We start from the raw sequence: 56,861 nt of genomic DNA, 5'->3' as shown, positions 1-56,861 counted from the left end.
AGGGACTCCAGGAGCGGGGACAGCCGGTGCCACTGGGCGTGCCTGCGGTACTCGGCGGCCGTCGCCAACTGCTCCTGGAGCACGGTCGGCGGGCCGCTGACCACCGGCACCTCGGTGGCGGCGATCTTCGCCAGCACCTCGCCGCGCGCGGTGCGCGCCTCGGCGAGCGTACGGTCGGCCCGGCTGAGGATGTCCCGCAGCTTCACCAACCGCTGTTCCGCGTCCTGACGGACCGTCAGCACGGCGTCGATCTCCCGCCGGACGTCCTCCAGCGCGCGTGCCTCACGGTCGTACACCGTGGTGTCCGGACGGCCGCCGCCGGGCGCCGAACTGCCCTGCGTGGGCACCCAGTACGCCAGCGGGTCCGACACCACCTCCTCGCGCAGCCGCGTCAGGGTGTGCGTGATGCGCTCCAGGTCGTCGCCCGCCGGGTGCTCGCCCGGGCGGACACCCACCGAGTGCGCGAGGCGCCGGGTGCGCTGGAGCTCGGCGGCCAGTAAATCGATCCGCGCGGGCAGCGCCGACCACACCGCGTCGGCGGCGACGACCATGTCCAGCGACGACGCGTACAGCTCGTTCATCCGGTCGACGAGCGCGGTGAGCGAGAAGCTCTGGCTGAGCCGGCCGGAGCCCTGCGGGGCGGGGACGCCGGCCAGCGCCGACCCGGCGACCGTCACCGACTCGCCGCGCAGCAGTTCCGTCAGCTCGGCCAGGTCCTCACGGCTGGACCAGCGGCGCCGCGAACGGATCTCCCGCGCCGAGCGCAGCGCGTCCGTGTACGCGTCGAAGTACGCCCACAGCAGGGTGATCGACGCCTCGGCGCCCGCCCAGCGCTCCTTGGTGACGCCGGTCAGGTCCGCGCCTTCGAGGAGCCGGCGGCCCGCGTGGTCCTGGAGGGCGAGGAGCGAGGTCTCGATCGCCTCGTGCTCCGCGCCGAGCCGCGCCAGCGCACGGTCGACCTCGTCCCGGTCCATCACCGGCCCGGGGGGTCCCGTGACGCCCATCGATCACCTCTCGTCGCTGTGTCCGACTGTCCGCCGTGTCGGTCTGCCGGGTCCGTCTGCCGTGTGTCTGTCCGTCGGTCGCTTCCTGCCGGTGTTTCCGTCAGCTCGTGCGCAGATACTGCGCGGGCGTGGGCGGTTTCGAGGTCGCCGCGTCGCTTCCCAGTGTGGCCGACAGCCACTTGTCGTACGACGCCTGCCAGCCGTTCGCCCGGTACTCGACCAGGATGCGGTTGACCCGGCGCACCAGATCGTCGGCGTCCTTGTTCATCGCCACCCCGTAGTACTCGGTCGTGAACGGGTCGCCCTTGAGTTCCACCGTGGGGTCCTGGGCGGCCTGGCTCGCCGCGAGCGCGCCGTCGGTGACGACCGCGTCGACCTCGCCGAGCTGGAGCCGCACCAGGCAGTCCAGTTGATTGGGCACGACGGTGTCCAGGTCGACGCTCTTCGGTATCCGGCCCGCGTCGCGGTCCTCGGTGAGCTGGGTGTTGGCGGTCGAACTGGCGGCCGTGCACACCTTCTTGCCGCCGAGCGTGTCGTCGTAGCCTTCTACGGGCGAGGACTTGGGGGCGAGGAGCTGCTGTCCGGTCGTGAAGTAGGGCGCGGAGAACGCCACGTCGGAGAGGCGGCCGCAGGTGATCGTCATGGTGCGGACGACCATGTCGACCCGGCCCTCCTGGAGGGCGGGTATGCGCTGGTTGGTCGGGATGGCCTTGAACTGGACCGCGTCGGGGTCGCCGAGGATGTCCTGGGCGATCCGGCGGGCCAGGTCGATGTCGAAACCCTCCAGCTCCGCCCGGGTGTTGTTGGGGTCGCGGTAGCCCCAGCGGTAGCTGTTCTGGTCGACGCCGACGATCAGCTTGCGCTTCTCCCCCTGCCGGGCCTTGATCGCGGCGATCGTCGGACCGTCCGCGGCGGACGGGGACAGGGTCTGCTTCTCCGGGGCCTCGCACGTGTCGTCGGCCGCCTGCGCGCCCGCGGCGGCGCCCGGCCCGCCGAGGCCGTCCGCCGCGCCGTCCCCGTGCGACTGAGTGAGCGGCAGCAGCAGGACGAAGGCCAGCGCGAGGGCGCAGATCGCCGCCATCGCCCCGACGCCGCCCCAGCCCTTCAGACCGGCCCGCACCCGTCGCGCACGCATCCTCACGCCCCCTCTCACCGGTACTCCGACAGCCTGCGGCCGATGCCGAGGACCGCGCCCGCCGCGCCCAGCACGGCGAGGACGGCCGCGCCGGCCGTCAGACCGGTCATCGCGTCCAGACCGTCCCCGGCCGCCTGCCGGAACTCGGTCTGCTCATGGGCGAGCGCCTTCTCCAGATTCGACTCGACACTGTCGAAGCACTCGCCGGTCGCGCCCTTGCCGCCGATCACCAGGGCCAGCGCCTGCTCGTAGTTGCCGTTGTCGTCCTGCGCGCGGGCGGCGGTGTGGCGCTTCTTCCACTCCGCCATGTTGCTCTCGGCCGAGGTGACCGGCTGCTCGCCCGCCCGGTCGTCGGCGAGCCGGGCCGCCTGCGCGAGGCCCTTGCCGAGGGTGGCGATGTCGGAGGAGAAGTCGTGGTCGTACCGGTCGACCGTCACCTCCTTGCCGTCGGCCGTCACCTTCGTCGTCTCGGCGCCGCGCGCCACCAGGGTGAGGTTCTCGTTGCCGCGGGCCTTGAGGGAGGCGATCCGGGCGTCGTGCAGGACGTTCAGCGAGCGGACGCCGTGGTCGTAGGAGTCGTTCAGCCCCGCGCGGGCCACGCTGTGGCCGATCACCAGCCAGAGCAGGACGACGGTGGTGGCGGCCGTGGCCGCGACCAGACCGTGGTTCAGCAGGCGGTTGGTGCGTCGATAGGTGCGGTGCTGGGCCCAGGCCAGCGCGGCCAGCGCCAGGACGCCCAGCGCGATCGCCGCCCACGGGTAGGGCGTGGCGTCCGCGTAGTCGTCCTCCAGGCGCTGGTTCTCCTTCTTGTAGAGGTCCTCCGCGGCCGGGAGCATCTCGTCCTGCATCTTCTCGTTGGCGTAGCGCAAATAGGCGCCGCCGACCGGGAAGCCCTGCCGGTTGTACGTCCGCGCGCGCTCCACCAGGCCCTTGTACTCGGGCAGCAGGGTGTTCAGTTTCGTGATCGCGGCGGCGGAGGGGGAGCCCGGGTCGGCGTTGTTGGCCGCGGTGATCAGCTTCGCGGCGGCCTCGTCGATGTCCTCCTCGTAGCGCCGCCGGGACTCCGCGGTCTCCTGGCCCCCCGCCAGGAAGCCGCTGGAGGCCGCGGTGTTGGCGTCCGCGAGGGAGCGGTAGATGTCGGCGGCGGCGGTGCTCAGCGGCTGGCTCTTGTGCAGCACGTCGTCGGCGGCCGCCTCACGGTCGGCGGTCTGCCAGGCGGTGACCGCGCCGAACGCGACCACGAGGAGGGCGAGCAGGGCGCCGATGATCCGCAGACGGCCCGGTTCGGTGGTCGCCGCGGCGCGCGCCCGGTCCACGCCCTCGGCGAAGGCCGTACGGCGCGTGGGCGGTGGTGCGGTGCTCGATGCCGGCTGTGCCACGCTGTTGACCTCCCCCATGGTCATGTCCCGCCGCAAGTATCGCTGGTGGGAGTGACAATGCGAACCCCGGTCGCCCGGATCTTGATCGGATCGCAGCGACCCCCGCCCATGAAAACGCGATGGGCGTGTGTTCGGTTCCTTCCGGGGGCGGTTGTCCGTCCAGACGAGGACGCCGGACACGGGCGCCGGACGCGGACGCCGTCGTGCCTGGTCGGGTGCCGGGGACGGCCCGGCACCCCGGCGGGCGCCGCGTCCGGAGGGGCTACTCCGCGTCGAAACGGGCGCGCGTCCTGCGCTGGGCCTCCGCTCCCGCCGCCAGCCGGTCCAGACCCAGCAGCGCCGCGCCGAGCACCGGGCGGGCCCGCACCACCCGCACCACGGCCTTGGGCGCCCGCTCCGCCAGCAGGGCCCGTATCCCGTCGTCCAGCAGCGGGTGACCGGCCGTCAGGACCCCGCCGCCCAGCAGGACCGGGGTCTCCTCGGCCAGCAGATCGAGCCGGGTCAGGGCGACCAGGGACATCGTGGCCACCTCCCGCGCCAGCCGGTCCACGAGCGCGACCGCCACACCGTCGCCCGCCGCGGCCGTCGCGAAGAGCACCGGCGTCAGCTCGTGCCGGCGCGCGTCCGGGATCAGGCCCAGGTGCAGGGCCTCGATCAGCGCGTACATGGTGGGCAGCCCGAAGTGGCCCGGCAGCGCCCCGGCCAGCGCGGTCGCCTCGCCCCGGCCGTCCTCCGCGCGCGCGGCGTGCCACAGCGCCTCCTCGGCCAGCCCCCAGCCGCCGCCCCAGTCCCCGGACAGCCGCCCCAGGGCCGGGAAGCGGGCGGTACGGCCGTCGGGGCGCATCCCCACGCAGTTGATGCCGGCGCCGCACACCACGGCCACGCCCCGGGGTTCGGCGACCCCGGCCCGCAGGATCGCGAAGGTGTCGTTGCGGACCTCCACGGAGGCGCCCCACGCGCGCGCGTGCAGCGCCGCCGCGAGCCGCTCCTCCTCCACCGGCAGGTCGGCGTTGGCCAGACACGCCGACACATGCGCCACCGAGCTGACCCCGGCGGCCGTGTACGCGCGCGTGACGGCGTCCGCGAGGGCGTCCACCGCCGCCTCCACCCCGTCCGCCGGGGGCCGGAAGCCGCCGCCGCGGACCGTGGCGAGCACCTCCCCGTCCGCCGCCACGACGGCCACGTCGGTCTTGCTGTTGCCCGCGTCGATCGCGAGGACACTCGCCGTCAGGCCCACGCGAGATGCTCCCTGTTGTGTGCGATCAGCCGGTCGGTGAGCCGATCGGCGAGCGCGTACTGACCGACCAGCGGATGGGACAGCAGGGCGCGGAACACCCGGTCGCGGCCACCGCGCAGCGCCGCCTCCAGCGCCAGGTCCTCGTACGCCGTCACCTGGGCGATCAGACCCGCGTACAGCGGGTCCACGGGGGCCGCCGTCGGCAGCGGGGCGGCACCCTTGGAACCCACCGCCGCCTGCACCTCGATCACCGCGTCGTCGGGCAGGAAGGGCAGCGTGCCCGCGTTGCGCGTGTTCACCACCTGGTACGGGCTGCCCGCACCGGTGAGCAGCGCCGCCGCCAGGTCCACGGCCGCCTCCGAGTAGAAGGCCCCGCCGCGCTGTGCCAGCAGCTCCGGCTTCTCGGCCAGGTCCGGGTCGCCGTACATCTCCAGCAGCCGCCGTTCCATCGCGGCCACCTCGGCGGCCCGCGACGGCTTGGTGCGCAGCTCCTCGACGACCTCGTCATGGGCGTAGAAGTAGCGCAGGTAGTACGACGGGACCACGCCGAGCCGGTCCAGGACGGCGCGCGGCAGCCGCAGGTCGGCGGCGACGGCGTCGCCGTGTCCGGCCAGCAGGCGCGGCAGGACGTCCTCGCCCTCGGGTCCGTCGAGCCGTACCGCGGTCTCCCAGGTCAGGTGGTTGAGGCCCACGTGGTCCAGGTGGACGGCCGACGGGGCGACCCCGAGCAGGGCGGCGAACTTCCGCTGGAAGCCGATCGCCACATTGCACAGGCCGACCGCGCGGTGGCCCTCCTGGAGGAGGGCGCGGGTGACGATGCCGACCGGGTTGGTGAAGTCGATGATCCAGGCCCGCGGGTTGGCCCTGCGGACCCGCTCGGCGATGTCCAGGACCACCGGGACGGTGCGCAGCGCCTTGGCGAGACCGCCGGCGCCCGTGGTCTCCTGGCCGACGCAGCCGCACTCCAGGGGCCAGGTCTCGTCCTGCTCGCGCGCGGCCTGGCCGCCGACGCGCAACTGGAGCAGCACGGCGTCGGCGCCGTCCACCGCCGCGTCCAGGTCGGACGTCGTCACGATCCGGCCGGGGTGGCCCTGCCGGGCGAAGATGCGCCGGGCCAGACCGCCGACCAGGCCGAGGCGTTCGGCCGACGGGTCCATCAGCACCAGCTCCGTGACGGGCAGGGTGTCCCGCAACCGCGCGAAGCCGTCGATCAGTTCGGGTGTGTAGGTCGATCCGCCGCCGACCACGGTGAGTTTCACAGGAGGTTCAACCCTTCACTCCGGTCAGGGTGACGCCCTCGACGAACGCCTTCTGCGCGAAGAAGAACACGAGGATCACCGGGGCCATGACCAGCACGGTGGCGGCCATGGTGAGGTTCCAGTCGGTGTGGTGGGCGCCCTTGAAGGACTCCAGGCCGTAGGACAGGGTCCACGCGGCCGGGTTCTCCGAGGCGTAGATCTGCGGGCCGAAGTAGTCGTTCCAGGCGTAGAAGAACTGGAAGAGCGCGACGGCGGCGACACCGGGCTTCGCCATCGGCAGCACCACCTTCAGCAGGGTCCGCAGCTCGCCGCAGCCGTCCACCTTCGCCGCGTCCAGGTACTCGTTCGGGATGGTCGTCAGGAACTGCCGCAGCAGGAAGATCGAGAACGCGTCGCCGAACGCCATCGGGACGATCAGCGGCCACAGCGTGCCCGACAGGTCCAACTGCTTCGCCCAGAACAGGTACATCGGGATGACGACCACCTGCGGAGGCAGCATCATCATCGAGATCACCAGCATGAGCGTCAGATTCCGGCCCCGGAAGCGGAACTTGGCCAGCGCGTACGCCACCGGGATCGACGAGACGACCGTAAGGACTGTTCCCAGTCCCGCGTAGAGCAGCGTGTTCTTCCACCAGGTGACGAAGCCCGGGGTGTCGAAGACCTTCCGGTAGTTGGCCCATTCCCAGGTGTGCGGGATCAGGTCCCGGCTGAGCGCCTGGGAGTCGCTCATCAGGGACGTCAGGAACACGAACACGAAGGGGAGGGTGAAGAAGAGGGCGGCCGCCACGCCCAGGGAGTGGACCGCGATCCACTCCAGGAGCGTCCTGCGGCGGGCCGCCGCGATGCCGGCGTGCTGCGCCATGTCAGTCACCTGCCTGGATGAGACCGCCCCGGCGCCGCATCAGCAGCGCGGTGAACGCCATCGACAGGGCGAACAGGACCAGGGCGACGACACAGGCGGAGCCGTAGTCGAAGCGCTGGAAGCCGAGGTTGTAGACGAGCTGGGGGAGGGTGAGCGTGGAACGGTCGGGGTAGCCGGGCTCGAACATGGTGCCCGCGCCCTGGATCACCCCGGAGGCGACCTTCCCGGCCACCAGGGGCTGTGTGTAGTACTGCATCGCCTGGATGACACCGGTGACGACGGCGAACATGATGATCGGCGAAATGTTGGGAAGGGTGACGAACCGGAACCGCTGCCAGGCCGACGCCCCGTCCAGCTCCGCCGCCTCGTACTGCTCGCGCGGTACGTCGAGCAGCGAGGCCATGAAGATCACCATCAGGTCGCCGACGCCCCACAGCGCCAGCAGGGTCAGGGCCGGCTTGGACCAGGTGGGGTCGTTGAACCAGCCCGGCGCCGGCAGGCCGGCCCGCTCCAGGATCGAGTTGACCGGGCCCGTACCGGGGTTGAGGAGGAACGCGAAGGCCATGGTGGCCGCCACGGGCGGGGCCAGATAGGGCAGGTAGAAGAGGGTGCGGAAGACCCCCGTCGCTGTCTTGATCTTCGTGATGAGCAGACCGATCCCGAGTCCGAACAGGACCCGCAGACCCACCATGATCACCACCAGCCACAGGGTGTTGCGCAGGGCCGGCCAGAACAGGGGGTAGGACTCGAAGACGTACGCCCAGTTCTTCGTCCCGCTCCACTCCGGCGGCCGGAAGCCGTCGTAGCGCATGAACGAGAAGTAGACCGTGGACAGCATCGGGTAGGCGAAGAAGACCGTGAAGCCGATCAGCCACGGCGACAGGAAGGCCGTGGTGCGAAGCGCCGCCCTGCGGCGCTTCGCCCTCAGGGCGGGGGAGGCCGTCGTGCTCATCGCTACTTCGCCTGCGCGATGTCCGTGTCGATCTGCGCGGCCGCCTTCTTCAGGCCCGCCGTCAGGTCGGTGACCTTGCCGCTCTCGTAGTCGTAGCCGAGCTGCTGGATCGTGGTCAGGTAGACACCGCCGTTGACCGAGGCCGGGGAGGTGGTGGAGTTCGGGTTCGCGGCGATGTCGAGGAAGGTCTTGAACCGCGGGTCGTACGTCAGGTCCGGGGACTTCAGGGCGGCCAGCGTCGAGGGCACGTTGTGGATGGCGTTGGAGAAGGCGACGACCGCGTCCGTGTCGGTGGTCATGTACTTCACCAGTTCCCAGGCCGCGTTCTGCTTCTGGCTGGTGGCGGCGATCCCGGCGATGGTGCCGGTGATGTACCCCTTGCCGTACTGGTCCGCCTGGTCGTCCGGGACGGGCAGCGGGGCGACCCCGATCTCGAAGTCCGGCTTTGCGTCCAGGGCCATGCCGAGGCGCCACTCGCCGTCGAGCTGCATCGCCACCTGGCCGGTGTGGAAGGGGTGCTTGGGGCCCCACTCGTCGCCGAGGCCGGAACGGTACTTCTCCAGCCTCTTGAAGCCGCCGAGTCCGTCCACCAGCTTCTTCTGGAGGGTGAAGGCCGCCGGGACCGCCGGGTCGGTGGCGATCGTGGACTTGCCCGCCTTGTCGAAGTACGTCGGCGAGAACTGGCCCAGGTAGTGCTCGGTGGTGGTCTCCCAGCCGTGGTAGTTCGGCATGAAGCCGAGCTGCTCGTAGCTGTCGCCCTGGGGGATCGTCAGCTTCTTGGCGTCGGCCTCGAACTCGGACCAGGTCTTGGGCGGGCCGCTGATGCCGGCCTTCTCGAACGCCGTCTTGTTGTAGTAGAGGCCGTAGGCGTCGCCCAGCAGCGGGACGGCGCAGCGGTCGCCCTCGAACTGGGTGTACTCGTTCATCGCCTTCGGGAAGGTGGTGTCCGGGTCGACGCCCGCCTTCTCGAAGAAGGGGTTGAGGTCGACCAGGGCGCCGGAGGAGCAGAACTTCCCGACGTTGTTGGTGGTGAAGGAGGAGATCACGTCCGGCGCCTTGGTGCCGCCCGCCCGCAGTGCCTGGTTGATCTTGTCGTCGGTCATGTTGCCGACGACGGTCACATGGATGTTGGGGTGCGCCTTCTCGAAGCCGTCGACCAGTGCCTGCACGGCCTTGACCTCGCCGGGCGCGCTCCACGCGTGCCAGAAGGTGAGGGTCGTCTCCTTGGACGCGTCGTCGTCCGCGCCGCCGGCGGAATGGCCGGTACAGGCGGTGGTGCTCAGGAGGAGGGCGGTGGACGCGGCGAGGGCGAAAGCCGCTTTTCGGACCGCTGAGGGTATGCGTGTGGGCATGACGGAGCCTCCCAGAGGTGGGGCGGGACGGGTGTGGTGAAGGGAAGGGGCCTTGCGGGGTGCTTGCGGGGTGCTTGCGGGTGCGTCAGCGCGAGGTGTCGAAGACCTCGTCGCGGGTGGCCGCCAGCGCGCTCTCCAGCGCGCCGCGCAGGACGGGGTGTTCGGTGACGTCGCCCAGGACCAGCTTGGGCCGGGACGCGGCGAGGTCCGCGAGTTCGGCCTCGACGAGCGCGCGGAGCGTCTCGCCGCCGGCCGTCAGGGCGGTGCCGCTGAGGACGACGAGTTCGGGGTCGAGCACGGAGACCAGCGAGGCGAGACCGGTGGCCAGCCGGGTCGCGTACGTCTCCAGAAGCAGCCGGTGCAGGACGGTGTCCTCGGCGGCGGCCCGTTCGAGGAGGGTGGCGGCGGCTTCGGTGTAGGGCCCGGAGGGGACGTCGTTCATCCCGATCTCGCGGGCCAGCCGGGGCAGCGCCTGGGAGCCGGCCAGCTCCTGGAAGCCGCCACTGTTGGCTTTCCTCACCTGCCGGACCAGCGGTGCGCCGGGAACCGGAAGGAAACCTACTTCTCCCGCGCCGCCGGTCCAGCCGCGGTGCAGCCGGCCGCCGAGCACGAGGGCGGCGCCGAGACCGCCCTCGTTCCACAGCAGGACGAAGTCCTCGTGGCCGCGGGCCGCGCCGAGCCGTTGTTCGGCGACGGCGACGAGGTTGACGTCGTTCTCGTACTCCACCGGCATCGGCAGTGCCGCCGCGAGGTCGTCGAGCAGTGCGGGCGCGTGCCAGCCGGGGAGGTGGGAGGCGTAGCGCAGCCGGCCGGTGGTGGGGTCGAAGGCGCCCGGGGTGGCGACGACGAGCCGGCGCACGTCGTCGCGGGTGAGGCCGGCGGCCTTGACCGCGCCGTCGAGCGCGTCGGTGACCTGCCGTACGACGGCCCCCGCGGCCTTTCTGGCGGGCGTGGCCACCTCGTAGGTGCCGACGGTCCGGCCGGTGAGGTCGGCGACGGCGGCGAGGACGCGCTCGGGGGTGACGTCGAGTCCGGCGGCGTATCCGGCGGCCGGGTTGACCCCGTAGAGCTGGGCGTTGGGTCCGGGGCGGCCCTCGGTGGTGCCGGTGGCCAGGACCAGGCCCGCCGCCTCCAGCCGGGCGAGGAGCTGGGAGGCGGTCGGCTTGGACAGGCCGGTGAGCTTGCCGATGCGGGTGCGGGACAGTGGGCCGTGCGCGAGCAGGAGGTCGAGGGCGGTGCGGTCGTTCATGGCGCGCAGGACGCGCGGGGTGCCCGGCGTACCGGCGGTTCCTGCCATGGGTCGACACCTGCCTCTCTGAACGGCACAGCCTGTCAGTGACGCGGGAGGCGAGTCCACTTCGGGTTCACCCTCGGCCACTGTTAGGAAAGTTTCCTATCGGCTGTCAGGGAAGGTAAGCCCGACGCGAAGGGGCCGTCAAGGGCCGGCCGGACGGAGAGGGCCGGAAAACGAAAAACCCGCCCTCCGCGCCGGGAGGCGCGGGGGCGGGGCGGCAGGCCGGTCGGCTGTCCGGCTGTCCGGCTGTTCTGCGGGCTACTTCACCACGACGGAGTCGCCGACGGCCGACTTGGCGGCCGTGGTGGAGGTGCCGGCGAAGACGAAGCGGTAGGCGCCGCTCTTCGTCGCCTTCGTGGTGGTGGACAGGGCGCCGCCGGTGCCGGTGGTGACCGTCTTCACCGCCTTGTAGGTGCTGGTGCCCTTGGCCTTGAACTGGAGGGTCACCTTCTGGCCCCGGTAGCCGGTGTAGGTGCCGGAACCCCAGTTGGCGCGGGTCAGCTTGCCCTTGACCGTGAGCGTCTTTCCGGCGCGCGCGGGCTCCGGGGAGGCGTTGACGGTCAGCTTGGCGGCGCGCTGGACCTTCGCGGTGCCGAGCCCGCCCCACAGCGAGAAGCCGTACTCGACGCTGATGTGGTCGTCGGACTCGTCCAGCTCCTGGTCGAGGTGGCCGTAGAACCCGCCGGCCTTCCAGGTGCCGGCGTCCGCGGAGTCGTAGAGGCTCTCCCACGGGTCCACGACCAGGGTCTCCTTGCACGACTGGGTCACCGTGGTCGCGGTGGTGGCCGTCGTCGTGCAGACCGGCGCGGCGTCCGGCTCGATCGAGTTCTCCTGCTCCTTCAGCGAACCGCGGTAGAGCATCACGCCCGCGAAGTTCGACTTGTAGTCGATCGTCAGATCGGCGGGCCGGGTCAGCGTGTACGTGACCGGCACCTTCACCTCGGCGGTGGTGCCGACGACGATCGGCTTGCCCTTGTTGACCGTCACCTTGGTGAACGTCAGCGCCGGCGCGGCGGCCTGCGCGGCGGGCGCGGCCAGACCCCCCAGAGCCAGGGCGCCGGACACGACGGCACCGATGGCGAGCTTCCTCATGTATCCCCACATTCGCCCCGAACCCCTGGGCATTCCGCTCCAGAACAAGGGCCCGGTACACGGGCGACGATAGGGGGTGGGTGTGACGTGGGGGAATGGCGGGGTGGCTGTGAAGATCGTCTGCGGTCGGACGGTTCTCAGACGTCGGCGTCGAGGAACGCGGCCGTGTCCAGGGTCGGGTACGGCGCCGGGAGGGGCAGCGGGTCGCCGAGATCGACCTTGGTGTCGGTGGCGTAGTAGGCGTCGGTGGGGTCGTCGCCGGGGAGGACGGGGTCCCCGTAGCAGTGGGCTGTCCCTGCGTGGCGGTCGATGAGGACATAGAGGGGGATGCCGGCGGCGGCGTAGGTGCGGAGCTTGGCCCCGGTGTCGGTCTCGTGGTTGCCGGACGTGACCTCGCCCACGAGGGCGATCATGTCGACGGGGTACCAGCCCTTGTGGGCCTTGCGGTACGACTCGTCCAGTTCGGTCGGCCTGCGGCGGCGGACGTAGAAGTCCGGGACGAGCAGACTCATGGTCGAGCCGTCCGGGTGCGCGGCACGGTAGCCATTGCCCATGCCCACGAGGTGGAATCCCGACATCCGGAACTGAAAGGCCAGCTCGAGTGTGCCGTGGTTGTGCTGGTCGTCCGGCTGCGGCGGCACGATGACCGTCCCCTCGACGTACTCCGGTCGGATCGGCATCGGCGACGCCTCTTCGATCGCGTTCAACAGGTCGATGGGGTCCACGTGCGTCATGACCGTCTCCAAGATCGGCTCGGCGCTCATCGCTGGTCTCCTCGTCACGCTGGTGCCAGGCTAGGGCCTTTCTTTCGGATCTGGCCGGCTTCGAGCGACGGTGCGTCTCGGCGGGCCCGAGCGGGGTCTGGTGCGTGCAGCTGCAAGGCGGAGGAGGGCGGCAACGCGGAGCGTTGACAACCGACGACAACGCCGCAGATGTGCGTGCCAGGGCCCGCGACCCCCGGCAAGATCCGAAAGAGAGGCCCTGAGCCCGCGCCGGGTGCCCCGGGCAGAACGATGGGGCACCCGGCGCCTGTGCGGCGTCGAATGCCCCCGGTCGTTCACTCGAACGAGTGTGCTGAAACCGTTCGCCTGCCGGCTCGTCCCCGGGTCACCGGGCCCGCGGGGCCGGCGGCGTGGGGGTGAGCGGCGTCGCCGCCTGGGCCTGGGGGGACGTTGTGTTGGCGTAGACCGAGGGGGCCGCGATCGACTCCGACGGGTCGATGATTTCTTCCTCCGCCGGGGCCGTCGCGCCGCCGACGATGTCGATGTCCGCCGCGTCGAAGGCGCGCTTGATGCGCCAGCGCAGTTCGCGTTCGACGGAGAGGGACTTGCCGGGCATGGTCTTCGCCGCGACCCGGACCACCATCGAGTCCAGCAGCACGCTGTCCAGGCCGAGCACCTCGATCGGGCTCCACAGCAGCTCGTTCCAGGGCTCTTCCTTGCTCATCTTCTCGGCGACCTCGGTCAGCGTGGCCTTCACCCGGTCGAGGTCCTCGGACGCCCGGACGGTGACGTCGACCCCGGCCGTCGCCCAGCCCTGCGAGAGGTTGCCGATCCGCTTGACCTCGCCGTTGCGGACGTACCAGATCTCGCCGTTCGCGCCGCGCAGCTTCGTCACGCGCAGCCCCACCTCGATGACCTCACCGGTGGCCACGCCCGCGTCGATCTGGTCGCCGACGCCGTACTGGTCCTCCAGGATCATGAACACGCCGGACAGGAAGTCCGTCACCAGGTTGCGCGCGCCGAAACCGATCGCCACACCCGCGACACCGGCGGACGCCAGCAGCGGCGCGAGGTTGATCTCGAAGGCCGACAGCGCCATCAGCGCCGCCGTGCCCAGGATCACGAAGCTCGCCACCGACCGCAGCACCGAGCCGATCGCCTGCGACCGCTGCCGGCGCCGCTCGGCGTTGACCAGCAGCCCGCCCAGCGTGGTGCCCTCGACCGACTCGGTGGTGCGGTTCATCCGGTCTATGAGCTTGGTGATCGCCCGCAGCACGAACTTCCTCAGCACCACCGCGATCAGCAGGATCAGCAGCACCCGCAGACCGATCGCCAGCCAGGTCGACCAGTTCTGCTCGACCCAACTGGCCGCGTTCCCCGCACGCTCCTGGGCGTCCTGGAGACTCGGGACCGTGACGGTCGGCGACTCCGAGGGCGTCGGCGACGGATCTGCGGCGAGCAGCACGGCGGACAAGGACACGGCAGGTACCTCCAGGTGCAGCGGCCCACGTCCGGTGCGGCGGTCAACGTCTGCAAGTTCTTCAAGGTCACGAAAAGGTCACCGGACGGGCAGCACCACCACACTAACGGGGCATTGTGTGTGCTTCGGCAGGATGCGGGAAGGAGAGACGGTCCTCACCCGCGCTTGAACAGGCCACGCCCCGGGGGACACATCAGGGTGTGGTCGAAAACACTCCCAGCCCGTTACCGGGACATGGTGGCGCGTCCACCAGGCAAGAGGGGAGACTGACCTCAGATCGTCCCGGCGCGAGCCACGCGCCGCCGACGCCCAAGGAGGCATCCGTGCCGCATGTCCTGGTCCTGAACGCGTCGTACGAGCCGCTCGGCGTCGTACCGCTCCGCCGCGCACTCGTCCTCGTCCTGGAGAACAAGGCTGTCTCCCTGGAGGAATCGGGCGCCTTCATGCACAGCGCGACCGTCACAGTCCCCGCACCCAGCGTGGTCCGGCTCAAGCGATTCGTCCGGGTTCCCTACCGGGGCCCCGTTCCTCTCACCCGCCGCGCCCTGTTCGCGCGCGACGGAGGCCGGTGCATGTATTGCGGTGGCGTCGCAACCAGCGTCGACCACGTCGTTCCACGCAGTCGCGGGGGCCAGCACGTGTGGGACAACGTCGTGGCGTCCTGCCGTCGCTGCAACCACGTCAAGGCCGACCGCCATCTCGTCGAGATCGGCTGGCGGCTGCGGCACAAACCCGCTCCGCCCACCGGCCTGGCCTGGCGCATCATCGGCACCGGCCACCGGGACCCGCGCTGGCTGCCGTACTTGCAGCCGTACGGCGCGGACGACGCCCTGGCCCGGATCGACGGCATCTCCGCCTGACGATCCGGGCTTCTTCATGCCCCGTGGCACCACCGGCCCACCCGAACGGGCCGACGGCACCGGCTGCCGCGGGGCCCTTCGGGACGCGTCAGCTCCGGCCGGTCCCCGGCCGCGTCCCCCGTACGACGTACAGGGCCACCCCCAGCGCGAACGCGCCCCCGGCCGCCGCCCACGCCCCCGCCGCGGCCGCTGGCTGCACCGGCCACGCCCACACCGTGACCGCGTGCCCGCGCACCCCGTGCGACGCCAGGTACACCGCCCCGACGTAGCCGAACGCCGGCAGCCAGCTCAGCCGGGCGCCCAGCAGGGCCGCCGCGGCCGCCGTCACCCCGGTGCAGCCCAGCAGGTTGCGGACCACGGCCGCCGGGCCGAAGTCGGGCGGCCCGCCGCGCACGGCGAGCGGCAGCACCGCCGCCGCCAGCGCGGTCAGCGCGAGCAGATGGGCCAGCCGCCGCGGCCACCAGGGCCGTACGGCGGTGCGGTCCAGTTCCTCGGACGCGGTGTGCAGACCGGTCCCGATCACGGCGGCGGCCAGCAGCGGCGCCAGCGCCACGATCGGCAGCCTGCGCTGCGGGTCGAGATAGGTGTCCATCCGGTCCGCCGCCCACACGGCGAACGCCGCGGTGGCGGCGAGCGCGGCCACCGTGGCGGGGACGGCGCGGGAGCGGGCGTACAGCAGAGTGCCGTGCGCCGCACTGGACCGGGCCTTCGGTGGTGGTTCGTTCACAGCGCCGGCACCCCCGTCGCGTCGCAGGACCCCGCCGTCGCGAAGTACGCCGACAGCCATGTCCGCCGCTCGTCCTCGCCCATCGCCGCGAGCCGCGCGCGGGCGGCCGTCCGGGCGCGCAGGCCGGCCCGGTGCTCCTCGTCGCCCCGCGCGTCCAGCGCGTCGAAGTGCGCCTGCGCCGGGCTCGGCGCGAGGAGGTTCTCTACGGCGTCGTCCGCGAGGTCCACCCGTGGGTCGAGCGTGTCGCAGTCGCCCCGGCGCTGGAGCGCCGCCACCGCCTCCCACGCGTACCGCTCCGGATCGGTCAGCCGCCCCCGTACGAGCGACCGGCCGAACGGTGTCAGCATCGGCAGTTCCGCCTCGTCGGCCCGTGGCTCCCCGGCCCGGTCCTCGAACCGCACCGGCAGGTTCCGCACCCCGCGCAGCCGCCCGGTGATCCCCGAGAGAGCCTCCGTGACCTGCGGCAACAGCTCGCCGTAGCGGGCGTTCACACATACCTGCGGGGTCGTCGAGGTGTCGCAGACCTGGCGGTGGGCGACCGGGTCCGGCCGCCACAGGCCGTCGCCCGCGCCGACCAGCAGCCCGCCCGCCACGACCGCCGCCGTCAGCGGCAGCAGGGCGGTGTACCGCCGCCGGGCCGCGTACGCCAGGACGGCCGCCGCCGCGAGCCCCGCCGTCCACCCGGCCGTCGCCACCGGCTGCCAGCCCACCGGCACCTCGCGGACGGAGACCGGCAGGGCCGGGTTCAGGAACCGGCCCGCGCCGTCGCCCGCCGTCGCCGACACGCCCAGCACGGCGTACCCGGCCATGGCCAGCAGCGGCGGGGCCGGGCGCCAGGCCGTCAGCCGCCCCACCACCTGCCCCGCGACCGCCGCGGCGACGAGCGCCACCACGTCCGCCGGCAGCAGCGCGAGACGCGGCCCGTCACCCCGGGCGTACGGCCAGGTCGCGAGCAGCGCGCCGGCCGCCGCGACCAGGTATCCCGCGGCCACCCACAGCGCGAGCGGCAGCGCCGACACCAGGAACCCGGCCAGCGGCGACCGTACGGCCGTGGCCCACAGCTCCTCCGTACGACGCCGGCGCTCCCGCCCGCCCTGTCGGCAGCCGGCCGCCGCCGCGAGGGGGAGGAGGATCAGCAGCGCGTCGTGCAGGACGCCCCGGGTCTCCGCCCAGCCGCCCTGCCAGCGGTCGGCCGAACCGGCCAGGAGCACGGCCACGGTCAGCAGGACGGCGAGCCCGGCCAGGGGTGGGAAGCCGCGCAGGGTCTCGGTGCGCAGGGGATGCCTTGCCGGTGCCGGGCGTACCGGGTCCAGGAGGCTCATCGCGCCGCCACCGTCCCGGCGCGGTGGGCCCGCTCGGCGCGGTGGGCCCGCAGTGCCGCCGTGTAGCCGCGCTCGATCGGGTTGTCGCCGACGCCGTCCGCCCCGGCCTCCTCGCCGAGAGCGCTCAGTGCGTCCGGCGTACCGCGGTAGGCGACCCGGCCCCCGTCCAGCAGGGTGACCTCGGTGCAGGCGGCGGCCACGTCCTCCACCAGGTGGGTGGAGACGACGACCGTCGCCCGCGTGCCCAGCTCCCTCAGCAGCGCGCGGAACTCCACCCGCTGCTCCGGATCGAGCCCGGCGGTCGGCTCGTCGAGGAGCAGGATCTCGGGGTCGTTGACGACGGCCTGTGCGATGCCGACCCGGCGGACCATGCCGCCGGACAGCGTGCGCACCTTCGCGTCGGCGCGTTCCGTCAGGCCGACGCGGTCCACCGCGCGGGCCACGGCCGCCGGGGTGTCCGCCGCGGGCACCTCCTTCAGCCAGGCCATGTACGCGACGAACTCGCGGACCGTGAAGCCGGGGTAGTGGCCGAACTCCTGCGGCAGATAGCCGAGCCGGGCCCGCACCGGGCCGCGCCGGCGCGGGTCGCCGACGTCCTCGCCGAGCATCTCCACCCGGCCGGCGTCCGGTCGCGCGACCGTGGCGAGCACCCTGATCAGGGACGTCTTCCCGGCGCCGTTCGGACCGAGCAGCCCGTGCACACCCCGGCCGAGGGTGAGGTCCACCCCGTCGAGGGCGACGGTCCGGCGGTGCCGGACGCGCAGACCGGTCACTCGTATCGTGCTCAAGGGAACTCCTGGGGAAGGGGTCATCGCTGCTCCAGCCGGTCGTAGGCGGAGCGGCGGACGGCGAGCAGGGCGGCGCTGAGTACGGCGGCGGCCGCCCACGCGCTCTGCGCGAGCGGGCCGTCGAGGCAGCGGGAGAGCTGTTCGGCGAGGCGACCGGCGAGGGGCTCCGCGAGAGTCCCCGCGAGGGTCTCCGCAGGGGTCTCCGCGGGGGTGGTGAGGCCGGCCGGTGGCGTTCCGCCGGAGCCGGTGAGCGCCGGGACGAGCACCGCCGCGAGCCAGCCGCCGCCGGTCACCGCGGTCGCGGCCCGCAGACCGACGTACCCGGCCAGAGCCAGCGCGGCCAGGGTCAGGGCGAGGCCCGGGAGCAGCCAGGCGGCCGCGTTCGGGGTGCCGGGGGCGGGCAGCAGCAGACCGGTGAGGGTCAGCAGCGGCAGGCTGACGGCGAGCACGGCGGCCGTCCGCGTCAGCATCAGCCGCAGTCCGCCGGACGGGGTCGAGGCGACGAGTTCGTACAGCGGATCGGCGTGCCGGCCGTAGGACAGGGCGACCCCGGCGACCGGGACGACCGGCGCGATCGCCAGCAGCAGCGGCCGCGTCCCGTCGACACCGGCGCCGTACGCCAGCCCGACGGCCCCGACCGCCACCGCGACGACGGCGACCAGCCAGCCGCCGCGCACGGCGGGCCCGGCGGCCCAGAGGACGCGGAGCAGGGGGGAGAGCCGGGGGCGGTCGGTGCCGGTGCCGGTGCCGGTGCCGGTGCTTGTGCGGGAGGACCAGATGCGGGCGCCGTGGGTGCGGGGTCCGTGGGTGCGGGGTGCGGGGACCGGGGCCGGGACCGGGGCGGGGGCGGGGGGCGTGACGGGTACGGCGTCGCGCGCCGTCGCCCGCTCCTGTGCACCGGTCTCCACCCCGGTCTCCACCCTCGCCGTCACGTCGGCCTCCACCCTCGCCCACACCTCCGCCAGGACCGCCGCCGTCGCCGGGGCGGTCGTCGTGACGGCGCGGGAGACGAGGGCCGCGCAGGTGCCGCAGTGCTCCAGGTGCTTCTCCAGGGACCAGGCCGCGGACTCCGGCAGGGTGCCGTCGGCGTAGCGGGCGGCCAGGCCGTCGGTGGCGTGCCAGGGGGACTCGCTCATGCCGGGCCTCCTGCCGGACGGGGGTGCAGCGGGCCGGTGTTCACCGGGCCGGGGTTCAACTGGGCGAGGGCCGCGCGCAGTTCGGCGCGGGCCCGCATCGCGCGGGTCTTGACGGTGCCCTCGGGGATGCCGAGCAGCCGGGCCGCCTCCCGGGTGGTGAGCCCGTCGACGACGGTGGCCCGCAGCACCTCCCGCAACTCGGGCGAGATCCGGCCGAGTGCGGTGCCGACGTCGCCGAACTCCAGCCCGGCCAGCACCCGTTCCTCGGCGGACTCGACGGACTCGACGGACCGGACGGACCGGACGGACCGGACGGACCGGACGGACCGGCTTGGGACCGGCCGCGAGGCCGGTGCCGTCTCGACCCGCGCGACCCGTTCCTGGGCGCGCCGCGCGTCGACCAGCCGTCGGGCGGCGATGGTCCACAGCCAGCCGCCCGCCTCACCGCCGCCGTGTCCGCCCGCCGACCGCCACACGGTCACGAAGGTGTCCTGCACCACCTCGCGGACCACCTCGGCGTCGGCGCAGCGCCGGGTCAGCCGCGCGTGCAACCACCCCGCGTGCCGTTCGTACAACGTGGCCAGGGCGCTCGCGTCCCCGTCCGCCACGGCCCGCAGCAGCGCCGCGTCCGTGTCGTTCTCCCCGTGGCCCCTCATGGGGCGGAACCGTCTCACACCCTCTCTGTCGGACGGCCGCGCGCCGACGGTTCACGGGCCGGGGGCGAGGCCGGCCGATAGGGTGCGGTCTGTTCCGTACGGGAGGAATGTCGAGGTGGGGAATGTGGCGAGATGTGCGGTGTCCGTGCCCCGGACGTCTGTCGTCGCGTCCGCTGGGTAGGGCTGCGGGAGAGCCGTCCCCCACGCGACGAGGAGCCACCGTGATCGCACCGGCCCACTGCAAACGCCCGGCGGAGCCGTCCGCCGCCCTCGAAGTCCCCTTCCCCGAAACCCACTTGTCCGCGTACGGCGCCGAGGGCACCGTGGTCGAGGCGCCGCTCACCAGTGAGCCGCCGCTGCCCGACGCCGAGCCGCTCACCAGCGAACCGCCGCTCGCCGCGGCGGACTCCGACTTCACGAGGCCGTAGATGACCGTCCCCCTCGGCGAGGAACTCGCCCGGCTTGCCGCGCTGCACGGTGTGGCCGTCTCCTACCAGCCCTCCCCGGACCGTACGGTCACCGCCTCGGCGGCCGCCGTCACCCGGGTCCTGGCCGCGCTCGGTGTCGACGCGAGCGGCCCGGAGGCGGTGCGGGCCGCGCTCGCCGCACGGGAGGCGGACCTGCGGGAGCGGCTGCTGCCGCCGACGGTGGTGTGCTGGAGCGGCAGCCCCTGCGAGCCGCTCGCCGCCCTCCCCGAGGGGACAGTCCTGCGGATCGAGACCGAGCAGGGTGAGATCCGGGAGGTCCAGGACGGCCAGGACGCGCAGGCCGGGGTGGAGGGCCTCCCGCACGGCGTCCACCTGCTGACCGCCACCGCCCCCGCCTCCGACGGCCGCACCGCGCGGGCCCACCTCGTCGTGGCCCCGCCCCGGCTGCCCACGCCGCCGGGACGCTCGTACGGACTCCTCGTGCAGCTCTACTCCCTGCTGTCCCGGCGTTCCTGGGGCATGGGCGATCTGGGGGACCTGGGGGAGCTGGCCGGCTGGGCCGGGCGGACGCTGGGGGCCGGGTTCGTGCAGGTCAACCCGTTGCACGCGGCCGTGCCCGGTGCGCCGACCGATCCGTCGCCGTACCGGCCGTCGTCCCGCCGTTTCCCCGACCCGGTCCACCTGCGGGTGGAGGACGTGCCCGAGTTCGCGTACGCCGACGACGACACGCGTGCCCTGCTGGAACGGGCCGCGCGGCTGCGCGAGGCGGTGCTGGACAAGGGCGAGCTGATCGACCGGGACGCCGTGTGGGCGCTGAAGCGGGAGGCGCTGGAGCTGCTCGCCAGGGTGCCGCTCGGTCCCGGCCGCCGCGCCGCCTACGACGATTTCCTCGCCGAGCAGGGCCGGGCCCTGGAGGACCACGCGACGTGGTGCGCGCTGGCGGAGGTGCACGGCGGCGAGTGGAGCCGCTGGCCGGAGGGGCTGCGCGACCCCCGGTCGGCGGAGACCGCGCGGGCCCGCCGGGAACTGACGGACCGCGTCGACTTCCACTCCCGCCTCGCCTGGCTCACCGACACCCAGCTCGCCGCCGCGCAGCGCGCCGCGCGCGAGGCGGGCATGCCGGTCGGGATCGTGCACGACCTGGCGGTCGGCGTGCATCCGGGGGGCGCGGACGCCTGGGCGCAGCAGGAGTACTTCGCCGCGGGGATGTCGGTCGGCGCCCCGCCGGACGCGTTCAACGCGCGCGGCCAGGACTGGGGCCTGCCGCCCTGGCGCCCGGACCGGCTCGCCGCCTCCGGCTACGCCCCGTACCGGCGGCTGCTCCAGGGCCTGTTCCGGTACGCCGGCGCGCTGCGCATCGACCATGTCATGGGCCTGTTCCGGCTCTGGTGGATCCCCCAGGGGGAACCCCCTACGGAGGGCGCGTACGTCCGCTACGACGCCGAGGCCATGCTCGCCGTCCTGGTGCTGGAGGCGTCGCGGGCGGGCGCGGTGGTGATCGGCGAGGACCTCGGCACCGTCGAGCCCGGAGTGCGGGAGGCGCTGCGCGAGCGCGGGGTGCTGGGCACGTCCGTGCTGTGGTTCGAGCGGGACTGGGCCGGCGACGGCGGCCCGCTGCCCCCGGAGAGCTGGCGCGCCGACTGCCTGGCCACCGCCACCACCCACGACCTGCCGTCCACAGCCGCCCGGCTCACCGGCGAGCACGTCGAACTCCGCGACCGGCTGGGCCTGCTGACCCGGCCGGCGGCGACGGAACGGGCCGAGGCGGCGGCGGACACGGCGGAGTGGCTGGCGCTGCTGACGAGCCTCGGGCTGCTGGGCGAGGGCGCGGGCGCGGGTGATCCCGCCTCCGAGGAGGCCGAGGTCCAGGCCGTCCACCGCTTCCTGGGCCGCACCCCGGCCCGCATGATCGGCGTCTGGCTCCCGGACGGCGTCGGCGACCGCCGCCCGCAGAACCTCCCCGGCACCTGGGACCAGTACCCGAACTGGCGCCTGCCGATCGCCGACGCGCACGGCCGCCCGGTGCCCCTGGAGGACCTGACGTCCTCCCCACGACTGCGCGCCCTGGTAGAGGTCCTACGGGAGGCACCCCCGGGCTAGCCACACACCCCCGACGGGACAACCCCGTACCCCCGACCGACCCCGTACGGGGCACCCCGGGCGCGCGGCTCCCCCGGGCGTTCGCTACGTTTGCCCTGTGGACAAGAAGAACGCCCTGCGCGCCGGCGCCCTGGCCGCCGGTACGACGCTGATGATGCTGCTCATGTCGTCCCCCGCGCTCGCGCTGACCCGCGACGACGGCGACGACCCCGGCCCGGGCCTGAACGTGGCCGAGACGCTGGGCCTCTACGTCTTTGCCCCGATCGTGCTCTTCGCGGTCATCACCGGCCTGGTGATGGTCCTCGACAAGTCCAACCCGGCCCTCCGCGTTATCAAGCCCAAGCCGAAGGCCTGACGCCTCCCAGCCACACAGAACGCCACCCCGACCGCAGCACGGCGGCCGGGGTGGCGTCTTTGTCGTGTGACCGGGTCGGGGGCCTTCGCCCGGGCCCGGGTCATTCAGGGACGAAGTCGTATTGCAGTTCGTACAGGTGACCCGCCTTGACCATGACGGTCGCCTCGATGGGACGGTCGTCGTCGCTGTACACGACGCGCAGCGTGCGCAGCACCGGTAGGTCGGTGGGCAGCCTCAGCGCCTGGTACTGCTCCTGCGTGGGCACCCTGGCGGAGACCCGATCCGTGCTGAGCCGCGGCGGGAAACCGAGTTCGGCGAGCAGCGCGGGCGTGCCGCCCCGGATCTTCCGCTTCTCCGCGACGGCGGTTCCCCGGGCGACGGCCGTCGGATAGTACGACTTCACCAGCTCGACGGGTTCACCGTCCACGGAGAGGATCTGATGGCGCAGGACCGCCGTCTCGTCCTCGGCGAGGCGCAGCGCGGCCGCGACGTCGGCGGAAGGCCGGACCTCCCGCACGTCGAGCAGCGTGCTCTGGGCCCGCGCGCCGAGCTTCGCGGCCTCGGCCAGCCAGCGGTACGGCTCGCCCGGGGCGGACGGCGCCAGGTAGGCGGCCGGGCGAACGGTCCGCTGCCGGTGGTCCCGCACGGTGACCGACGCCCCGGCGCGACCTACGACCAGCCGCTCGTCCTTGAGGACCTGGAGCGCCTTCTGGATGGTGGCGTTGGCGGCCTCGAACCTCGCCTTGAGCTGGGCGGTCGAGGGCAGAGGCGCACCGGGAGCCAGGTCGCCGCTCATGATCTCGTCGCGCAGGTCCGCGGCGATCCGCTCGTGAAGCGAACGCCGGTCCGGAGCGTCGTCGGGGGAGGGGGTGTCGGTGGTGTGCACGGTCATCCGATCCGGATCTCGTAGCGCAGTTTCTGCCGCCGGGCGGGCATCACCATGAGGTCGGCCTGGAAGGGCCTGTCCGCGCTGTCCAACGTGACCCTGCTGAGCCGGAGCACCGGCTCGTCCGCGCCCAGGCGCAGCACTTCGCGCTCCTCGGCGTCGGGCATGCGTGCCGTCACGTCCTCCCGCACCCGCACGCCGACGTGCCCCAGCGCTGCGAGGGCGGACACAGCCCCGCCCGGGATCCTGCCCCGCTCGGCGAGCCGGGTGCCGCGCGCGATGTCGACCGGATAGTAGGTGTCCGTCAACTCGCAGGGCTCGCCGTCGAACTCGATGATCCGGCGACGTACGACGACAGGGTCGCCCGCGGACAGACCGAGCAGGCCGGCCACCTCGTCCGGCGCGGCCACCTCACCGGCGTGGACGATGCGCTGACCGCCCTTGCCACCCCGGGCGGCCGCCTCGGCACCCCAGGCGTCCTGCTGTCCCCGCTCCCGTGGGACCAGATACGGCATCGAGGTGCTGACCCACGTCTCGTCGCTCATGGTGTCTCCTCCACGCGATGGCCGACCTTGCCGCTTTACACGTTAGGCGACCTGCGCGGGCGGGCAGATGCCGGGTGACCTTTCTACTATTCGCGAATAGCGATATGGTGCACGGAGTGTCGCCTGTGAAGAAGGTGGTTCGGTTCGTGATGCCTCAGTCGCGACAACATCGGTTTCCGCGAGCCCGCAGCTCCGTGGGTGCCGCGCGTGCCCTGGCCGTTCGATGGCTGGCGGGCTGGGGGTACGTCGAGCGGCTGGAGGACATCCGGCTGTGTGTCTCCGAACTTGCCGCCAACGCCGTGCTGCACGGTGTCCCGCCGGGGCGCGAGTTCTCGTTGGAGGTCGATGCGGACGGCCCGCTGCTCCGGATCGGGGTGCGCGACAGCGGTGGCAGCCTGCCCGAGGTGGCTCAGGCCGATGTCGACATGTGCTCCGGCCGGGGACTTCGCCTTGTGGCTGCTCTCGCCGACGACTTCGGCGTGACCGCGCACCGTCCGGGCAAAACGGTCTGGGTTGCGTTCAAGGCCGGATGCCCGAGGCCGTTGGTGAACGAGGGAATCGAGGGGGCTTCCCGACGGCAGTCCGAGGCTTGGAGGGGCGTAGGAGCGGCGGGCGCCCATGGCTCCGAAGGGGAGGCGGCGCGGTCGGTCACGCCCATGGTGCGTGCCGCCGCCTCCTGGTTTCTGGCTCAGCAGGCACTGCCCCGTCATCAGACGGTGAAGCTCCTCGACGGGGACTTCAGGGCGCACCTGGCCTTTCTGATGCCGCAGATCGAGCGGCTGGTCGCCGAGGCGCCCGGGGGTGGTGTGCGGGCAACGCTCGCGCTGGCCGGGGTCGAGGAGGCTCGTAGGCGGCTGGCCGTGCCCGAGCAGCCCGGGTTGCGGGGGGAGGTGGAGCGAGTGCGGTGGCTGGCTCGGTCCGTCATGGTGCTGCGCGACCACCATGACGCGTTGACCTGTGGATCCCCCTTGATCGACGGTCAAGCCGCCGGATGAGGGGCTGTCAGGTAGCGGTGGATCGTGGGGGAGAGCCAGGCGGTCAGTTCCTCGCGGGGGAGGGTCACCACCGGGGGGAGGCGGAGGATGTAGCGGGTGAGGGCCAGGCCGAGGAGCTGGGTGGCGCACAGGGCCGCTCGGGTGCCGGACTGTTCGGGGTCGGGGCAGACCGCTCGGGCCGTGGGCAGGAGCTGGTCGCGGAAGATCGTCTGCATGCGGGCGGCGCCGGCCTCGTTGGTCACGCCGACCCGGAGGAGCGCGGTGAGCACCTCGTTCTCCTCCCACATGTCCAGGAAGTGGGTGACCAGGGCGCGGCCGACCTCGTCCCGGGGGAGCGTGGTGAGGTCGGGGAGTTTCAGGTCGACGGCGACCGCCGCCGCGAACAGGCCCTCCTTGTTGCCGTAGTAGCGCATGACCATGGAGGGGTCGATGCCCGCGTCCTTGGCGACGGCGCGGATGGTGGTCCGTTCGTAGCCGTCGGCGGCGAAGCGTTCGCGGGCGGCGGTGCGGATCGCGTCGCGGGTGGCCTCGGAGCGGCGGGTGCCTGTGCCAGTCATGTCCACAAGCGTAGGCCAACGAGCGTTTGCCAACAAGTGTTGACCCTCGCGGGGAGCCGTGCCTATCGTTGCCTACATGCGTTGGCCAACATGTGTTGGCCTACGAGCGTTGGCGTAAGGAGGCCACCATGAACGGCACCACCGCCCACCCCGTGATCGTCGTCGGCTCCGGGCCCACCGGACTGCTGCTCGCCGGTGATCTCGCCGTCGCCGGTGTCCCCGTCACCCTTGTCGAGAAGCGCCCGCACCGCGTCAGCAACCTCTCCCGCGCCTTCGTCCTGCACGCCCGCACCCTGGAGCAGCTCGACGCCCGCGGTCTCGCCGACGAGCTCGAAACAGCAGGCCGCACCCTCGACCGGCTCCGGCTCTTCGGGCGGCTCACCATCGCCCTCGACACCCTCCCCTCCCGCTTCAACCACCTCCTCGTCATCCCGCAGTACGAGGTGGAGAAGGCCCTCCACCGGCGGGCCGAGCAGGCCGGGGTGCGCTTCCGCTACGAGTCCGAGGTCACCGGGCTGGCCCAGGACGCGGACGGCGTGACGGTCACCGTCCGCACCGCCGACGGGACCGACGAGGAGCTGTGCGCCGCGTACGCCGTCGGCACCGACGGCATGCGCAGCGCCGTACGGGACGCGATCGGGCTGCCCTTCCCGGGCCGTTCGGTGATCCGCTCCGTCGTCCTCGCGGACGTCCGGCTCGCGGAGGAACCCGAGTCGCTGCTCACCGTCAACACCGCGGGCGACGCCTTCGCCTTCCTCGCGCCCTTCGGCGACGGCTACCACCGTGTGATCGCCTGGAACCGCGCCCGCGACGTCCCCGACAGCGAGCCCCTCGCCCTCGACGAGGTCAAGGAGGTCACCCGCCTCGCCCTCGGCCGGGACTACGGGATGTACGACGCCCGCTGGATGTCCCGCTTCCACAGCGACGAACGCCAGGCCCCCGCCTACCGGGTGGGCCGCGTCTTCCTGGCCGGCGACGCCGCGCACGTGCACACCCCCGCCGGTGGCCAGGGCATGAACACCGGCCTCCAGGACGCGGCCAACCTGAGCTGGAAGCTCGCCCAGGTCCTGCACGGCCACGCGCGCCCCGACCTGCTCGACAGCTACCAGGACGAACGGCACCCCGTCGGCAGGTCGGTGCTCCGCAGCAGCGGCGGCATCGTCCGCCTCGCCATGGCCAAGCGGCCCGCCACCCTGGCCCTGCGCGCCGCCCTCACCACGCTCATCGGCGTCGCCGCCCCCGCCCGCCGCCGCGCGATCGGCCGGATCACCGGCATCGGCTTCCGCTACCCCGCCCCGCGCGGCGCGCACCGCCTCACCGGCACCCGCGTCCCGGACGTCGCCCTGGCCGGGGGCGGCCGCCTCCACGAGGCCCTGCGCGGCGGCAAGTTCGTGCTGATCACCCCGGGGGACCACGCAGGGGCGGGCGCCGACCGTGAGGGCCGCCTCGCCGTGGAACGCTGGGCGGGCGACCGCCGTACGGTCCTCCTCGTGCGGCCCGACGGATACGTCGCCTGGGCGGCGGACGGTGCCGATGCGAAGGCCGTCGACGCGGCCCTCTCGGCGCACGTCGGCTGACACGCAAAAGGCGCCGCCGCCTACCCCTCCGCCGTCTCCGTCGCGAACAGCACCTCCCGCAGCAGGTCGGCCAGTTGGGCGGCGCGCTCCGGGGTGAGGGCCGCCGACAGGGCCTGGGTCTGGGCGGCGAGGCCGGCGCCGACCGCGCGGTCGACCAGGGTCAGCCCCTCGTCGGTCAGCGTCACCCGCAGTCCCCGCCGGTCGTGCGGATCGGGGGAGCGGCGCAGCAGTCCCGCCCGCTCCAGTTTGTCGAGCCGGCCGGTCATCCCGCCGGTGGTGAGCATCAGCGTGGCGGAGAGCTGACGGGGCGAGAGGGTGTAGGGCTCGCCGGACCGGCGCAGGGTGGCCAGGACGTCGAACTCGCCCCGCGCCAGGCCGAGATGGCTGTACGCCCGTTCCGAACGGTCGCCCACCGCCCGCGAGATCCGGTGGATCCGGCCGAAGACCTCCATGGCGGCGGTGTCGAGATCGGGCCGGACCTCCGCCCACTGCTCGATGATCGCGTCGACCGGGTCCTTGCGCGGCGGCTGCTGCGGCTGCGTGGTGCTCATGGGGTGAGTATCCGGCCGTGTCCGGTCGTCCGCAAGAAAGTGGCTTGCAGGTAAGTTGCTTAGAGGTAAGCTAAATGCATGCAGAGGATCACGACCGTCCTGCTCACCGCCCTCGCCCCCGTCTCCTGGGGCACCACCTACGCCGTCACCACCGAGTTCCTGCCGCCCGACCGCCCCCTGTTCACCGGTCTGATGCGCGCCCTGCCCGCCGGACTGCTGCTGCTCGCCCTCGGCCGGGTGCTGCCGCGCGGCCTCTGGTGGGGCAAGGCGGCGCTGCTCGGGGCGCTGAACATCGGCGCCTTCTTCCCCCTGCTGTTCCTCTCCGCGTACCGGCTGCCCGGTGGCATGGCGGCGGTCGTCGGCTCGGTCGGACCCCTGTTCGTCGTCGGTCTCTCGGCCCTGCTCCTCGGGCAGCGGCCGACCGCGCGGACCCTGCTGGCCGGGGTGGTCGCCGCGTCCGGGGTCAGCCTGGTCGTCCTGAAGGCGGCCGGCGCGCTGGACGGGCTCGGCGTGCTGGCCGCGCTCGGCTCCACGGCCTCCATGTCGGCCGGTGTCGTCCTGACCAAGAAGTGGGGCCGGCCCGAGGGCGTCGGCCCGCTGGCCCTCGCCGGCTGGCAGCTCACCGCGGGCGGGCTGCTGATCGCGCCCGTCGCGTTCCTCGCCGAGGGCGCCCCGCCCGCCCTGGACGGCCGGGCCGCCGCCGGGTACCTCTATCTGGCGCTGGCCAACACCGCGGTGTCGTACTGGCTCTGGTTCCGCGGCATAGGCCGTCTCACCGCCACCCAGGTCACCTTCCTCGGCCCGCTCTCCCCGCTCACCGCGGCCGTCGTCGGCTGGGCCGCCCTCGGCGAGGCGCTGACCCCGCTCCAGCTCACGGGCATGGCGCTGGCCTTCGTGGCGACGGTCGCGGGCCAGCTCCGCGCGGGCGGCGCCGCCGCGGCGCCCGTACGACCGTCACCCCGCAGGGGCACGAGCGAACGCCCGCACCGCGACCCGGTCGCCTGAGACCGGCCCCGCACGCAGGCACAAAGCAGGGGGCGCCCGGCATCAACCCGAGCGCCCCCGCCACCGCAACCGCTACGGCAACCGCTACCGCAAGCAACTACCGCGCGTCCGCCTCCTGCGCCCGCAGCGCCCGCTCCACGCCCGCGCGGGCCTCGGAGACCAGGCGGCGCAGGGCCGCGTTCGGCTCGGCGGAGGCCAGCCAGGCGTCCGTCTTGTCCAGGGTCTCCCGGGAGACCTGGACCGCCGGGTAGAGGCCGATCGCGATCTGCTGGGCGATCTCGTGCGAGCGGCTGTCCCAGACGTCCTTGACGACCTCGAAGTACCGGTCCGTGTACGCCGCCAGCAGCTCACGCTGGTCGGTCTGCACGAAACCGCCGATCACGGCCTCCTGGAGGGCGTTGGGCAGCTTGTCGTCCTCGACGACCGACGCCCACGCCTCCGCCTTGGCCTCCGGCGTCGGGCGCGCGGCCCGGGCGGTGGCCGCGTGCCGCTCACCGGCCGCCGTCTTGTCGCGCTCGTACTCGGCGGTGATCTCCGCCTCGTCGAACCGGCCGACCGCCGCGAGGCGCTGCACGAACGCCCAGCGCAGCTCGGTGTCGACGGCCAGGCCCTCGATGGTCTGCGAGCCGTCGAGCAGGGCGTCCAGCAGGTCGAGCTGCTCCGGCGTGCGGGCGGTGGCCGCGAACGCGCGGGCCCAGGCGAGCTGGTGGTCGCTGCCCGCCTCGGCGGACCGCAGATGCGCCAGCGTGGCGTCGGTCCAGCGGGTCAGCAGGGCCTCGCGGGCGGTCGGGTCGGCGTACAGGTCGATGGCCAGCTTGACCTGACGGTGCAGCGACTGCACCACGCCGATGTCGGACTCCTTGCCGATGCCCGACAGCACCAGGGACAGGTAGTCGCGGGCCGGCAGTTCGGCGTCCCGCGTCATGTCCCAGGCCGACGCCCAGCACAGCGCGCGCGGCAGGGAGGACTCGAAGTCGCCGAGGTGCTCGGTGACGAAGGCGAGGGACCGCTCGTCGAGGCGGACCTTGGCGTACGACAGGTCGTCGTCGTTGAGCAGCACGACGTCCGGGCGGCGGGTGCCGACGAGCTGCGGGACGTCCGTCAGCTCGCCGTCGACGTCGAGTTCGAGGCGCTCGCGGCGGACCAGCTTGCCGCTCTCCCCGTCGAGGTCGTAGAGGCCGACGGCGATACGGTGCGGACGCAGCGTCGGCGCGCCCTTGGCGCCGGCGGGCAGGGCCGGGGCCTCCTGGCGGATCGCGAAGGACGTGATCACCCCGGACCCGTCCTCGCCGTCCGTCGCGATCTCCGGCCGCAGGATGTTGATGCCGGCCGTCTCCAGCCATGCCTTCGACCAGGACTTCAGATCGCGGCCCGAGGTCTCCTCCAGCGCGCCGAGCAGGTCGGACAGGCGCGTGTTGCCGAAGGCGTGCGCCTTGAAGTACGCCTGGACGCCCTTGAAGAACTCGTCCATGCCGACATAGGCGACGAGCTGCTTGAGGACGGACGCGCCCTTGGCGTAGGTGATGCCGTCGAAGTTGACCAGGACGTCGTCCAGGTCACGGATCTCCGCCATGATCGGGTGGGTGGACGGGAGCTGGTCCTGCCGGTAGGCCCACGTCTTCATGGAATTGGCGAACGTGGTCCACGAGTGCGGCCAGCGCGACTGCGGGTGGTACGCCTGGCAGGCGATGGAGGTGTAGGTGGCGAACGACTCGTTCAGCCACAGGTCGTTCCACCACTCCATGGTGACCAGGTCGCCGAACCACATGTGGGCCAGCTCGTGCAGGATGGTCTCGGCGCGCAGCTCGTACGACGCGTCCGTCACCTTCGACCGGAACACGTACTGGTCGCGGATGGTCACCGCGCCCGCGTTCTCCATCGCGCCCGCGTTGAACTCCGGCACGAAGAGCTGGTCGTACTTCTCGAACGGGTACGCGTAGTCGAACTTCTCCTGGAACCAGTCGAAGCCCTGCCGGGTGACCTCGAAGATCGCGTCCGAGTCGAGGAACTCGGCGAGCGAGGGACGGCAGTAGATGCCGAGCGGGACGCTCTGCCCGTCCTTCTCGTACACGCTGTGCACGGAGTGGTACGGACCGACGATCAGCGCGGTGATGTACGTGGAGATCCGCGGCGTCGGCTCGAACACCCAGACGTCGTCGGTGGGTTCGGGCGTCGGCGAGTTGGAGATGACGGTCCAGCCGGACGGCGCCTTCACCGTGAACTGGAAGGTGGCCTTCAGATCCGGCTGCTCGAAGGACGCGAACACCCGACGGGCGTCCGGCACCTCGAACTGCGTGTACAGATAAGCCTGTTCGTCGACCGGGTCGACGAACCGGTGCAGACCCTCGCCGGTGTTGGTGTACGCGCAGTCGGCCACGACCCGCAGGACGTTACGCCCGTGCAGCAGGCCCGGCAGCGCGATCCGGGAGTCCTTGAACACCTCGGCCGGGTCGAGCGCGTCGCCGTTGAGCGTCACCTCGTGGACCGCCGGGGCCACCAGGTCGATGAAGGACTCGGCGTTCTCCTCGGCGACGTCGAAGCGCACCGTGGTCACGGACCGGTAGGTACCGCCCTCCTGCGCGCCGGAGAGGTCGAGATCGATCTCGTACGAGTCAACGGTGAGCAGCGACGCCCGCTGCTGCGCCTCTTCGCGAGTCAGGTTTGTGCCAGGCACGCGGTCATCTCCTCGTTTATGTGTGGGTTGCGCCATCCTTCCACGGGTCGGCCGCCGGGGGCGACGACGTTACGGCGGGCCGGTGTCCGCTCTCCGGGACGGGGTGGGAAGCGCCCGTCCGGAGCTGAAGGGTGGAGGCATGTCCTCCCCCACACCTGCCCGGGTATCCCCGGACATCTCCCCGCCGCCGGGCGGCCGTTGGGCCGCCGTGCTCGCGCTCGCCGGGGCCACCTTCTCCGTCGTCACCACCGAGATGCTGCCGGTCGGACTGCTCACCCCGCTGGGCGACGGGCTGGGCGTGTCCGCCGGGACGGCCGGACTCGCGCTCACCCTGCCCGGTCTGGTCGCCGCCGTCGCGGCCCCGCTGCTGCCGGTCGCCGTACGGCGGGCCGACCGGCGCCGGGTGCTGGTCGGCCTGTCGCTGCTGCTCGCGGCCGCCGACCTGCTGTCCGCGCTCGCCCCGGGCGTGGCCGCGCTGCTGGTGGCGCGGGCGCTGGTCGGGGTGTGCATCGGCGGGGTGTGGGCGGTCGCGGCCGGACTGGCGGTACGGCTGGTGCCGGCGGCCTCGGTCGGCCGGGCCACGGCGGTCGTCTTCAGCGGGATCGCCGTCGCGTCCGTGCTCGGGGTGCCGGCCGGGACGGTCCTCGGCGCGACGGCCGGCTGGCGGTGGGCCTTCGCCGGGCTCGCGGTCCTCGCCGTCGCGGTGGCCGCGGCCCTGGCCCTCGCGCTCCCTCCGCTGCCCGCCGAACGCACGGTCGGAACAGGGGAGTTGCGGCGGGTGGCGGCGCTGCCCGGGGTGCGGCGGGGACTGGCCGTGGTGGGACTGCTGGTCACCGGGCACTTCGCGGCGTACACGTACGTACGGTCCGTCCTGGAACGGGTGCCGGGCCTGGGGGCCGGGGCGGCGGGCACCCTGCTCCTCGGGTACGGCGTCGCGGGCGTCGTCGGCACCTTCGCCGCCGGTCCGGCCGCCGCGCGCGGTCCCCGGCGGACGGTGTGCGTGGTCGCGGCGGGCGTGACGGCGGTCGTCGCGCTGCTGGTGCCCGCGGGCGGGTCGCTCGGCGCGTCGGCCCTGCTGCTCGTCCTGTGGGGGTTCGTCTACGGCGGGGTCGCCGTCTCCGCCCAGACCTGGCTGACGGCCGCCGCCCCGCGCGCCCCGGAAGCGGTGTCCGCGCTGATTGCCGCGGTCTTCAACACGGCGATCGCGCTCGGCGCCTTCACCGGCGGCCGCACCGCCGACACGGCCGGGGCGACCGGCGTGCTGTGGCTGGGCGTGGGCCTGGCCCTGCTGTCCGTGCTGGCGGCGCTGCCCCGCCCGGCCGCGCGCCGCGCCCGCCGGACACGGCGTCCGGAATCCGCCGGTGGACCGGGCCGGACGGCGGGAGGCTGGGGGACATGAGCGAGAACCCTGTGGTCCGGGCCGTCCGCCCGGACGTACGGAAGGAACTGCTGGCAGCCGACGACGCCGGACGCGCCGCCGAGCCCTTCGTGGACGAGGAGGGCGGGGCGCCGCTGCGCTGCTGCCTGCGGCGCAGCACGCCCGGCGAGCGCATCGCCCTGGTGAGCTACGCCCCGCTGCGCCGCCGGGCCGGGGCGACGGGCACCGACCCCGGCGCCTACGACGAACAGGGCCCCGTGTTCCTCCACGCCGACGAGTGCCCCGACGACCCGTACGACCCCTACCCCTTCGGGGGCGCCCACCGGGTGCTGCGCCGCTACTCCCACGACGGACGCATCCTGGGCGGCGAGCTGGTCGGGCCCGGTGGCATCGCGGCCGGGGTCCGGGACGCGCTCGACGGCCCCGACGTGGCGTTCGTCCACGTCAGGGCCGTCGAGTACGGGTGCTTCCTCTACGAGGTCGCGCGGTCGCGCTAGCCCTTCAGCTCCTGCGCCACCAGCTCCGCGATCTGCACCGCGTTCAGCGCCGCGCCCTTGCGGAGGTTGTCGTTGGAGATGAACAGCGCGATGCCGTGCTCCACGGTCTCGTCCCGGCGGATACGGCCCACGTACGAGGGGTCCTGGCCGGCGGCCTGGAGGGGGGTCGGGATGTCGGTGAGGACCACGCCCGGCGCGTCGGCCAGCAGCTCGGTGGCGCGCTCCACCGGCAGCGGGCGCGCGAAACGGGCGTTGACCTGGAGGGAGTGGCCGGAGAAGACCGGGACGCGCACACAGGTGCCGGAGACCTTCAGACCCGGGATCTCCAGGATCTTGCGGGACTCGTTGCGCAGCTTCTGCTCCTCGTCCGTCTCGTCGAGGCCGTCCTCGACGATCGAACCCGCGAGCGGGACCACGTTGAAGGCGATCGGACGCCGGTAGACCTGCGGCTCGGGGAAGTCGGCCGCCGTGCCGTCGTGCGTCAGCTTGTCCGCGTCGGCGATCACCTTCTGCGCCTGGCCGTGCAGCTCCGCCACGCCCGCCACACCGGAGCCGGACACCGCCTGGTAGGTGGCGACGACCAGCGCCTCCAGGCTCGCCTCGGCGTGCAGCGGCTTGAGGACCGGCATCGCGGCCATGGTGGTGCAGTTCGGGTTGGCGATGATGCCCTTGGGGCGATCCGCGATCGCGTGCGGGTTGACCTCGGAGACGACGAGGGGGACCTCGGGGTCCTTGCGCCAGGCCGAGGAGTTGTCGATCACCACGGCACCCTGCGCGGCGACCTTCTCCGCCAGCGCCTTCGAGGTGGCGCCGCCCGCCGAGAACAGCACGATGTCCAGGCCGGAGTAGTCGGCCGTCGCCGCGTCCTCCACCGTCACGCCGTCCAGCTCGGTGCCCGCCGAACGGGCCGAGGCGAACAGCCGCAGCTCGGTGACCGGGAAGTTCCGCTCCTTGAGGATCCTGCGCATGACCGTGCCGACCTGACCGGTGGCTCCGACGATTCCGACCCTCACGGCGACTCCCTCTGTCTCGTTCTGACTATGTCGTTCTGTCTGGATATGTGCGTAGTGCCTGGCCGTGGCTTCTCCATCATGCGGCCGACCCCGGCCCACCTGTCCAATTCTTTGCCCTGCATGCCCGAGGGCTGGGACGCTCCGCGCCGCCGTGTGACGTACACCTCGGCGGAGAAATCCCCGCGCCCGGCGAACGTTTCGGCGCGCCCCGGCGTCGTAGAGACAACGCGGCGAGGGGAGGGGTGTCTGTTGCTGCGCAGAATCGCGCGCCGCGCCCAGGGGGACGCCGGTCACGGTGATCCGCTGGACGCGGCGCAGGAACGCCGGGTGCGGGCGGTGCTCGCCCTGGGCGGAGTGCCGCAGGCGGACCTGCCGGACGGGGTGCAGCAGGTCCGTCTGCGGCTGCTGGAGCGGGCGGCCAAGGGCTACGACGCCCCGCGCGACGTCTCCGCGTGGGCGGCGGTCGTCGCCTCCAACCTCGCCATGGACTGGCACCGGGCCAGGCGCCGCCAGGAACGCCTCGGCGAGCGGCTGGCCTCGCTGCGCGCGCACGAGCACCCCTCGGGGGAGGACACCAGCGTGCTCTCCCTCGCGGTCGCGGAGGGCCTGGACGAGCTGCCGGACGCCCAGCGGCAGGTCGTGGTCCTGCGGTTCTTCGCGGATCTTCCGGTGCGTTCCATAGCCGACGAGCTGGGCGTGCCGGAGGGCACCGTCAAGAGCCGCCTGCACACCGCGGTCCGGGCCCTGCGCGCCCGCCTGCACGAGGACGAGGTGGTGTGACATGCCCGCCGAGAACGAACACGGCCCCACGCGCGAGAGCTACGACGGCATGGACGCCCTGATGGCCGCGCTCACCGACGCCCCGCTGTCCGACGAGGCCCGGGACGACCCCGGCTATCTGGCGGCCCACCGCGCGGCGACCGCCGATCTGGCGCTGCTGCGCGACCAGCTCACCGTCCTCGCGGACACCCTGACGGGACCCGAGCCGGCCCCTCGGCCGGAGAGTGCCGTACGGCGGCTGCGCCGCCCGGTCCGTCCGGCCGTCCGCGCGCTGCGCGCCCTGGCGGTCGCCGCCGCCGGAGCGATGGTCGTGGGGTCCGGCTGGCTGCTGGTGCAGACGGGCGGGGGCGCGTCCTCCTCCGGCGACAGCAGTGCCGCCGCCGACAGCGCGGACCAGAAGGCGGAGGCGGGGGCGGGCGGCCCGTTCGGGGACCCGGCGTTCCTGGCCTGCGCCCGGCTGGTCGTAGAGGGCGACGTGACGGCCGTCGAACCGCTGCCCGGCACCGGCGACGAGCGGGTCACGCTGCGGGTGACCCGTGCCTACAAGCCGGAGGAGACGGCCGCGGAGGTCCGTTTCGCGCTGGCCCGGGACATGGATCCGCTGGTGGCGAAGGGCGACCACGTGCTGGTCGCGCTGGACGAGGAGGGCGACTCGCCGGTGGTCTGGTCGGTCGGGGAGGCCGGTATCGCCGCCGAACGCGAGGCACTGGCCCGCGCGCTGCCCCAGGCGGAGCAGCGGAGCTGCGGTTGAGCCCCGAGCCGCCGTGGACACGGCGAAGGGGCGGGCGCCCGTACGGACGCCCGCCCCTCCTGTCTCACTGCCTTGCCGTTACGGCGTGACCTTGCCGATCGCCACGCTGCCCAGACCGGCGACGGTGCCGCGGGCGTTGACGAGCTGGACCTGGCCGAAGAAGGCCCGGCCCTCGGGCGCGGGGGCCGCGGCGGTGACGGTCGCGGAGACCGCCGCCGTGGCGCCCGTGGCCAGCTTGACCGGCGCCGAGGAGCCGACGTCGACCGTGCCGAGCGCGGACGAGAAGAACACGTCCAGGTAGTCGTACGCCGTCGTGCCGGCCGGGACCGAGTAGGCCGCGACCTCGATGGTGTACGTGCCGGCGGCGGGCTTCGGGATGGAGACCGCCTCCTCCGAGTCGCCGTCGGCCTGCTGGGCGACCTGCTTGCCCGTGGAGTCGTAGACCGTCAGGTCCAGGTCGGCGGCGGTGTCCGAGACGTTGCCGATGGAGACGTCCAGGGACGCGGCACCGGCCGGGACCTCGACCGTGGTGGTCTGGGTCTCGTGGTTGGCGACGGTCGGGCGGGCCGCCTTGGAGGAGCCGAGCGGGCCGCCGACCAGCTTGCCGTCGATGGCGGCGAACTTGTTCGACACCTTCCAGGAGACGGGGGCCGGGGTGCCGACCTTCGCCTCGGGCACGGTCACGGTCGCCGGGTCGAACGTGGCGCCGTAGACGGTGACGTCCAGCTTGTAGGGGTTGTCGAGCAGCGGCGAGGTGCGGCGCGACTCGACCTCGATCTCCCAGACGCCCGGCTGCGGGGCGGCGTAGGAGCGGGCGTCGGGCTTGCAGCCGTTGCCGTCGAGGTAGTTGTTGTAGCAGTTGGTGGTGGCCGTGTTCTCGACCGCGACACCGTAGGGGTGGAGCGAGATGAAGCGGGTCTGGCTCTTGTCCTTCAGCCCGCCGATGGCGACCTCCAGGGAGGTGGCGCCCTCGGGGACGGTCACGAAGTAGTGCTGCGAGCTGTTGCGCTGCACGGTGTTCTTCGTGGAGAAGGTGTGCGCCAGCGGCGACGAGACGACGACCGTGTTGAGGATCTGCTTGTCGATGCCCTCGGTCTTCGGGTCGTCGACCTCCAGGATCGCGCTCTTGATCCCGGCGGACTTCGGCGCGGCCTGGATCTTCACGGTGACCGGCTTGTTCAGGCCGAGCTTGACCTCGTCGGAGCCGACGATCCGGAAGGCGCCGGCCGCGTTGTTCTCCAGGTACAGCTCGTGCCGGATCGGCTTGTCGGCGCCCGTCGTGCGGGTGACGGTGACCTCGTAGGTCTTCTTCTGACCGGCCTTGAGGCCGCCCTCGCGGTCGTAGATGCCGGTGCCGAAGCCCGGCGTCTTCAGCGCGAAGTCGAGCGCGGTGTCGACCGGGGCCTTCACCGTGTACGCGTGGGCGGTGGCGCCCTTCCTGATGGACTTCCAGGCGTCGACGATGTTGATGGCGCCGGCACCCTCCTCGTACGCCTGCACACCCTTGATGTGGTCGGCGGTCGAGGTCAGCGCGGTGCGCAGGTTCGCCGGGGTGAGGGCGATCTTCTGCTGCTTGGCGGCCGAGATCAGCAGGGCCGAGGCGCCCGCGGCCTGCGGGGAGGCCATCGAGGTGCCCTGGAGCATGGCGTAGCCGGCCGGCAGGGAGTAGCCCGCCTCGGCGACCGGGGCGCCCGGCAGCCAGGTCTGGATCGTGTTGATCGCGGCGCCGGGGGCGACCAGGGTCGGCGTGAAGCCGCCGTCCTCACGCGGGCCGCGCGAGGAGAAGGGCAGCAGCGCGTACTTCTTGGTCACCTGGGAGCCGTAGTTGGCGGCCCAGGTCTCCTTGGAGATGCCCGCGCCGACCGAGATGACCTTGTCGGCCAGGCCGGGGTCGCCGATGGTGTTGGCGCCGGGGCCGCTGTTGCCGGCCGAGATGACGAGCTGGACGCCGTAGGTGTCGATCAGGCGCGTGTACAGCTCGGCGCGGGCGTTGTTGCCGTCGTTGAGGCCCGGCAGACCGCCGATCGACATGTTGACGATGTCGACGCCGCGGTTGACGACGAGGTCGATCATGCCCTCGGTGAGCGCGACGTTGGAGCAGCCGGGGCCGAAGACGCAGGCGCGCGAGGAGACGATCTTCGCGCCGGGGGCGGCGCCGTTCATCTTCCCGCCGAACAGGCTGTTCGCGGCGGTGATGCCCGCGACATGGGTGCCGTGCTCGCTGGAGATCATGCCGATGTTGACGTAGTCGGCCTTGTTGCCGGCCGCGTCGTAGACGACGTCCTTGCGGGTCTCCACGACGAACGGGATGCGCTCGACGACGTCGGTCGCCGGGTCGTCCGTGCCGAAGTAGGCGACCTGGAAGCCGTCCTTGTACGCCTTCATCGGGGCGTTGTCGGTGAAGTCCAGGTTGTCGTCGGAGTCGACGCGCACGGTGTTCGTCGCGGGGTCGTAGAGCACGCCCCAGGCGTCGGTGGTGTCACCGTCGCGGTTGACGTCGCCGAGCTGGTCGCCGCCGGCCGTCGCGGACTCGTAGAAGTAGTTGAACCGGTAGGAGCCGGCCGGGGCCTTGAAGGTCTCGGCGACACCGGTGGTCGCGGGGGTCCGGCTGAACTGCGGGCCGTCGGCGACGTTCGTCATCCGGCGCCAGGACAGGTCGCCGTCGGAGACCGGGTCGGTCGAGGTGACCCAGTCGACGATCTTGCGCTCGCCGGTGGTGGTCTTCTGGAGGGCGGGGTGCCCGAGGTCCACGCCGGAGTCGAGGACACCGATGGTGACCCCGCGGCCGTCCGCCTTCGGGTTCTTCTTCACGAAGTCGACGGCGCCCGTCTCGAAGGACGGGTTGTACGGGTTCTCGGCGGGCGTGTTCTTGCCCGGCGCCTTGGCGGCCTTGGAGCCCGAGGAGCCCTTCGCGGCGCCCTTGGCGGTGTCCGCGGCGGGCGTCGGGTCGTCCAGCGGGATGTCCTCCCGCAGGTCGATGGCGTGCACCGAGGAGAGCTTGGTGGCGGCGGCGATGGCCGCGTCGGCCTTGCCGGTGGGGACGGTGGCGCGGACGTAGCCGACCTTGTCGAAGGTGCGGCCCACGAGGCCGCCCTTGACGGCGTCGAGTTCTGCGGCGACCTGCTCGGTGCTGCCGGGAGCGGTCGCGACCATCAGCGTGACGGTCTTGTCGCCGTCGGCCTTGGCCTCGGCGAGAAGGGCGGCGTCGTCCGAACCGAGCTTTTCGTGGGCGGACTTGGCGCCCGGGTCGGCGGCGGCCGGGGCCCGGTCGGCGCCCGCGGCGAAGGCCACGGGTATCGGTCCGGCCGCGGACAGCGCTGCCACCAGGCCCGCGGCCACGGCTATGCGCACCACGCGTCTGGCGCCCGGGGCGGGCTCGCGCTGGGGGGTGAAGGTCATCGGCATCCCTTGTACGTAAGGAACGAGCGTCGGGCGACCGGGCTGGTCACACCCGGTCGCGAAACGTCCGGAAGACGGTCTCGGACGAACGCAAAGCTTTACGCAAGGGGCAGTTGTTTGGGGAGTGTTGACCGAAACGATATGGATGTATGGGGAAAACCCTCTACGGGGACCCTGTATGGCCCCTGTCCGGCCCCTGTGTCCCCCCGTGCCCGCTCTCGACCGGCTAACGTCGTTGTGTGCGCAAGAAGTTGAGGGTGGCCGCCTACGCCGTGTGCGTCCGGGACGACCGGATCCTGCTCGCCCGCTCACCGGCCGCCGACGGCACCCCGGAGTGGGTGCTGCCCGGCGGCGGCATGGAGCACGGCGAGGATCCCCTCGACACCGTGGTGCGCGAACTCGACGAGGAGACCGGCTACCGCGTCGAGGTGACCGGCCTGCTCGGAGTGGACACCTTCCGCCGGGTCTTCGGCCGCGCGGGCTGGCGCGGCCCCGTCGACCACCAGGGCCTGCGCATCGTCTACGAGGCCCGGATCACCGGCGGCGAACTGCGCCACGAGGTGAACGGCTCCACCGACCTCGCCGCCTGGCACGACCTGGCCGCCGTACCGGAGCTGACCCGGGTCCGGCTGGTCGACGTGGCGCTCAAGCTGTGGCGGGAACGCCCGCGGGACGGGCGGGTGTTCGTGCCGCCGGAGGCGTAGCGGGGCGTGCGGTCCGGCGCGGAAGTGCCTCCAGATCCATGTCCGGCGATCGGCGTTTCGCGTTGCTGGGGCGTTCACGCGCAGGTCACCCCCGGTGCCGAGCATGGGCGGCATGTCGCGCACCCGCTCCGTCACGTCCTCCGTGCTGGGGGTCGACCGTCGTACCGTCCTCGCCGCCACCGCGGCCGTCTCCGTCTCCGCGGGCGTCGGGTACGCCCTGCGGCCCACCGACAGCGCGGCGGCCCCCGCCGCGCGAGCGCCCGAGGCCGGGCCACAGGCCACAGCCCTCGCCGCCGCCCCGTCCGCCCCCTACATCCAGGGCACCACGCTCGCCGCCGTCGCCGCCCCGCGCCCCGGCTCCGGCTACCGCCGGATGGGCAGCGCGCCCGGCTGGGGCCGCGTCGTCCGCGGCGAACTGGCCGCGCCCAGGTCAGGCCGCGCGGACCGCCGTACCGCCCTCGCGGCCTTCGTGCAGCTCACCGACCTGCATCTGATCGACAGTCAGCATCCGTTGCGTCTGGAGTACCTGCGCGCGGCGAGCGAGATCTCCTGGCGGCCGCACGAGGCGCTCACCGTGCAGGGCGCGGTCTCGCTCGTGGAGCGGGTCAACGCGCTGCGCGCCGCGCCGGTCACCGGGGCGCCGCTGGACTGCGCCGTCACCACCGGCGACAACACCGACAACAACGCCCGCACCGAGCTGGACTGGTACCTGACCGTGCTCAGCGGCGGGCGGATCACCCCCAACTCCGGGGACCCGCGCCACTACGAGGGCGTCCAGAACAGCGGCGTCCCCCTGTACTGGCAGCCCGGCTCGGCCTCCCGCGACGCCTACACCCGGCGCGGCTTCCCCCGTATCGACGGCTTCCTGGCGGCCGCGATCCGCGAGGTGCGCAGCCCCGGCCTGACCCTGCCCTGGTACTCCACCGTCGGCAACCACGACGCCATGCCGCTGGGCTGCTACGCGCACGGCGACAGCCGGCTCGCCGCGTACGCGGTCGGCGGCCGCAAGCTGATGGACCTCAGCCCCGCCGAGGCGGCACGGCTCCAGCGGAGCATCAGCCAGGACCGCGACCCCCGCGGCACCGTCCTGCGCGACCTGCTGGACTCCCGGCGCCGTGCGATGCGCGCGGTCACCCCGGACGAGCGCCGGGCCCCCTTCACACCCCGCGAGTACGTCCGGGCCCACCTGGACCCCGCGTACCGGGGCGCGGGCCCGGTCGGCCACGGCTACACGCGGGCCAACCTGGAGGCGGGCACGCAGTACTACACCTTCCCGATCACCGAGAAGGTGCTCGGCGTCAGCCTCGACACCACCGACCCCGGCGGCCACTACAACGGCTCGATCGGCACCGCGCAGCTCACCTGGCTGGACCGCACCCTGCGCACCCACCGCGACCTGCACGTGGTCGTCTTCAGCCACCACACCGGCAGCAGCATGTCCAACACCCGCCCGGACCCGGCCCGCCCGCGCGAGCGCCGGCACCAGGGGGCCGAACTGGTGGCGCTGCTCGGCCGGCACCCCAACGTGGTGGCGTGGGTGAACGGCCACATCCACCGCAACGACATCACCCCGCACCGCGGCTCCGCGGGCTCCTTCTGGGAGATCTCCACCGCCTCCCACGTGGAGTTCCCGCAGCTCGCCCGGATCGTCGAGCTGGTCGACAACGCGGACGGCACCCTCTCCCTGCACACCACCCTGATCGAGTCCGCCGCCCCGCACCGCACGGACTTCGGCGACCTCTCCCAGACCGGCCTGGCCGCCCTCTACCGGGAGCTGTCGGCGAACGCCCGCCCCGACGGGGCCCGGCTGAGCGGCGGCCCGGGGGACCGGAACACGGAACTGCTGCTCAAGCGGAGGTAGTCCGCACGGAGAGCCGCGCGCACGAGGAGGGGCCGCCGGTCCGTCACCGGTGGCCCCTCCTCTCCCCTCCTGGCACCGCCCCGGCCCCCTCCTACCGGGGCAGCACCACGACATACGCGGCCGGATCGCGGTCCCCGGCCGCCATCAGGGCCGTACGGACCACCGCCGCCTGCTGCTCCCGCGCGTCCCGCAGCTTCTTCGGCGTGATGTGGACGACCGTGATGCCGAGCCGCTCCAGGACCTCCCGCTTGCGGGCGTACTCCGACCACATCGCGTCCTCGTCCTGGCGGGGCGCCCGGGTGTCCAGCTCCACGGCCACCGCCTGCTCCGGCCAGTAGGCGTCCAGTCCGCCCAGATGGGGGCCGCCGGGCAGCCGGAGGTCGACGTTCCACACCGGGTCGGGCAGGCCGTACTCGGTGACCATCCGGTAGAGCCGCTCCTCCGCGACCGACCGGCCCTCGGCGAGCAGCGCGTCCACCGCGTCCACCACATGCGGCTGCGTCAGCAGCTCGGCGTCGTTCAACTCCCGCACCACCGCCGCCGGTTCGCAGTGTCCGCCGCGCACCGCGTCCGACAGCAGCCGCCGGACGAGGTTCGGGTCCGTCAGCTCGGCGACGGCGTCGGCCAGGGCGCGCGGCACCGGGGCGACCGGGACGCCCGTGACCTGCTCGGGCGCGGGCAGCTCCGCCGTACGGACGATGTGCGCGAAGCCGGCCGAGCGCAGCCGGCGCCGGCGCGGGACCAGGACGTCGATCCGCTCCAGGGAGGGCAGCGGGGGAGCGGAGGCCAGACCGTGCAGGGTGAGCGCCGCCAGGCCGGTGATCACGGCCTCCCGGTACCCCGGCCGGTGCGGTCCGCCGGCGTCCGGCTGGGCCGGCACCCCGGCCGCGGCCTTCGGCTCGCGGGCCGCGTACAGCAGGACCGCGTGCAACCGCTCCTCGCTGGTCGGCGGCCCCGGGTGGAGCGCGAAGACCCCGGGCAGAAGCTGCTGCCAGGGCCCGCCGGGACGGCACTGCCCGTCGGTCTCGGCCGGGGAGACGCCGTGCGAGCGGAGCTGGGCGGCCGTCAGGACCCGCCGCCGTCCGTCACGCGCCAGGTGGCGCAGCGGGCGGGGGACGGAGGGGACGGGGGCGGGGGAGGTGGGGGGCACCGGGGTGTTGTGGTTCATGACTCGGGGATTCCGCACCTGATCCGACCTTTAACCGCTGTTACACACCCGTCGACAAATACGGACAAGGCAGTACTAAAGGACGGGTGTTCGGATGCCGATAGGGCGCGGAAAACCCCTGGTCCGCACGGGGTGGACCAGGGGTTACGGGTGTGACTGAACGAATTCCGTAACGGTGACGGGCGGCTCAATCCTTGGCCAAAGCTCCCTGCTGCTCCTGGGCTTCTTGTGCGCGCAGCGCCCGCGCCAGATCGTCCCGTCCCTCCAGCACCAGCCGCCGCAGCGCCGGCGGTGCCGAGGCGTGCGCGGCCAGCCAGGCGTCCGTGGCCTCCAGCGTCTCCGGGGAGTCCTGGAGGTCCGGGAACAGCCCCCTGACCACGTGCATCGCGATCTGGATGGACCGCTCCTCCCACACCCGGCCGATCACCTCGAAGTACTTCGGCGCGTACGGCGCCAGCAGCTCGCGCTGTGAGGGCTGCGCGAAGCCCGCGATGGTGGCCTCCACCAGCGCGTTGGACAGCGCGTCCGACTCCACGAGCTGCGCCCACGCCTGTGCCTTCACCGCCGCCGAGGGCCGGGCGGCCAGGCAGCGCACCTGGTGGCGCTTGCCGGACGCGGTGTCGTCGCGGGCCAGTTCCGCCGCGAGCACGGCCTCGTCCGCCGCCCCGTGCGCGGCGAGCGGCTCCAGGAACGCCCAGCGCAGCTCCTGGTCGACCACGAGCCCCTCGAACTTCTCGGTGCCGTCCAGCAGACCGCGCAGCAGCGCCAGATCGTCCGGCTCCGAGGCGACCGAGGCGAAGAACCGGGCCCAGGCGAGCTGGTGCTCGCTGCCCGGCGCGGCCGCCCGCAGATCCCGCAGCGCGGTCTCGGCCAGCACCCGTTCACCGGCACGCCGCCGGTCCTGCGGCAGATAGTGGACGACCGCCGAGCCCGCCTGCGCGTGCAGGGTCTGGAGGACGCCGATGTCGGACTCGCCGTGCGCGAACCGGGCCACCAGGTCGATGAAGTCGGACGCGGGCAGCAGCGCGTCCCGGGTCAGGTTCCACAGCGCCGACCAGCACAGCGCGCGGGCCAGCGGGTCGGTCATCGTGCCCAGGTGCTCGCGCAGGGTGGCCAGCGAGGTCGAGTCGAACCGGATCTTGCAGTACGTCAGGTCGTCGTCGTTGACCAGCACCAGCTCGGGGGCGTCCTGGCCGGCCAGCTCGGTCACGACCGTGCGCGGGCCCGCCACGTCCGTCTCGGCGCGCGCGTACCGCACGAGCCGGCTCTCCTCCAGCCGGTACAGGCCGATCGCCACCCGGTGCGGGCGCAGCTCGGGGTACGACTCCGCGGCCTCCTGCACCACCGCAAGCTCCGCGACTTTGCCCTGCTCGTCGAGCAGCACCTGCGGGGTCAGCGCGTTCACCCCGGCCGTCTGGAGCCAGGACCGCGCCCAGGCGGCCATGTCCCGGCCGCTGGTCTCGCCGAGCACCGCCAGCAGGTCGCCGAGCCGGGTGTTGCCGTACGCGTGCCGCTTGAAGTAGCGGCGGGCGCCCTCCAGGAACGCGTCCTGGCCGACGTACGCCACGAGCTGCTTGAGCACGCTGGCGCCCTTGGCGTAGGTGATGCCGTCGAAGTTGAGCTTGGCGTCCTGGAGGTCGCGGATGTCGGCGGTGACCGGGTGGGTGGAGGGCAGTTGGTCGGCGCGGTACGCCCACGCCTTGCGGCGGTTGGCGAAGGTGATCCAGGCGTCCTTGAAGCGGGTGGCGCCGACGTTCGCGAACGTGCCCATGAAGTCCGCGAAGGACTCCTTCAGCCACAGGTCGTCCCACCACACCATGGTGACCAGGTCGCCGAACCACATGTGCGCCATCTCGTGCAGGATCACGTTCGCGCGGGCCTCGTACGACGCCTGCGTCACCTTGCCCCGGAAGACGTACTCCTCGCGGAAGGTCACCAGGCCCGGGTTCTCCATCGCCCCCAGGTTGTACTCGGGCACGAACGCCTGGTCGTACTTGCCGAAGGGGTACGGGTAGTCGAAGTGGTCGTGGAAGAAGTCCAGGCCCTGCTTGGTGACCAGGAAGATGTCGTCGGCCTCGAAGTAGGGGGCGAGACCCTTGCGGCACATCGCGCCGAGCGGGATCTCCAGGGCCGTCCCGTCCCCGAGGTCACGGGTGTAGACGTCCGTGACGTGGTGGTAGGGGCCCGCGACCACACAGGTGATGTACGTCGAGATCGGCTTGGTCTCCGCGAACCGCCAGACCCCGTCGCTCTCCGCGCCGGCGCCGTTGCTCCACACCGTCCAGCCCTCGGGGGCGCGCACCTCGAAGCGGAAGGGGGCCTTGAGGTCGGGCTGCTCGAAGTTCGCGAAGACCCGGCGCGCGTCGGCCGGCTCGTACTGCGTGTAGAGGTAGACCTCGCCGTCCTCCGGGTCGACGAAGCGGTGCAGGCCCTCGCCGGTGCGGGAGTAGGCGCACTGCGCGTCCACCACCAGCTCGTTCTCCGCGGCCAGGTCCTCCAGCAGGACACGCGAGCCGTCGAAGACCTCACCGGGGTCGAGATCGCGGCCGTTGAGGGAGACGGCGGTCACCCGGGGGGCGATCAGGTCCGCGAAGCTCGACGCGCCCGGCTCGTTGCAGCGGAAGCGGATCGTGGTCACCGAGCGGAAGGTGCGCGGACCGGCCGCCGCCTCCTCGTCGGTGCGGTCGCCGAGGGCGGACCGGATGTCGAGCGACACGTCGTAGCTGTCGACGGACAGCAGGGCGGCCCGCTCCCGGGCCTCGTCGCGGGACAGATTCTCACCGGGCACGGGGGCGCTCCTTCTGGGCTTCTGGCGGGTCGGGCCGGACCGAACAGGAGCGATCCTGCCATGTGCGTGCCCCTGACACCGTTCCGCGGGGAATGCGCGGCACGCGCGGCGGCGTTCCCCGGTAAAGCCTTATCTCATGAGGAGACACATGTCCGAGAAGACCCCTGTCGACTTCTGGTTCGATCCGCTGTGCCCCTGGGCCTGGATGACCTCCCGGTGGGTCCTGGAAGTGGAGAAGGTCCGTGACATCGAGGTCCGCTGGCACATCATGAGCCTCGCCGTCCTCAACGAGAACAAGCTGGACGAACTGCCGGAGGAATACCGCGAGATGCTGGCGGTCAAGGCGTGGCAGCCGGTCCGGGTGGTCACCGCCGCCTGGCAGCTCCACGGCGAGGACGTCCTCGGCCCGCTCTACACCGCGCTCGGCACCCGGATCCACAACAACGGCGAGGGCCCGACCCTGGACGCCATCGCGGGCGCGTTGAAGGACGTCGGTCTGCCGGCCTCCCTGATCGACTACGCCGAGCAGACGGACTTCGAGTTCGACGCCCAGCTCCGCGCCTCCCACAAGGAGGGCATCGACAAGGTCGGCCAGGACGTCGGCACCCCGGTGATCGCCGTGCCCGGCCCCGACGGCCGCCAGATCGCCTTCTTCGGCCCGGTCGTCACCCCCACCCCCCAGGGCGAGGAGGCCGCCCGCCTTTGGGACGGCACCCTCGCGGTCGCCTCGGTCCCCGGCTTCTACGAGATCAAGCGCACCCGGACCAAGGGCCCGGACTTCAGCAACCTCTGACCTGCCCCGTACGGCACGGAAGGGCCCCCGCGAGTCATGTCCTCGCGGGGGCCCTTCCGTCCTTCCGCCCGCCGCCGCGAAAGGTGAGAAGACGATCACGAGGCGGGACGTCCGCTCCCACCTTATTGCACATCGCTCGCAATTGCAGGAGGGCAGAAAGAAGGCCCCCGCGCGTCGGGCGCGCGAGGGCCTTCCACCGGGGCCGTCCGGACGGTCTACGCGGCCGCGGGCGTCTCCGCCACCGGCGTGTAGTGCGCCGCGTCCCCCTCGATCGAGTAGCTCTCCTTGCCCTCGATCCCGACCGGCACGTCACCGGCGACCGTCACCCGGTGCAGCCGGCGCGCCTGGCGGTCGTAGTTGTCGACGGCGTAGTGCTGGGTGATCCGGTTGTCGAACAGCACGAGCTGGTTCTCCGACCAGCGGTGCCGCAGGATGTTCTCCGGCCGCACCACGTACGACTGGAGCAGATCGAGCAGCTTGCGGGACTCACCGACCGACAGGCCGACGATCCGCTGCGCGAACCCGCCGATGAACAGGCCGCGTTCGCCGGTCAGCGGGTGCACCCGCACCACCGGATGCGCGGTGCGGTACTTGATGGACGTGAACCGGGCGCGCTGGGCGGCCCGTTCCTCGTCGATCTCCTCGGCCGGCACCGCGTAGTCGTAGTCGTTGGTGTGCTCGGCCCACAGCGTGTCCGCCAGCTTCCGCAGCGGCTCCGGGAGCTGCCGGTAGGCGGCCGCCGAGCTGGCGATCAGCGTCTCACCGCCGTACGGCGGGAGCGTGAGCGCGCGCAGGGTGCTGGCCTGCGGCGGGTTGAGGACGAAGGTCACGTCCGTGTGCCAGTGGTTGGCGCTGCCCTGCTCGCTGTCGACGGGCAGCACGTTCGGGGCATCGTCGACCGCGGCCACGGTCGGGTGCGCGGTGGTGAGGTCCCCGAAGTGCCGGGCGAACGCCTGCTGGCCCGCGTCGTCGAGGTGGACGTCGTCGAAGACCAGCGCCTTGTGGACGTTGAGCGCCTCACGGAGCGCGGCGACCGTGTCCGCGTCCAGCGGCTGGGCGAGGTCGACGCCGCTCACCTGGGCGCCGATGTGCGCGGTGACCTTGCGGATGTCGAGTGTCATGACCTGGACCTTTCAGACGAGGGCTGCGGTGTGCTGGTTGACGGGGCGGGGGAGGCCGTAGCGCTCCCGCAGGGTCTGGCGGCCGGGGTACTCGGTGCGCAGCAGACCGCGGGCGCGCAGGATCGGCACCACGTGGTCGACGAACGCGTCGAGCCCGGAGGGCAGGACGGCGGGCATGATGTTGAAGCCGTCGGCGGCGCCCTGGGTGAACCAGGTCTCGATGGCGTCGGCGACCTGCTCGGGTGTGCCCGCGAAGGTGAGATGGCCGCGCCCGCCGCCGAGCCGGCCGATCAACTGCCGTACGGTGAGCCGGTCGCGGCGGGCCAGCTCCACCACCAGGGTGTAGCGGCTCTTGGCGCCCTCGACGGCGTCCTCCGAGGGCAGATCGGCCGGCAGCGGGGCGTCCAGCTCCAGGGAGCCGGCGGGCAGGTTCAGCAGCCGCTCCAGGTTGGCCACCCCGTGCACGTGCACGATGTGGTCCTCCAGCACCTGCTCGTTGGCCCGCGCCTCGGCCTCGGTCGAGCCGAGCACCGGCACGATGCCGGGCAGCACCTTGATGTGCCCGGGGTCGCGGCCGGCCGCCGCGGTGAGCGCCTTGAGGTCGGCGTAGAACGCCTGCGCGTCGGCGAGCGTCTGCTGCGCGGTGAACACGGCCTCCGCGTACCGGGCCGCGAACGCCTTGCCGTCCGCCGAGGACCCGGCCTGCACCAGCAGCGGGTAACCCTGCGGCGAGCGGGGCACGTTGAGGGCGCCCTCGACCTGGAAGTAGGTGCCCCGGTGCCGGGGCGGGTGGATCTTGGCGTCGTCGCCCCAGACGCCGGACGCCTTGTCGGCGACGATCGCGTCGTCCTCCCAGCTGTCCCAGAGCTTCAGGGCCACGTCGAGGAACTCGGCGGCGCGGGCGTACCGTTCGGCGTGCGCCGGTTCGGCGTCCAGGCCGAAGTTGCGGGCCGCGTCCGCGCCGGCGGTGGTGACGATGTTCCAGCCCGCCCGGCCGCCGCTGATGATGTCCAGCGAGGCGAACTTGCGGGCCAGGTTGTAGGGCGAGTTGTAGGACGTGGACGCGGTGGCGATCAGCCCGATGTGCTCGGTCGCCGTCGCCAGGGCCGTGAGCAGCGTCAGCGGCTCCAGCGCCCCGGACGGGCGCTGCGCGACGCTGCCCCACAGATGCGGGCCGTCGGCGAGGAACAGCGAGTCGAACGTGCCGCGTTCGGCGGCCCTGGCCAGCCTGACGTAGTGGTCCAGCTCCACATGGGCGTACGGGTCGCTCTCGGGGAGCCGCCAGGACGCCTCGTGGTGGCCGGTGTTCATCAGGAAGGCGTTGAGGTGGAGGGTGCGGGGTGGCATGCGGTGTCCTCGGATGTCCTCGGAAGGTGAAGGGCGGGGTCGGCGGGGCGACGGGTCAGCGGACGTCCTCGGTCACACCCAGGGCGGCCAGCAGACGCGCGCGGTAGTCGCCGTGCGGGACCTCGCGGTCCACGGTCAGGTCGAGACCGATCCGGCCGTGGTCGAGGACGAGGATCCGGTCGGCCAGCGCGATCGCCTCGTCCACGTCATGGGTGACGAGCAGCACGGACGGCCGGTGGCGCTGCCACAGCTCCCGCAGCAGCGCGTGCATCTTGATCCGGGTGAGCGCGTCCAGCGCCCCGAACGGCTCGTCCGCCAGCAGGAGTTCGGGCTCGCGGACCAGGGAGCGGGCCAGCGCGGCGCGCTGTGCCTCGCCGCCGGACAGCTCGTTGGGCCAGGCCCGCTCCCGGCCGGCCAGACCGACCTCGGCGAGCGCCTCCCGCCCCCTCTCCTCGCCGTCGGTGCCCAGCAGGACGTTGTCCAGCACCCGGCGCCAGGGCAGCAGCCGGGAGTCCTGGAAGACGACCGACACCCGTTCCGGGGCGGTGAGTTCGCCGCTGCCGGTGACCTCGTGGTCGAGGCCCGCGACCGCCCGCAGCAGGGTGGACTTGCCGGAGCCGCTGTGCCCGAGGAGGGCGACGAACTGCCCGGCGGGGATCTCCAGATCGATGGCGTCGAGGACGACACGTCCGTCGAACGACCGGGTCAGGCCCCGCAGCCGGACGGCGGGCCGGGTCAACTGCTCAGTGTGCGGCGCCACGACAGCACCCTCCGTTCGATGAGACGGACCGCGCTGTCGGAGATCAGACCGAAGACGCCGTAGATCAGCAGGCCGACCAGGATGACGTCCGACTGGCCGTAGTTCTGGGCCTGGAACATCATGTAGCCGAGGCCGCTGGTGGCGTTGATCTGCTCCAGGACGACCAGGCCGAGCCAGGAGCCGGTGACACCGAGCCGGAGTCCCACGAAGAATCCGGGCAGCGCGCCGGGGATCACGATCTCCCGGATGAACCGGAACTTCGACAGGCCCTGCACCTCGGCGAGTTCGACGAACCGGTGGTCGATGCCGGACAGCGCGGCATGCGTGTTCAGATAGATCGGGATGTAGACGACGATCGCGATGATCGCGATCTTGAAGGTCTCGCCGATGCCCAGCCAGAGGATGAACAGCGGGATCAGACCGAGGGTCGGGATCGCCCGGTTGAGCTGGACCGTCCCGTCGATCAGCGCCTCCCCGGAGCGGGTGAGCCCGGACGCCAGGGCGAGGGTCACGCCGGCGGTGAGGCCGATCGCGAACCCGTACCCCGCGCGTTCGAGCGAGGTGACGATGTCGGTGGGCAGGGTTCCGTCGGTCCACAGATGGACCCCGGTGTCCAGCACGGTCCAGGGCGCCGGGATCGCGCCCGGGTCCAGCCGTCCGGCGGCGGAGGCGGCGGCCCACAGCGCGAGCAGCACCAGCGGGCCGACGAGCCGGGAGGCGGGCAGCCGCTTGCCGGGGGCGAGGGTGCGGCGGCGGCGCCTGCGGGTCGGTTCGGGAGGCGCGGCGACCGGGGCGGCCGCGGTCACGGTCGTTGTCATGGCGGTCACTTCCGGTACGGGTTGGGGACGGCGGTCATGGGCGTCGTCATGGCGTCACTTCCGGTACTCGGCCGGCACGGCCTCGGCGGCCAGGTGCTCGAAGCGGTGGTCGAAGAGCGGGGACACGTCGAACTTCTTCACGAACCCGCCCTCCGCGAGCAGATCCGCGGTCTCCTGCTCCCACGCGATGGCCTCGTCCCAGCTCGGCGGGAACAGCGGCTTGTTGGCGAGCGCGGTGATCGCCTCGGCCTGGGGGAGGGTCAGGTTCTGCGTCTTGACGTAGAACTCCTTGTTCCAGACGTCCGGGTGCTCGTACTGCCAGACCTGGCCCTGGGCCCACTGCGGGATGTACGCGGCGACGGCGGCGGCCTTCGCCCGGTCGTTGAGCACCGACACCGGCGCCCACAGCAGGCTGAGCAGGTCGACGACGTCCGTGGTGATGGTGCGGGCGCCCTTCGACTCGTACTGCTGGAGGTAGGCGGGCGCCTGGCTGTTGCCGAGCGGGGCGATGTCGACCTGGCCCGACTGGAGCGCGGTCAGGAACTGGTTGCTGGTCAGCGGGACCAGCGTCACGTCGTCGTAGGCCAGGCCCGCCTTCTTCAGCGCCCGCAGCAGCACGACACCCTGTGCCTGGCCCTGCGAGAACGCGAGCCGCTTGCCCTCGAAGTCGGCGACCGAGCGGATGTCGCTGCCGGGCTTGGTGGCGAAGAGGTAGTTCGGCTTGCGCGTCACGTTGATCGCGACGATCTTCGCGTCGAATCCCTGGTAATACGCCTGGATCGGCGGAATACCGGCGTTGTTGGCCAGGTCGAGGGATTTGGCGCGGAAGGCGTTGATGACGTCGGGACCGGCCCCGATGTTCAGCCAGCTCGACACCGTGAAAGGCAGCTTCGGCAATTTTGCCAGCTTGAACTGGAGTTCCTGGGCGTTCTGGAAGGAGGCGATCTTCAGGCTGGTGCCGGCCGGCACCTCGGTCGCCAGCGGTGCGGTGGAGGCGCCCTTGGCGCTGGTGGCGGCGGTGCCGTCGGCGCAGCCGCTGAGACCGGCGACGCCCGCCGCGGCACCGAGCAAAGACGTGAGGAAAAGTCGACGGTCAAGGGTCGAAGACATGACGGAACCCCTAGGGGGAAGAGAGAGAAAAAGGCAGGTGAAATTCCGGGCAGCGCCAAGGGAATTAACGCGGAAGAAGACAGACGCAAGGCAGGAAGATGGGTGCGCTCCCGGCGCACCGGGGCGTCAGCAACAGAGAGTGCGACAGCTCATGGATCGATCGTCCTGTTCACGTGCGGGGCCTGTCAACATTCGGAGTTTCTGAATTAATTCGATGCGGTCCGCGGGCGCGGCACGGTCAGCGGATCGCGGTAGAGCACGTCGAGCGCCACCGCCCCGCCCGCCACGGCCAGCACCGAGTCCCCGAAGCTCGTCGGCACCACGGACCCGGCCCGCTCGGCCCCGACCTCCGTGCGCAGCGCGGTGAGGCAGTCCTCCCGGTGGATGACACCGATCTCGGTGACGACGACCCGCTCCGGATTGAGGACGTCCAGCAGCAGCCCCGCGGCCCGCCCCGTCATCCGCGCCCGCTCGCGCAACAGCCGTACCGCCACCGGGTTTCCGTCCTTCGCCGCCGCGAGGACCCGCATCGGGTTCACCCCGTCGACGACGCCCGCCTCCCGGGCCCGCCGGCACAGCGTGCGCTCGCTCAGCTCCACCTGGAGGCAGCCGACCCGCCCGCAGGCGCACGGCTCCGTCCCGCCCGCCAGCGGCAGATGCGCCACGGCCCCCGCCTGGGAGCGGGGGCCGTGATGCACCTCGTCATGGGTGGCGAACGCCGCGTCGACCACGTTGCCCACGAACAGATGCAGCACACTGCGGCTGCCGCGCGCCCGGCCGAACAGCCGCTCCGCGTTCACCAGCGCCCGCGCGTGCCCGTCCACCCGGACCGGCAGCCCGATGCGCGCCTCCACGACGTCCCGCGCCGGCACGTCCCGCCAGCCCAGCAGCGGATGCTCGACGACGGTCCCGGAGTCCCGGTCCACCCAGCCCCCCGCGGCGAACCCCACCCCGAGCGGACGGTCCCGCCCGGACGCGGCGAGCAGCTCCGCCAGCCCGTCGGCGGCCCGCGCCAGCACCTCGTACGGCTCGGTGCTGCCGCGATGCTTCAACTCCCGCCGCGCCAGCACCCGTCCGCGCAGATCGAGCAGCGCGACCGTGGTGTACGGCACCGCCACGTGCACCCCGCCGACCAGGTACCGCGAGTCGTCCAGGTCGACCGGCACATGCGGCCGCCCCGCCCCGTTCGAGCGGCGCGGCACGGCCGACTCCCGGATCAGGCCGAGGCCGGTGAGCCGGGCGCAGTGCTCGGTGACGGCGGCCGGGGACAGTCCGGTGAGCCGGGCGATGGTCGAGCGCGCCACCGGCCCGTGTTCGAGCACGGACCGCAGGACCACGCTGGCGCTGGTGCGCCGCCGGTCGCTGTCGGCGACACGGGGGACGGGGGACGTCGTACGGACTTCAAGGGCCGCGGTGCGGGGCATGGTTGACCGTCCTCGGGAACGGGGCCGACACGTCTCGGAAGCCGAGGCGCGCCGGGACCGCGCCTCAGACCGGGCGGCGACAGGTGGCCGTGCCCTGGCGTCGCAGGTCGACATAGCGACGCGACGTGAAGTTCAGGGCCTGGGCAACCATGGCTGGAAGCGTAGGGCAGGAACGGTGAATCCGACCAGAGCACTCGGATTCCTTTGGTGAGAACACACAAGCCCGCCGTCTCGCCGAAAGGTGAGCGAAACATCCCCACCTCAGTGATCGGGGTCACGCCGTACCGGGTGTAACCGCCTTCGTTTGTCCGGAGCCGACCAAGGTCACGTTCTTCCCTTTGTCGATCGCTGACGGTGAGCGGCCGGTGGGCGCTGGGATAGCGTCGCCGTGTCCCGAACCGTCCCACCCCGCCGGAGTCCCCCAATGAGCACCGCCGTCGCCACTCCCGCTCGCACCGGACAGGTGCTCGCCGACCTGATCCCCGCCTCCCGAGTCCGGGACATCGCCCTCGTGGCCGGCGGCGCCGCGCTCACCGGCCTCGCCGCCCAGATCGCGGTCCCGATCCCCGGCTCCCCGGTGCCGGTGACCGGCCAGACCTTCGCCGCCCTGCTCGTCGGCACCACCCTCGGCACCCGGCGCGGCTTCCTCTCCCTCGCCCTGTACGCGCTCGCCGGCGTCGCCGGTGTGCCGTGGTTCGCGGGCGGCACCTCGGGCGCCGCGGCCGTCTCCTTCGGCTACATCCTCGGCATGATCCTGGCCTCCGCCGCCGTGGGCGCCCTGGCCCGCCGCGGCGCCGACCGCAACGTGTGGCGGACGGCCGGCACCATGCTGATCGGCGAGGCGATCATCTACGCCGTCGGCGTCCCGTACCTGGCCTACGCCGCCGACATGTCCCTCTCCGCCGCGGTGGCCGCCGGCCTCACCCCGTTCCTCATCGGCGACGCCGTCAAGGCCGCCCTGGCGATGGGGCTGCTGCCGAGCGCGTGGAAGCTGGCGAAGCGCTGACGGGGGTTCAGCCGCGGCACTTCGCGGAAGAGGCTCGCCGGGTCGTGTGCGCACGACTCACGGCGGGCCTCTTCCGCGTTTCTGCGCTCCGGGTCAGCTCACCCCGCCTTCCGGGCGGCGGCGGGACGCCCACCAGAGCCCGGCCGCGCCCGCCGCGAGCAGGGAGACCCCGGCCGCGCCCAGCGGCAGCAGCTCGCGCTCGGCACCGGTCTTCGGCAACTCGCCCGGTGCCACGGGGGTGTTGTCGGTACCGAGGAGCAGCGGGGTGGCCGGTGCGTTCGGTGACGGGTTCGTCGTACCGAAGGGCACCGGGCCCTGCTGCCAGAACGTCTTCTTCCCGTCCGCGGTCTGGACGGGCAGACAGATCTTTCCGGTCTTCCCGAGATCGAACGTGGCATCGACGTCGTACGATTTCGAGGCTTTCGCCGCGAGATTGCCGACGGGGCAGGAGAATCCGCTGTTCGAACCCTCCGGGAGATCCTTTTCCGGTATCGCGGCACACCCTTCGACGTTTTTGACGGTCAGTCCGTCGAATCCGACGACGAGCAGCCTGATGTCTCCGCTTTCCTCGGTTCCCTCATTCTTCACCGTGGCGGTGATCGCCGTTTCCTTCGAACCGTTGTCGACGGAGATCCGGTCGGGCAGCAGCGTGGTCAGCCGCACCCCGGCCGGTGCCTCGTCGACGGCCTTTCCCCCCTTGTTGCTGCCGGGCCCCTGACCGTCGTCCGCCCCGGCCGGGGTGGCCAGCAGCAGTACGGCGGCGAAGGACGCCGCGACGAGTGGCAGTGGTCCGGCGACGGTCGTCCGGTGTCGAGAACTCATGTTCGTCCCCCCTCGGCTGCGCCTGAATTCGCAGTACTTGAAGAGGTACCACAAGATTTCTCCGCACTATGCTGGTGCGGCATGAATTGGTAGGACCGGGCAATGGAGGGGGTGCAGCGAATTGCCGGGGAATTCGGATAGCGGCGGTGTTCCAGGTCTTCTGGTGGCGGGGCGCTACCGGCTGGTCGAAAGCATCGGCCAGGGGGGAATGGGGCGGGTGTGGCGGGCGTCCGACGAGATGCTCGACCGGCCGGTCGCCGTGAAGGAGATGCGGATCGACGGCCTCGACCCGGAGGACACCCGCACCCGCCGCGAACGCGCCCTGCGCGAGGCCAGGGCCACGGCGCGGATCGACCACCCCCAGGTCGTGCGCGTCTACGACGTGGTGGACGCGGGCGAACGCCTGTGGATCGTCATGGAGTTGGTGGCCGGGCGCTCGCTGGAGCGGGTGCTGGTGGAGGACGGGCGGCTGGGTCCGCGGGAGACGGCCCGGATCGGCCTCGGCCTGGTCGCGGCGCTGCGGCAGGTGCATGCGCGGGGGGTGCTGCACCGGGACATCAAACCGGGCAACGTCCTGGTGGAGGAGCCGGGGGAGTCCGGTGACGGGCGGGTGGTCCTCACCGACTTCGGCATCGCGGCGATCCAGGACGCCAAGGCGCTGACGATGGTCGGCATGCTGGTCGGCTCGCCCGACTACATGGCGCCCGAGCGCATCGCGGGCCGCCCGCAGGGGCCGCCGTCCGACAACTGGTCCCTCGGCGCGACCCTGTGCGCCGCGCTGGCCGGGCACTCGCCGTTCTCCCGCGACACGACCCTGGCCACGCTGCACGCCGTCCTCTACGACGAGCCCGTCCTCCCACCCGAGGCGGGCCCCCTCCACCCGATCCTGACAGCCCTCCTGGAAAAGGAACCGACCCTCCGAGCATCCCTCTCCGAGGTGGAGACGGCCCTACGCCCGGTGGCGTACCCACCCCCGACCCCGACATGGCCGGACACCATCCCACCCACGGACCCCCGCCTCTCCCCAGGCCGTACGCCAACTCCCCACGCTTCCGCCCCAGACCCCGCCGGGACCGTCCCGGCCGCCGAGGCGGGGCCGCCCGGCGCGGGTGATCCCGACCCTCGCGCCTCCAGGGGTTCCACCACCCCGGAGGCGCCTCCACACGCACCCTCGGAGCCCGAGGCCCCCGGCGGCTCTGCCACCCGGTCGGCTGGAGAGGGCGCCCCGGAGTACGGCGCGGGCGTCGGCGCGGGTGTCGCTGATCCGCGCGGCTCCGGGGGCTCCCTTGCTCCGCCTGTTCGGGACGGTGTCCCTGGGGCTGAGGCGGGGCCGCGGCCCCCGGGCTCCGCGCCCGCCGCAGGCGTTGACGCCGACGGCTCCGGGGGACCCGTCATCCTGCCCGCCGCGGAGGGGCGTTCGCGGGCCGGGTCCGGTCCGGCGTCTCCGGGGCGGGTGCCTGGCGGCTCCCTCGCTCCGCCGACCCCGGAGGGCGGCCCGGCGGTTGAGGCCGGGCAGTCTCCGGACTCGGCGCCCGGCGCGGACGTCGGCGCCGTTGGTTCCGGGGGATCCGTCACTCCGCCTGCTGAGGAGGCACGTCGGTGGGACGGGTCTGGTCCGGCGTCCCCGGGGTCGGTGCCCGGTGTGGACGATGCTGTGCCCGGCGGCTCCCTCGCTCCACCTGCTCGGGAGGGCGCACCGCCGCCCCCGGGTCCCGTGGGCGCCGGGCCTCGTACGTCCGGGGGGCCGCTCACTCCGCCCGTCCGGCCGGACGAGCCGTCGCCCCTGGGCCTGCCGCCCGGCATCGGCTCCCGCAGCTCTGAAAGCTCGCCCGACCAGCCTGCACGGGGCTCTGGCGCGGGCGTCGGTGGCCCCGGGGCGGCTGCCAACCCGCCTGTCCCGGAGGCGCGTTCACGTGTGGACTCGGGAGCCGCGTCCGGTCCGCCCGGCGGCACCGCGCCTCGCAACTCCGGAGGCCCGCTCACTCCGCCTGTCCGGCGGGACGGGTCGTCGCCCCTGGGCCTGCCGCCCGGTGCGGGCGTCGGTGCCGGTGGCCCCGAGGCTGCCAACCCGCCTGTCCCGGAGGCGCGTTCACATGGGGACTCGGGGCCCGGCGCCGCCACCAGGGATTCCCACAGCCCGTCCGGCCGGGAGGGTGCCCCCGGTCCGGCGTCCGGTATCGGGGGCCGTAGCCGCCCCGCCCCCATCTCCCTCGCCCGCGCCGCCGCCGAGACCGAGCGGCGGCTTGTGCAAGTCGGGCTCGCAACGCCCGGCGACCGCACCCGGCGTCGTGGCGTCGTCGCCGCCGCGATCGGTGTCGTCGCCGTGGGGGCGGTCGTCGCGGGGGTGCTGGTGTTCGTGCCCGGGGGCGAGGGCGGCGAGGCATCGGA

The 56,861-nt window shown here is 72.8% G+C and carries 49 protein-coding genes (2 of these 49 only partly in view); 16 read left to right on the top strand and 33 right to left on the bottom strand.

The window, feature by feature from the left end; translation table 11 throughout:
- The 12 genes from AFM16_RS14135 to AFM16_RS14080 all read right to left on the bottom strand — a co-directional run.
- On the bottom strand, window positions 1–1,004 hold the 5' portion of the coding sequence (locus AFM16_RS14135; protein ID WP_030779638.1) for a coiled-coil domain-containing protein. Its footprint begins 313 nt before the window's first position; only the first 1,004 of its 1,317 coding nucleotides appear in the window; the start codon lies at window positions 1,002–1,004; its stop codon lies beyond the left edge, outside the window.
- A gap of 100 nt (window positions 1,005–1,104) precedes the next feature.
- Window positions 1,105–2,139: a glutamate ABC transporter substrate-binding protein gene (locus AFM16_RS14130; protein WP_078633521.1), complete on the bottom strand. Its 1,035-nt coding sequence runs from the start codon at window positions 2,137–2,139 to the stop codon at window positions 1,105–1,107.
- A gap of 14 nt (window positions 2,140–2,153) precedes the next feature.
- Window positions 2,154–3,536, bottom strand: coding sequence for a GlnX family signal transduction membrane protein (locus AFM16_RS14125; protein WP_030779632.1), 1,383 nt, complete (start codon window positions 3,534–3,536; stop codon window positions 2,154–2,156).
- Between the two features lie 244 nt (window positions 3,537–3,780).
- Window positions 3,781–4,755: an N-acetylglucosamine kinase gene (locus tag AFM16_RS14120; RefSeq protein ID WP_078633520.1), complete on the bottom strand. Its 975-nt coding sequence runs from the start codon at window positions 4,753–4,755 to the stop codon at window positions 3,781–3,783.
- Window positions 4,746–6,014, bottom strand: a complete 1,269-nt coding sequence (locus tag AFM16_RS14115) for a 6-phospho-beta-glucosidase (protein ID WP_078633519.1) — start codon at window positions 6,012–6,014, stop codon at window positions 4,746–4,748. The genes AFM16_RS14120 and AFM16_RS14115 overlap by 10 nt, the downstream gene beginning before the upstream one ends.
- 7 nt (window positions 6,015–6,021) lie before the next feature.
- The gene (locus AFM16_RS14110; RefSeq protein WP_078633518.1) at window positions 6,022–6,879 is read right to left on the bottom strand and encodes a carbohydrate ABC transporter permease; all 858 of its coding nucleotides are present in this window, start codon (window positions 6,877–6,879) and stop codon (window positions 6,022–6,024) included.
- 1 nt (window position 6,880) lies between these two features.
- Window positions 6,881–7,831: a carbohydrate ABC transporter permease gene (locus AFM16_RS14105; RefSeq protein ID WP_030779620.1), complete on the bottom strand. Its 951-nt coding sequence runs from the start codon at window positions 7,829–7,831 to the stop codon at window positions 6,881–6,883.
- A 2-nt stretch (window positions 7,832–7,833) separates the two neighbouring features.
- Entirely contained in the window at window positions 7,834–9,183 is a 1,350-nt protein-coding gene (locus tag AFM16_RS14100) for an ABC transporter substrate-binding protein (RefSeq protein ID WP_179123278.1), read from the bottom strand.
- 85 nt (window positions 9,184–9,268) lie between these two features.
- Window positions 9,269–10,480, bottom strand: coding sequence for an ROK family transcriptional regulator (locus AFM16_RS14095; RefSeq protein WP_030779613.1), 1,212 nt, complete (start codon window positions 10,478–10,480; stop codon window positions 9,269–9,271).
- Window positions 10,481–10,735: 255 nt separating this feature from the next.
- A complete protein-coding gene (locus tag AFM16_RS14090) occupies window positions 10,736–11,569 on the bottom strand; it encodes a hypothetical protein (RefSeq protein ID WP_078633517.1) in 834 nt (277 codons plus the stop codon).
- Between the two features lie 137 nt (window positions 11,570–11,706).
- The gene (locus tag AFM16_RS14085) at window positions 11,707–12,333 is read right to left on the bottom strand and encodes a Uma2 family endonuclease (RefSeq protein ID WP_078633516.1); all 627 of its coding nucleotides are present in this window, start codon (window positions 12,331–12,333) and stop codon (window positions 11,707–11,709) included.
- 343 nt (window positions 12,334–12,676) lie between these two features.
- Window positions 12,677–13,771, bottom strand: a complete 1,095-nt coding sequence (locus tag AFM16_RS14080) for a mechanosensitive ion channel family protein (RefSeq protein WP_078633515.1) — start codon at window positions 13,769–13,771, stop codon at window positions 12,677–12,679.
- 323 nt (window positions 13,772–14,094) lie between these two features.
- Here AFM16_RS14080 and AFM16_RS14075 point away from each other — a divergent pair, with 323 nt between their 5' ends.
- Window positions 14,095–14,631, top strand: a complete 537-nt coding sequence (locus AFM16_RS14075) for an HNH endonuclease (RefSeq protein WP_030779604.1) — start codon at window positions 14,095–14,097, stop codon at window positions 14,629–14,631.
- Window positions 14,632–14,719: 88 nt separating this feature from the next.
- Here the strand turns inward: AFM16_RS14075 and AFM16_RS14070 are convergent, their stop codons facing one another.
- From AFM16_RS14070 to AFM16_RS14050, 5 genes are read right to left on the bottom strand one after another with little or no spacing between them, the layout of a single operon-like run.
- Entirely contained in the window at window positions 14,720–15,358 is a 639-nt protein-coding gene (locus AFM16_RS14070; RefSeq protein WP_051780051.1) for a hypothetical protein, read from the bottom strand.
- A complete protein-coding gene (locus tag AFM16_RS14065) occupies window positions 15,355–16,680 on the bottom strand; it encodes a hypothetical protein (RefSeq protein WP_078633514.1) in 1,326 nt (441 codons plus the stop codon). The genes AFM16_RS14070 and AFM16_RS14065 overlap by 4 nt, the downstream gene beginning before the upstream one ends.
- Complete coding sequence (locus AFM16_RS14060; protein WP_179123277.1) at window positions 16,677–17,492, bottom strand: ABC transporter ATP-binding protein; 816 nt, start codon at window positions 17,490–17,492, stop codon at window positions 16,677–16,679. Before AFM16_RS14060 ends, AFM16_RS14065 begins: the two co-directional genes overlap by 4 nt.
- Entirely contained in the window at window positions 17,489–18,604 is a 1,116-nt protein-coding gene (locus AFM16_RS14055; protein WP_078633512.1) for a zf-HC2 domain-containing protein, read from the bottom strand. Before AFM16_RS14055 ends, AFM16_RS14060 begins: the two co-directional genes overlap by 4 nt.
- Window positions 18,601–19,260, bottom strand: a complete 660-nt coding sequence (locus tag AFM16_RS14050) for an RNA polymerase sigma factor (protein ID WP_078633511.1) — start codon at window positions 19,258–19,260, stop codon at window positions 18,601–18,603. Before AFM16_RS14050 ends, AFM16_RS14055 begins: the two co-directional genes overlap by 4 nt.
- Window positions 19,261–19,481: 221 nt before the next feature.
- Between AFM16_RS14050 and AFM16_RS14045 the strand changes: the two genes are divergently transcribed.
- The 3 genes from AFM16_RS14045 (at window position 19,482) to AFM16_RS14035 (ending at window position 22,143) form a co-directional block, all read left to right on the top strand.
- Entirely contained in the window at window positions 19,482–19,688 is a 207-nt protein-coding gene (locus AFM16_RS14045; protein ID WP_266543053.1) for a hypothetical protein, read from the top strand.
- The gene (malQ, locus tag AFM16_RS14040; RefSeq protein ID WP_078633510.1) at window positions 19,689–21,788 is read left to right on the top strand and encodes a 4-alpha-glucanotransferase; all 2,100 of its coding nucleotides are present in this window, start codon (window positions 19,689–19,691) and stop codon (window positions 21,786–21,788) included. It abuts the gene before it with no gap.
- A 97-nt stretch (window positions 21,789–21,885) separates the two neighbouring features.
- On the top strand, window positions 21,886–22,143 hold the full coding sequence (locus AFM16_RS14035; protein ID WP_030779586.1) for a hypothetical protein: 258 nt from the start codon (window positions 21,886–21,888) through the stop codon (window positions 22,141–22,143).
- Window positions 22,144–22,243: 100 nt separating this feature from the next.
- On the opposite strand, the gene AFM16_RS14030 is transcribed toward AFM16_RS14035, so the two are convergent.
- Both AFM16_RS14030 and AFM16_RS14025 read right to left on the bottom strand, forming a co-directional pair.
- A complete protein-coding gene (locus tag AFM16_RS14030; protein WP_078633509.1) occupies window positions 22,244–23,035 on the bottom strand; it encodes a GntR family transcriptional regulator in 792 nt (263 codons plus the stop codon).
- On the bottom strand, window positions 23,032–23,574 hold the full coding sequence (locus tag AFM16_RS14025; RefSeq protein ID WP_078633508.1) for a GntR family transcriptional regulator: 543 nt from the start codon (window positions 23,572–23,574) through the stop codon (window positions 23,032–23,034). Before AFM16_RS14025 ends, AFM16_RS14030 begins: the two co-directional genes overlap by 4 nt.
- A 125-nt stretch (window positions 23,575–23,699) precedes the next feature.
- Here AFM16_RS14025 and AFM16_RS40465 point away from each other — a divergent pair, with 125 nt between their 5' ends.
- Window positions 23,700–24,569 (top strand): DUF6415 family natural product biosynthesis protein, encoded by an 870-nt coding sequence (locus tag AFM16_RS40465; protein WP_306293471.1) that lies wholly within the window; start codon window positions 23,700–23,702, stop codon window positions 24,567–24,569.
- Here the strand turns inward: AFM16_RS40465 and AFM16_RS14015 are convergent.
- On the bottom strand, window positions 24,554–25,126 hold the full coding sequence (locus AFM16_RS14015) for a TetR/AcrR family transcriptional regulator (RefSeq protein WP_078633507.1): 573 nt from the start codon (window positions 25,124–25,126) through the stop codon (window positions 24,554–24,556). The two genes, AFM16_RS40465 and AFM16_RS14015, sit on opposite strands and share 16 nt — an antisense overlap.
- A gap of 128 nt (window positions 25,127–25,254) precedes the next feature.
- On the opposite strand from AFM16_RS14015, the gene AFM16_RS14010 reads away from it, so the two are divergent.
- Window positions 25,255–26,703 (top strand): FAD-dependent monooxygenase, encoded by a 1,449-nt coding sequence (locus AFM16_RS14010; RefSeq protein ID WP_078633506.1) that lies wholly within the window; start codon window positions 25,255–25,257, stop codon window positions 26,701–26,703.
- Between the two features lie 20 nt (window positions 26,704–26,723).
- Here the strand turns inward: AFM16_RS14010 and AFM16_RS14005 are convergent, their stop codons facing one another.
- Window positions 26,724–27,254 carry a MarR family winged helix-turn-helix transcriptional regulator gene (locus tag AFM16_RS14005; protein WP_078633505.1) on the bottom strand — a complete coding sequence of 177 codons (531 nt, stop codon included), beginning with the start codon at window positions 27,252–27,254 and terminating at the stop codon, window positions 26,724–26,726.
- A gap of 78 nt (window positions 27,255–27,332) precedes the next feature.
- On the opposite strand from AFM16_RS14005, the gene AFM16_RS14000 reads away from it, so the two are divergent.
- Window positions 27,333–28,259 carry an EamA family transporter gene (locus tag AFM16_RS14000; RefSeq protein WP_051780027.1) on the top strand — a complete coding sequence of 309 codons (927 nt, stop codon included), beginning with the start codon at window positions 27,333–27,335 and terminating at the stop codon, window positions 28,257–28,259.
- A gap of 97 nt (window positions 28,260–28,356) precedes the next feature.
- Here the strand turns inward: AFM16_RS14000 and pepN (AFM16_RS13995) are convergent, their stop codons facing one another.
- On the bottom strand, window positions 28,357–30,933 hold the full coding sequence (gene pepN, locus AFM16_RS13995) for an aminopeptidase N (RefSeq protein WP_030779565.1): 2,577 nt from the start codon (window positions 30,931–30,933) through the stop codon (window positions 28,357–28,359).
- A 139-nt stretch (window positions 30,934–31,072) separates the two neighbouring features.
- Between pepN (AFM16_RS13995) and AFM16_RS13990 the strand changes: the two genes are divergently transcribed.
- Window positions 31,073–32,332, top strand: a complete 1,260-nt coding sequence (locus AFM16_RS13990) for an MFS transporter (RefSeq protein WP_078633504.1) — start codon at window positions 31,073–31,075, stop codon at window positions 32,330–32,332.
- On the top strand, window positions 32,329–32,808 hold the full coding sequence (locus AFM16_RS13985; RefSeq protein ID WP_078633503.1) for a DUF1203 domain-containing protein: 480 nt from the start codon (window positions 32,329–32,331) through the stop codon (window positions 32,806–32,808). The genes AFM16_RS13990 and AFM16_RS13985 overlap by 4 nt, the downstream gene beginning before the upstream one ends.
- Here the strand turns inward: AFM16_RS13985 and AFM16_RS13980 are convergent.
- The gene (locus AFM16_RS13980) at window positions 32,805–33,821 is read right to left on the bottom strand and encodes an aspartate-semialdehyde dehydrogenase (protein WP_078633502.1); all 1,017 of its coding nucleotides are present in this window, start codon (window positions 33,819–33,821) and stop codon (window positions 32,805–32,807) included. The genes AFM16_RS13985 and AFM16_RS13980 overlap by 4 nt on opposite strands.
- A 249-nt stretch (window positions 33,822–34,070) precedes the next feature.
- On the opposite strand from AFM16_RS13980, the gene AFM16_RS13975 reads away from it, so the two are divergent.
- Together AFM16_RS13975 and AFM16_RS13970 are read left to right on the top strand one after the other, a co-directional pair.
- Entirely contained in the window at window positions 34,071–34,601 is a 531-nt protein-coding gene (locus AFM16_RS13975) for a sigma-70 family RNA polymerase sigma factor (RefSeq protein ID WP_030779558.1), read from the top strand.
- Window position 34,602: 1 nt separating this feature from the next.
- Entirely contained in the window at window positions 34,603–35,352 is a 750-nt protein-coding gene (locus tag AFM16_RS13970) for a hypothetical protein (protein ID WP_179123276.1), read from the top strand.
- 78 nt (window positions 35,353–35,430) lie between these two features.
- Here AFM16_RS13970 and AFM16_RS13965 read toward each other — a convergent pair whose 3' ends face one another.
- Window positions 35,431–38,751 carry a S8 family serine peptidase gene (locus AFM16_RS13965; protein WP_078633501.1) on the bottom strand — a complete coding sequence of 1,107 codons (3,321 nt, stop codon included), beginning with the start codon at window positions 38,749–38,751 and terminating at the stop codon, window positions 35,431–35,433.
- A gap of 239 nt (window positions 38,752–38,990) precedes the next feature.
- Between AFM16_RS13965 and AFM16_RS13960 the strand changes: the two genes are divergently transcribed.
- Together AFM16_RS13960 and AFM16_RS13955 are read left to right on the top strand one after the other, a co-directional pair.
- Entirely contained in the window at window positions 38,991–39,455 is a 465-nt protein-coding gene (locus tag AFM16_RS13960; RefSeq protein WP_179123275.1) for an NUDIX hydrolase, read from the top strand.
- Window positions 39,456–39,567: 112 nt separating this feature from the next.
- Window positions 39,568–41,316 carry a TIGR03767 family metallophosphoesterase gene (locus AFM16_RS13955; RefSeq protein ID WP_078636942.1) on the top strand — a complete coding sequence of 583 codons (1,749 nt, stop codon included), beginning with the start codon at window positions 39,568–39,570 and terminating at the stop codon, window positions 41,314–41,316.
- A 91-nt stretch (window positions 41,317–41,407) separates the two neighbouring features.
- On the opposite strand, the gene AFM16_RS13950 is transcribed toward AFM16_RS13955, so the two are convergent.
- Both AFM16_RS13950 and pepN (AFM16_RS13945) read right to left on the bottom strand, forming a co-directional pair.
- On the bottom strand, window positions 41,408–42,484 hold the full coding sequence (locus tag AFM16_RS13950; RefSeq protein ID WP_078633500.1) for a hypothetical protein: 1,077 nt from the start codon (window positions 42,482–42,484) through the stop codon (window positions 41,408–41,410).
- A 187-nt stretch (window positions 42,485–42,671) separates the two neighbouring features.
- Complete coding sequence (gene pepN, locus AFM16_RS13945) at window positions 42,672–45,272, bottom strand: aminopeptidase N (RefSeq protein ID WP_078633499.1); 2,601 nt, start codon at window positions 45,270–45,272, stop codon at window positions 42,672–42,674.
- A 148-nt stretch (window positions 45,273–45,420) separates the two neighbouring features.
- On the opposite strand from pepN (AFM16_RS13945), the gene AFM16_RS13940 reads away from it, so the two are divergent.
- Window positions 45,421–46,065, top strand: coding sequence for a mycothiol-dependent nitroreductase Rv2466c family protein (locus AFM16_RS13940; protein WP_078633498.1), 645 nt, complete (start codon window positions 45,421–45,423; stop codon window positions 46,063–46,065).
- A 215-nt stretch (window positions 46,066–46,280) separates the two neighbouring features.
- Here the strand turns inward: AFM16_RS13940 and AFM16_RS13935 are convergent, their stop codons facing one another.
- The 6 genes from AFM16_RS13935 to AFM16_RS13910 form a co-directional block, all read right to left on the bottom strand.
- Window positions 46,281–47,186 carry a TauD/TfdA dioxygenase family protein gene (locus AFM16_RS13935; RefSeq protein WP_078633497.1) on the bottom strand — a complete coding sequence of 302 codons (906 nt, stop codon included), beginning with the start codon at window positions 47,184–47,186 and terminating at the stop codon, window positions 46,281–46,283.
- A gap of 12 nt (window positions 47,187–47,198) precedes the next feature.
- The gene (locus tag AFM16_RS13930; protein WP_078633496.1) at window positions 47,199–48,533 is read right to left on the bottom strand and encodes an LLM class flavin-dependent oxidoreductase; all 1,335 of its coding nucleotides are present in this window, start codon (window positions 48,531–48,533) and stop codon (window positions 47,199–47,201) included.
- Window positions 48,534–48,588: 55 nt separating this feature from the next.
- Window positions 48,589–49,293 (bottom strand): ABC transporter ATP-binding protein, encoded by a 705-nt coding sequence (locus tag AFM16_RS13925; RefSeq protein WP_030779530.1) that lies wholly within the window; start codon window positions 49,291–49,293, stop codon window positions 48,589–48,591.
- On the bottom strand, window positions 49,269–50,111 hold the full coding sequence (locus tag AFM16_RS13920; RefSeq protein WP_078633495.1) for an ABC transporter permease: 843 nt from the start codon (window positions 50,109–50,111) through the stop codon (window positions 49,269–49,271). Before AFM16_RS13920 ends, AFM16_RS13925 begins: the two co-directional genes overlap by 25 nt.
- A 54-nt stretch (window positions 50,112–50,165) precedes the next feature.
- On the bottom strand, window positions 50,166–51,221 hold the full coding sequence (locus tag AFM16_RS13915) for an ABC transporter substrate-binding protein (protein WP_078633494.1): 1,056 nt from the start codon (window positions 51,219–51,221) through the stop codon (window positions 50,166–50,168).
- A 206-nt stretch (window positions 51,222–51,427) separates the two neighbouring features.
- Window positions 51,428–52,645 (bottom strand): ROK family transcriptional regulator, encoded by a 1,218-nt coding sequence (locus AFM16_RS13910; RefSeq protein ID WP_030779522.1) that lies wholly within the window; start codon window positions 52,643–52,645, stop codon window positions 51,428–51,430.
- A gap of 424 nt (window positions 52,646–53,069) precedes the next feature.
- Between AFM16_RS13910 and AFM16_RS13905 the strand changes: the two genes are divergently transcribed.
- Window positions 53,070–53,651: a biotin transporter BioY gene (locus AFM16_RS13905; RefSeq protein WP_030779519.1), complete on the top strand. Its 582-nt coding sequence runs from the start codon at window positions 53,070–53,072 to the stop codon at window positions 53,649–53,651.
- Between the two features lie 93 nt (window positions 53,652–53,744).
- Here the strand turns inward: AFM16_RS13905 and AFM16_RS13900 are convergent, their stop codons facing one another.
- Window positions 53,745–54,473: an LPXTG cell wall anchor domain-containing protein gene (locus AFM16_RS13900; protein ID WP_078633493.1), complete on the bottom strand. Its 729-nt coding sequence runs from the start codon at window positions 54,471–54,473 to the stop codon at window positions 53,745–53,747.
- Window positions 54,474–54,636: 163 nt separating this feature from the next.
- On the opposite strand from AFM16_RS13900, the gene AFM16_RS39990 reads away from it, so the two are divergent.
- A protein-coding gene (locus AFM16_RS39990) for a serine/threonine-protein kinase (protein WP_370628033.1) crosses the window boundary here: on the top strand, window positions 54,637–56,861 show its 5' portion. Its footprint extends 505 nt past the window's final position; 2,225 of the gene's 2,730 nt are visible here — the first part of the coding sequence; it begins with the start codon at window positions 54,637–54,639; its stop codon lies off the right edge, out of view.

Origin of the sequence: Streptomyces antibioticus, from assembly GCF_002019855.1 — a bacterium.
Classification (GTDB): Bacteria; Actinomycetota; Actinomycetes; order Streptomycetales; family Streptomycetaceae; genus Streptomyces; species Streptomyces antibioticus_B.
This window is presented reverse-complemented; position numbering and strand designations above follow the sequence as displayed.

Coding starts and splice junctions, on each gene's coding strand:
- AFM16_RS14060 (WP_179123277.1), bottom strand. CDS start 17,492: ATGACCCCTTCCCCAGGAGTTCCCTTGAGCACGATACGAGTGACCGGT.
- AFM16_RS13940 (WP_078633498.1), top strand. CDS start 45,421: ATGTCCGAGAAGACCCCTGTCGACTTCTGGTTCGATCCGCTGTGCCCC.
- AFM16_RS13900 (WP_078633493.1), bottom strand. CDS start 54,473: ATGAGTTCTCGACACCGGACGACCGTCGCCGGACCACTGCCACTCGTC.
- AFM16_RS14130 (WP_078633521.1), bottom strand. CDS start 2,139: ATGCGTGCGCGACGGGTGCGGGCCGGTCTGAAGGGCTGGGGCGGCGTC.
- AFM16_RS14025 (WP_078633508.1), bottom strand. CDS start 23,574: ATGAGCGACGAGACGTGGGTCAGCACCTCGATGCCGTATCTGGTCCCA.
- AFM16_RS14065 (WP_078633514.1), bottom strand. CDS start 16,680: ATGAGCCTCCTGGACCCGGTACGCCCGGCACCGGCAAGGCATCCCCTG.
- AFM16_RS14000 (WP_051780027.1), top strand. CDS start 27,333: ATGCAGAGGATCACGACCGTCCTGCTCACCGCCCTCGCCCCCGTCTCC.
- AFM16_RS14095 (WP_030779613.1), bottom strand. CDS start 10,480: ATGGCAGGAACCGCCGGTACGCCGGGCACCCCGCGCGTCCTGCGCGCC.
- AFM16_RS14105 (WP_030779620.1), bottom strand. CDS start 7,831: ATGAGCACGACGGCCTCCCCCGCCCTGAGGGCGAAGCGCCGCAGGGCG.
- AFM16_RS13955 (WP_078636942.1), top strand. CDS start 39,568: ATGTCGCGCACCCGCTCCGTCACGTCCTCCGTGCTGGGGGTCGACCGT.
- AFM16_RS13965 (WP_078633501.1), bottom strand. CDS start 38,751: ATGACCTTCACCCCCCAGCGCGAGCCCGCCCCGGGCGCCAGACGCGTG.
- AFM16_RS14010 (WP_078633506.1), top strand. CDS start 25,255: ATGAACGGCACCACCGCCCACCCCGTGATCGTCGTCGGCTCCGGGCCC.
- AFM16_RS14090 (WP_078633517.1), bottom strand. CDS start 11,569: ATGAGGAAGCTCGCCATCGGTGCCGTCGTGTCCGGCGCCCTGGCTCTG.
- AFM16_RS13910 (WP_030779522.1), bottom strand. CDS start 52,645: ATGCCCCGCACCGCGGCCCTTGAAGTCCGTACGACGTCCCCCGTCCCC.
- AFM16_RS14085 (WP_078633516.1), bottom strand. CDS start 12,333: ATGAGCGCCGAGCCGATCTTGGAGACGGTCATGACGCACGTGGACCCC.
- AFM16_RS13935 (WP_078633497.1), bottom strand. CDS start 47,186: ATGACACTCGACATCCGCAAGGTCACCGCGCACATCGGCGCCCAGGTG.
- AFM16_RS14015 (WP_078633507.1), bottom strand. CDS start 25,126: ATGACTGGCACAGGCACCCGCCGCTCCGAGGCCACCCGCGACGCGATC.
- AFM16_RS14125 (WP_030779632.1), bottom strand. CDS start 3,536: ATGGGGGAGGTCAACAGCGTGGCACAGCCGGCATCGAGCACCGCACCA.
- AFM16_RS13950 (WP_078633500.1), bottom strand. CDS start 42,484: ATGAACCACAACACCCCGGTGCCCCCCACCTCCCCCGCCCCCGTCCCC.
- AFM16_RS13915 (WP_078633494.1), bottom strand. CDS start 51,221: ATGTCTTCGACCCTTGACCGTCGACTTTTCCTCACGTCTTTGCTCGGT.
- AFM16_RS13920 (WP_078633495.1), bottom strand. CDS start 50,111: ATGACAACGACCGTGACCGCGGCCGCCCCGGTCGCCGCGCCTCCCGAA.
- AFM16_RS14005 (WP_078633505.1), bottom strand. CDS start 27,254: ATGAGCACCACGCAGCCGCAGCAGCCGCCGCGCAAGGACCCGGTCGAC.
- AFM16_RS13930 (WP_078633496.1), bottom strand. CDS start 48,533: ATGCCACCCCGCACCCTCCACCTCAACGCCTTCCTGATGAACACCGGC.
- AFM16_RS14100 (WP_179123278.1), bottom strand. CDS start 9,183: ATGCCCACACGCATACCCTCAGCGGTCCGAAAAGCGGCTTTCGCCCTC.
- AFM16_RS13905 (WP_030779519.1), top strand. CDS start 53,070: ATGAGCACCGCCGTCGCCACTCCCGCTCGCACCGGACAGGTGCTCGCC.
- AFM16_RS13990 (WP_078633504.1), top strand. CDS start 31,073: ATGTCCTCCCCCACACCTGCCCGGGTATCCCCGGACATCTCCCCGCCG.
- AFM16_RS13985 (WP_078633503.1), top strand. CDS start 32,329: ATGAGCGAGAACCCTGTGGTCCGGGCCGTCCGCCCGGACGTACGGAAG.
- AFM16_RS14050 (WP_078633511.1), bottom strand. CDS start 19,260: ATGAGGGGCCACGGGGAGAACGACACGGACGCGGCGCTGCTGCGGGCC.
- AFM16_RS13970 (WP_179123276.1), top strand. CDS start 34,603: ATGCCCGCCGAGAACGAACACGGCCCCACGCGCGAGAGCTACGACGGC.
- AFM16_RS14110 (WP_078633518.1), bottom strand. CDS start 6,879: ATGGCGCAGCACGCCGGCATCGCGGCGGCCCGCCGCAGGACGCTCCTG.
- AFM16_RS14030 (WP_078633509.1), bottom strand. CDS start 23,035: ATGACCGTGCACACCACCGACACCCCCTCCCCCGACGACGCTCCGGAC.
- malQ (WP_078633510.1), top strand. CDS start 19,689: ATGACCGTCCCCCTCGGCGAGGAACTCGCCCGGCTTGCCGCGCTGCAC.
- AFM16_RS14055 (WP_078633512.1), bottom strand. CDS start 18,604: ATGAGCGAGTCCCCCTGGCACGCCACCGACGGCCTGGCCGCCCGCTAC.